The organism is Pseudoxanthomonas sp. CF125 (assembly GCF_900104085.1).
In the GTDB taxonomy this organism is placed as follows: Bacteria; Pseudomonadota; Gammaproteobacteria; order Xanthomonadales; family Xanthomonadaceae; genus Pseudoxanthomonas_A.
On sequence record NZ_FNLD01000004.1, the window covers coordinates 1 to 54,819 of the forward strand.

Annotated in this window: 60 protein-coding genes and 1 pseudogene (1 of these 61 only partly in view); 47 read left to right on the forward strand and 14 right to left on the reverse strand. The window is 63.9% G+C overall.

Annotated elements, in window-relative coordinates:
• The 30 genes and pseudogenes from BLR66_RS17515 to BLR66_RS17660 form a co-directional block, all read left to right on the forward strand.
• Positions 1–320, forward strand: a pseudogene (locus tag BLR66_RS17515) (elongation factor Tu); the annotation flags it as partial.
• A gap of 626 nt (positions 321–946) precedes the next feature.
• Positions 947–1,258 carry a 30S ribosomal protein S10 gene (gene rpsJ, locus BLR66_RS17520; protein WP_036212661.1) on the forward strand — a complete coding sequence of 104 codons (312 nt, stop codon included), beginning with the start codon at positions 947–949 and terminating at the stop codon, positions 1,256–1,258.
• A 10-nt stretch (positions 1,259–1,268) separates the two neighbouring features.
• Positions 1,269–1,922 carry a 50S ribosomal protein L3 gene (gene rplC / locus BLR66_RS17525; protein WP_093289946.1) on the forward strand — a complete coding sequence of 218 codons (654 nt, stop codon included), beginning with the start codon at positions 1,269–1,271 and terminating at the stop codon, positions 1,920–1,922.
• Between the two features lie 12 nt (positions 1,923–1,934).
• Positions 1,935–2,540 carry a 50S ribosomal protein L4 gene (gene rplD, locus BLR66_RS17530; RefSeq protein ID WP_093289947.1) on the forward strand — a complete coding sequence of 202 codons (606 nt, stop codon included), beginning with the start codon at positions 1,935–1,937 and terminating at the stop codon, positions 2,538–2,540.
• Positions 2,537–2,851, forward strand: coding sequence for a 50S ribosomal protein L23 (gene rplW / locus BLR66_RS17535; protein WP_093289948.1), 315 nt, complete (start codon positions 2,537–2,539; stop codon positions 2,849–2,851). Before rplD ends, rplW begins: the two co-directional genes overlap by 4 nt.
• Positions 2,852–2,861: 10 nt before the next feature.
• Positions 2,862–3,689 (forward strand): 50S ribosomal protein L2, encoded by an 828-nt coding sequence (rplB, locus tag BLR66_RS17540; RefSeq protein WP_093289949.1) that lies wholly within the window; start codon positions 2,862–2,864, stop codon positions 3,687–3,689.
• 6 nt (positions 3,690–3,695) lie between these two features.
• Positions 3,696–3,974 (forward strand): 30S ribosomal protein S19, encoded by a 279-nt coding sequence (gene rpsS / locus BLR66_RS17545; RefSeq protein ID WP_093289950.1) that lies wholly within the window; start codon positions 3,696–3,698, stop codon positions 3,972–3,974.
• A 10-nt stretch (positions 3,975–3,984) separates the two neighbouring features.
• The gene (gene rplV, locus BLR66_RS17550) at positions 3,985–4,320 is read left to right on the forward strand and encodes a 50S ribosomal protein L22 (RefSeq protein ID WP_093289951.1); all 336 of its coding nucleotides are present in this window, start codon (positions 3,985–3,987) and stop codon (positions 4,318–4,320) included.
• Positions 4,321–4,338: 18 nt separating this feature from the next.
• Complete coding sequence (gene rpsC, locus BLR66_RS17555; RefSeq protein WP_093289952.1) at positions 4,339–5,058, forward strand: 30S ribosomal protein S3; 720 nt, start codon at positions 4,339–4,341, stop codon at positions 5,056–5,058.
• Between the two features lie 6 nt (positions 5,059–5,064).
• On the forward strand, positions 5,065–5,478 hold the full coding sequence (gene rplP / locus BLR66_RS17560) for a 50S ribosomal protein L16 (protein ID WP_093289953.1): 414 nt from the start codon (positions 5,065–5,067) through the stop codon (positions 5,476–5,478).
• Positions 5,478–5,678 carry a 50S ribosomal protein L29 gene (rpmC, locus tag BLR66_RS17565; RefSeq protein WP_093289954.1) on the forward strand — a complete coding sequence of 67 codons (201 nt, stop codon included), beginning with the start codon at positions 5,478–5,480 and terminating at the stop codon, positions 5,676–5,678. Before rplP ends, rpmC begins: the two co-directional genes overlap by 1 nt.
• A gap of 11 nt (positions 5,679–5,689) precedes the next feature.
• Positions 5,690–5,956, forward strand: coding sequence for a 30S ribosomal protein S17 (gene rpsQ / locus BLR66_RS17570; protein ID WP_093289955.1), 267 nt, complete (start codon positions 5,690–5,692; stop codon positions 5,954–5,956).
• Positions 5,957–5,972: 16 nt separating this feature from the next.
• On the forward strand, positions 5,973–6,341 hold the full coding sequence (gene rplN / locus BLR66_RS17575; RefSeq protein ID WP_019186153.1) for a 50S ribosomal protein L14: 369 nt from the start codon (positions 5,973–5,975) through the stop codon (positions 6,339–6,341).
• A gap of 15 nt (positions 6,342–6,356) precedes the next feature.
• The gene (gene rplX, locus BLR66_RS17580; RefSeq protein ID WP_093289956.1) at positions 6,357–6,671 is read left to right on the forward strand and encodes a 50S ribosomal protein L24; all 315 of its coding nucleotides are present in this window, start codon (positions 6,357–6,359) and stop codon (positions 6,669–6,671) included.
• An 11-nt stretch (positions 6,672–6,682) separates the two neighbouring features.
• Complete coding sequence (rplE, locus tag BLR66_RS17585; protein ID WP_093289957.1) at positions 6,683–7,225, forward strand: 50S ribosomal protein L5; 543 nt, start codon at positions 6,683–6,685, stop codon at positions 7,223–7,225.
• Between the two features lie 20 nt (positions 7,226–7,245).
• Positions 7,246–7,551 carry a 30S ribosomal protein S14 gene (gene rpsN, locus BLR66_RS17590; RefSeq protein ID WP_093289958.1) on the forward strand — a complete coding sequence of 102 codons (306 nt, stop codon included), beginning with the start codon at positions 7,246–7,248 and terminating at the stop codon, positions 7,549–7,551.
• Between the two features lie 133 nt (positions 7,552–7,684).
• The gene (gene rpsH, locus BLR66_RS17595; protein WP_093289959.1) at positions 7,685–8,080 is read left to right on the forward strand and encodes a 30S ribosomal protein S8; all 396 of its coding nucleotides are present in this window, start codon (positions 7,685–7,687) and stop codon (positions 8,078–8,080) included.
• Positions 8,081–8,092: 12 nt separating this feature from the next.
• Positions 8,093–8,620: a 50S ribosomal protein L6 gene (rplF, locus tag BLR66_RS17600; RefSeq protein ID WP_093289960.1), complete on the forward strand. Its 528-nt coding sequence runs from the start codon at positions 8,093–8,095 to the stop codon at positions 8,618–8,620.
• A 32-nt stretch (positions 8,621–8,652) separates the two neighbouring features.
• The gene (gene rplR / locus BLR66_RS17605) at positions 8,653–9,009 is read left to right on the forward strand and encodes a 50S ribosomal protein L18 (RefSeq protein ID WP_093289961.1); all 357 of its coding nucleotides are present in this window, start codon (positions 8,653–8,655) and stop codon (positions 9,007–9,009) included.
• Between the two features lie 169 nt (positions 9,010–9,178).
• Positions 9,179–9,727, forward strand: coding sequence for a 30S ribosomal protein S5 (gene rpsE, locus BLR66_RS17610; RefSeq protein ID WP_093289962.1), 549 nt, complete (start codon positions 9,179–9,181; stop codon positions 9,725–9,727).
• Complete coding sequence (gene rpmD, locus BLR66_RS17615; RefSeq protein ID WP_093289963.1) at positions 9,717–9,914, forward strand: 50S ribosomal protein L30; 198 nt, start codon at positions 9,717–9,719, stop codon at positions 9,912–9,914. Before rpsE ends, rpmD begins: the two co-directional genes overlap by 11 nt.
• Entirely contained in the window at positions 9,914–10,357 is a 444-nt protein-coding gene (gene rplO, locus BLR66_RS17620; RefSeq protein ID WP_176943968.1) for a 50S ribosomal protein L15, read from the forward strand. Before rpmD ends, rplO begins: the two co-directional genes overlap by 1 nt.
• Before the next feature lie 7 nt (positions 10,358–10,364).
• The gene (gene secY, locus BLR66_RS17625) at positions 10,365–11,717 is read left to right on the forward strand and encodes a preprotein translocase subunit SecY (protein WP_093289965.1); all 1,353 of its coding nucleotides are present in this window, start codon (positions 10,365–10,367) and stop codon (positions 11,715–11,717) included.
• Positions 11,718–12,070: 353 nt separating this feature from the next.
• Positions 12,071–12,427: a 30S ribosomal protein S13 gene (rpsM, locus tag BLR66_RS17630; protein WP_093289966.1), complete on the forward strand. Its 357-nt coding sequence runs from the start codon at positions 12,071–12,073 to the stop codon at positions 12,425–12,427.
• Between the two features lie 12 nt (positions 12,428–12,439).
• Positions 12,440–12,832, forward strand: a complete 393-nt coding sequence (gene rpsK, locus BLR66_RS17635; protein WP_093289967.1) for a 30S ribosomal protein S11 — start codon at positions 12,440–12,442, stop codon at positions 12,830–12,832.
• A gap of 14 nt (positions 12,833–12,846) precedes the next feature.
• On the forward strand, positions 12,847–13,476 hold the full coding sequence (rpsD, locus tag BLR66_RS17640) for a 30S ribosomal protein S4 (RefSeq protein ID WP_093289968.1): 630 nt from the start codon (positions 12,847–12,849) through the stop codon (positions 13,474–13,476).
• 51 nt (positions 13,477–13,527) lie between these two features.
• Entirely contained in the window at positions 13,528–14,526 is a 999-nt protein-coding gene (gene rpoA / locus BLR66_RS17645) for a DNA-directed RNA polymerase subunit alpha (RefSeq protein ID WP_093289969.1), read from the forward strand.
• Between the two features lie 209 nt (positions 14,527–14,735).
• Positions 14,736–15,119: a 50S ribosomal protein L17 gene (gene rplQ / locus BLR66_RS17650; protein ID WP_093289970.1), complete on the forward strand. Its 384-nt coding sequence runs from the start codon at positions 14,736–14,738 to the stop codon at positions 15,117–15,119.
• A 158-nt stretch (positions 15,120–15,277) separates the two neighbouring features.
• Positions 15,278–15,790, forward strand: coding sequence for a disulfide bond formation protein B (locus BLR66_RS17655; RefSeq protein WP_093289971.1), 513 nt, complete (start codon positions 15,278–15,280; stop codon positions 15,788–15,790).
• 74 nt (positions 15,791–15,864) lie between these two features.
• Positions 15,865–17,259, forward strand: a complete 1,395-nt coding sequence (locus BLR66_RS17660) for a class II 3-deoxy-7-phosphoheptulonate synthase (RefSeq protein ID WP_093289972.1) — start codon at positions 15,865–15,867, stop codon at positions 17,257–17,259.
• Between the two features lie 87 nt (positions 17,260–17,346).
• Here BLR66_RS17660 and BLR66_RS17665 read toward each other — a convergent pair whose 3' ends face one another.
• From BLR66_RS17665 to typA, 3 genes are read right to left on the reverse strand one after another with little or no spacing between them, the layout of a single operon-like run.
• The gene (locus BLR66_RS17665) at positions 17,347–18,954 is read right to left on the reverse strand and encodes an amidase (RefSeq protein ID WP_093289973.1); all 1,608 of its coding nucleotides are present in this window, start codon (positions 18,952–18,954) and stop codon (positions 17,347–17,349) included.
• Between the two features lie 34 nt (positions 18,955–18,988).
• On the reverse strand, positions 18,989–19,495 hold the full coding sequence (locus BLR66_RS17670; protein WP_093289974.1) for a DUF2127 domain-containing protein: 507 nt from the start codon (positions 19,493–19,495) through the stop codon (positions 18,989–18,991).
• A 29-nt stretch (positions 19,496–19,524) separates the two neighbouring features.
• Complete coding sequence (typA, locus tag BLR66_RS17675) at positions 19,525–21,354, reverse strand: translational GTPase TypA (protein ID WP_093289975.1); 1,830 nt, start codon at positions 21,352–21,354, stop codon at positions 19,525–19,527.
• A 214-nt stretch (positions 21,355–21,568) separates the two neighbouring features.
• Here typA and BLR66_RS17680 point away from each other — a divergent pair, with 214 nt between their 5' ends.
• The 4 genes from BLR66_RS17680 to prpE all read left to right on the forward strand — a co-directional run bounded on the left by BLR66_RS17680 (position 21,569) and on the right by prpE (position 26,677).
• Positions 21,569–22,063 (forward strand): peptidylprolyl isomerase, encoded by a 495-nt coding sequence (locus BLR66_RS17680; RefSeq protein WP_093289976.1) that lies wholly within the window; start codon positions 21,569–21,571, stop codon positions 22,061–22,063.
• A gap of 135 nt (positions 22,064–22,198) precedes the next feature.
• Positions 22,199–23,398, forward strand: coding sequence for an aminotransferase class I/II-fold pyridoxal phosphate-dependent enzyme (locus BLR66_RS17685; protein WP_093289977.1), 1,200 nt, complete (start codon positions 22,199–22,201; stop codon positions 23,396–23,398).
• A 48-nt stretch (positions 23,399–23,446) separates the two neighbouring features.
• Entirely contained in the window at positions 23,447–24,433 is a 987-nt protein-coding gene (locus BLR66_RS17690) for a malate dehydrogenase (protein ID WP_093289978.1), read from the forward strand.
• Between the two features lie 342 nt (positions 24,434–24,775).
• A complete protein-coding gene (gene prpE, locus BLR66_RS17695; protein WP_093289979.1) occupies positions 24,776–26,677 on the forward strand; it encodes a propionate--CoA ligase in 1,902 nt (633 codons plus the stop codon).
• A 261-nt stretch (positions 26,678–26,938) separates the two neighbouring features.
• On the opposite strand, the gene BLR66_RS17700 is transcribed toward prpE, so the two are convergent.
• A complete protein-coding gene (locus tag BLR66_RS17700; protein ID WP_255402769.1) occupies positions 26,939–28,156 on the reverse strand; it encodes a citrate synthase family protein in 1,218 nt (405 codons plus the stop codon).
• A 144-nt stretch (positions 28,157–28,300) separates the two neighbouring features.
• Here BLR66_RS17700 and prpB point away from each other — a divergent pair, with 144 nt between their 5' ends.
• The 5 genes from prpB to BLR66_RS17725 all read left to right on the forward strand — a co-directional run bounded on the left by prpB (position 28,301) and on the right by BLR66_RS17725 (position 35,107).
• The gene (prpB, locus tag BLR66_RS17705) at positions 28,301–29,203 is read left to right on the forward strand and encodes a methylisocitrate lyase (protein ID WP_093289980.1); all 903 of its coding nucleotides are present in this window, start codon (positions 28,301–28,303) and stop codon (positions 29,201–29,203) included.
• 140 nt (positions 29,204–29,343) lie between these two features.
• Positions 29,344–30,492 carry a bifunctional 2-methylcitrate synthase/citrate synthase gene (prpC, locus tag BLR66_RS17710; RefSeq protein ID WP_093289981.1) on the forward strand — a complete coding sequence of 383 codons (1,149 nt, stop codon included), beginning with the start codon at positions 29,344–29,346 and terminating at the stop codon, positions 30,490–30,492.
• Positions 30,493–30,568: 76 nt separating this feature from the next.
• Complete coding sequence (acnD, locus tag BLR66_RS17715; RefSeq protein WP_093289982.1) at positions 30,569–33,163, forward strand: Fe/S-dependent 2-methylisocitrate dehydratase AcnD; 2,595 nt, start codon at positions 30,569–30,571, stop codon at positions 33,161–33,163.
• A 13-nt stretch (positions 33,164–33,176) separates the two neighbouring features.
• Positions 33,177–34,370 (forward strand): 2-methylaconitate cis-trans isomerase PrpF, encoded by a 1,194-nt coding sequence (gene prpF, locus BLR66_RS17720; RefSeq protein ID WP_093289983.1) that lies wholly within the window; start codon positions 33,177–33,179, stop codon positions 34,368–34,370.
• Between the two features lie 203 nt (positions 34,371–34,573).
• Positions 34,574–35,107, forward strand: coding sequence for a hypothetical protein (locus BLR66_RS17725; RefSeq protein ID WP_093289984.1), 534 nt, complete (start codon positions 34,574–34,576; stop codon positions 35,105–35,107).
• Between the two features lie 37 nt (positions 35,108–35,144).
• Here the strand turns inward: BLR66_RS17725 and BLR66_RS17730 are convergent, their stop codons facing one another.
• The 8 genes from BLR66_RS17730 to BLR66_RS17765 form a co-directional block, all read right to left on the reverse strand.
• Complete coding sequence (locus BLR66_RS17730; RefSeq protein ID WP_093290153.1) at positions 35,145–35,753, reverse strand: glutathione S-transferase family protein; 609 nt, start codon at positions 35,751–35,753, stop codon at positions 35,145–35,147.
• Between the two features lie 114 nt (positions 35,754–35,867).
• Positions 35,868–36,323: a cell wall hydrolase gene (locus BLR66_RS17735; RefSeq protein ID WP_093289985.1), complete on the reverse strand. Its 456-nt coding sequence runs from the start codon at positions 36,321–36,323 to the stop codon at positions 35,868–35,870.
• Positions 36,324–36,706: 383 nt separating this feature from the next.
• Entirely contained in the window at positions 36,707–38,782 is a 2,076-nt protein-coding gene (locus BLR66_RS17740) for an NADPH-dependent 2,4-dienoyl-CoA reductase (RefSeq protein ID WP_093289986.1), read from the reverse strand.
• Between the two features lie 170 nt (positions 38,783–38,952).
• Entirely contained in the window at positions 38,953–39,585 is a 633-nt protein-coding gene (locus BLR66_RS17745; protein ID WP_093289987.1) for a membrane protein YczE, read from the reverse strand.
• 103 nt (positions 39,586–39,688) lie between these two features.
• Positions 39,689–40,330, reverse strand: a complete 642-nt coding sequence (locus tag BLR66_RS17750) for a LysE family translocator (RefSeq protein ID WP_093289988.1) — start codon at positions 40,328–40,330, stop codon at positions 39,689–39,691.
• A gap of 42 nt (positions 40,331–40,372) precedes the next feature.
• Positions 40,373–41,389 (reverse strand): zinc-binding alcohol dehydrogenase family protein, encoded by a 1,017-nt coding sequence (locus tag BLR66_RS17755; RefSeq protein ID WP_093289989.1) that lies wholly within the window; start codon positions 41,387–41,389, stop codon positions 40,373–40,375.
• Positions 41,390–41,418: 29 nt separating this feature from the next.
• The gene (locus BLR66_RS17760; RefSeq protein ID WP_093289990.1) at positions 41,419–42,450 is read right to left on the reverse strand and encodes an aldo/keto reductase; all 1,032 of its coding nucleotides are present in this window, start codon (positions 42,448–42,450) and stop codon (positions 41,419–41,421) included.
• A gap of 31 nt (positions 42,451–42,481) precedes the next feature.
• Entirely contained in the window at positions 42,482–43,600 is a 1,119-nt protein-coding gene (locus BLR66_RS17765) for an MFS transporter (protein WP_218119683.1), read from the reverse strand.
• A 195-nt stretch (positions 43,601–43,795) separates the two neighbouring features.
• Between BLR66_RS17765 and BLR66_RS17770 the strand changes: the two genes are divergently transcribed.
• Positions 43,796–44,716, forward strand: a complete 921-nt coding sequence (locus BLR66_RS17770; protein WP_093289991.1) for a LysR family transcriptional regulator — start codon at positions 43,796–43,798, stop codon at positions 44,714–44,716.
• Positions 44,717–44,726: 10 nt separating this feature from the next.
• On the opposite strand, the gene BLR66_RS17775 is transcribed toward BLR66_RS17770, so the two are convergent.
• On the reverse strand, positions 44,727–45,521 hold the full coding sequence (locus BLR66_RS17775) for a dioxygenase family protein (protein ID WP_093289992.1): 795 nt from the start codon (positions 45,519–45,521) through the stop codon (positions 44,727–44,729).
• A 131-nt stretch (positions 45,522–45,652) separates the two neighbouring features.
• Here BLR66_RS17775 and BLR66_RS17780 point away from each other — a divergent pair, with 131 nt between their 5' ends.
• From BLR66_RS17780 to BLR66_RS17795, 4 genes are all read left to right on the forward strand, one after another.
• Entirely contained in the window at positions 45,653–47,116 is a 1,464-nt protein-coding gene (locus BLR66_RS17780) for a bifunctional 2-methylcitrate dehydratase/aconitate hydratase (RefSeq protein WP_093289993.1), read from the forward strand.
• 187 nt (positions 47,117–47,303) lie between these two features.
• Complete coding sequence (locus BLR66_RS17785) at positions 47,304–48,440, forward strand: OmpA family protein (protein WP_093289994.1); 1,137 nt, start codon at positions 47,304–47,306, stop codon at positions 48,438–48,440.
• Positions 48,441–48,671: 231 nt separating this feature from the next.
• Positions 48,672–49,169, forward strand: a complete 498-nt coding sequence (locus tag BLR66_RS17790) for a hypothetical protein (protein WP_093289995.1) — start codon at positions 48,672–48,674, stop codon at positions 49,167–49,169.
• Between the two features lie 47 nt (positions 49,170–49,216).
• On the forward strand, positions 49,217–49,978 hold the full coding sequence (locus tag BLR66_RS17795; protein ID WP_093289996.1) for a pseudouridine synthase: 762 nt from the start codon (positions 49,217–49,219) through the stop codon (positions 49,976–49,978).
• A gap of 103 nt (positions 49,979–50,081) precedes the next feature.
• On the opposite strand, the gene kbl is transcribed toward BLR66_RS17795, so the two are convergent.
• Positions 50,082–51,296: a glycine C-acetyltransferase gene (gene kbl / locus BLR66_RS17800; protein WP_093289997.1), complete on the reverse strand. Its 1,215-nt coding sequence runs from the start codon at positions 51,294–51,296 to the stop codon at positions 50,082–50,084.
• Positions 51,297–51,473: 177 nt separating this feature from the next.
• Between kbl and BLR66_RS17805 the strand changes: the two genes are divergently transcribed.
• The 3 genes in view from BLR66_RS17805 to cysT are tightly spaced (at most 19 nt apart) and all read left to right on the forward strand, a layout consistent with a single transcriptional unit that may run on beyond the window.
• Complete coding sequence (locus BLR66_RS17805; protein WP_093289998.1) at positions 51,474–52,925, forward strand: OprO/OprP family phosphate-selective porin; 1,452 nt, start codon at positions 51,474–51,476, stop codon at positions 52,923–52,925.
• 19 nt (positions 52,926–52,944) lie between these two features.
• A complete protein-coding gene (locus BLR66_RS17810) occupies positions 52,945–53,967 on the forward strand; it encodes a sulfate ABC transporter substrate-binding protein (protein ID WP_093289999.1) in 1,023 nt (340 codons plus the stop codon).
• Between the two features lie 18 nt (positions 53,968–53,985).
• Positions 53,986–54,819: the 5' portion of a sulfate ABC transporter permease subunit CysT gene (gene cysT / locus BLR66_RS17815; RefSeq protein ID WP_093290000.1), read on the forward strand. The gene runs 3 nt beyond the window's last position; 834 of the gene's 837 nt are visible here — the first part of the coding sequence; it begins with the start codon at positions 53,986–53,988; its stop codon lies off the right edge, out of view.

A 54,819-nucleotide genomic window follows, 5' to 3' on the forward strand; every position in this document is an offset into this window, starting at 1 on the left:
GCGGCCAGGTGCTGTGCAAGCCCGGTTCGATCAAGCCGCACACCGAGTTCGAGGCCGAGGTCTATGTCCTGTCCAAGGACGAAGGCGGCCGTCACACGCCGTTCTTCAAGGGCTACCGTCCGCAGTTCTACTTCCGCACCACCGACATCACTGGCGCCGTTGAGCTGCCGGAAGGCGTCGAGATGGTGATGCCGGGCGACAACGTGAAGATGGTGGTCACCCTGATCAACCCGGTGGCGATGGACGAAGGCCTGCGCTTCGCGATCCGCGAGGGCGGCCGTACGGTCGGCGCCGGCGTGGTGGCCAAGATCATCAAGTGACCATTTGGCCCCTAGCCGCGTAGCGGCTAGGGTTTTGCCAAATGGTCATCCCCGCGCAGGCGGGGATCCACAAGCAAGCCGCCAAGATGCTGGCAAAGCTCCAAACTAGCCTTGTCACGTCGTCATCCCCGCGAAGGCGGGGATCCAGGCCGACAGATTGGCCCCTAGCCGCGTAGCGGCTAGGGTTTTGCCAAATGGTCATCCCCGCGTAGGCGGGGATCCACAAGCAAGCCGCCAAGATGCTGGCAAAGCTCCAAAACTAAGTGTATGATTCGCGCCCGACTTAACAGGCCGGGCGTGTTGTTGCAGTATCCGCCAGCGCCTCCTGGGAGGTCGCCGGTTACCGCGAAAAGAGGTGCAGGAAGCGCCTCGTGTTCGCCAGACAAGGAAATGTCGCGTGATGGCCAGAATTGGCGCCCCCGCTATTGACGGGGCGATTCACGCGTCTTATACTTTTCTGTCTGGGCGGGCCGGTTTACCGGGCCGCCTAGCTTTTCAGGATGAATCCCCACAATGCGGTCGCGGGTTCCAGCAGCGGCTAGCGGGGAAATAACCAGCAAGATCAATCAGGGGCAAGGCATCCCAGAGGCCGCGCCCGTCGCTCTTTTAACCAAGGAAACTCCGTCATGGCGGACCAAAAGATCCGGATCCGGCTCAAAGCGTACGATCATCGCCTGATCGACCGTTCGGCCAGCGAGATCGTAGAAACGGCCAAGCGGACCGGCGCGCAAGTGCGCGGCCCGATCCCGCTGCCGACCAAGATCGAGCGCTACACCATTCTCACCTCGCCGCACGTCGATAAAGACGCGCGTGACCAGTACGAGACCCGCACGCACAAGCGCGTGCTCGATATCGTCGACCCCAACGACAAGACCGTGGACGCGCTGATGAAGCTCGAACTGGCTGCCGGCGTCGACGTCCAGATCAAGCTGACCTGAGGCCACTGACATGACCGCGAAGAAATATTCGTTGGGTCTGGTCGGCCGCAAGGCTGGCATGACCCGGGTGTTCACCGAAGATGGCAAGTCCATCCCGGTCACCCTGATCGAAGCAACCCCGAACCGCATCACCCAGCTCAAGACCCCCGAAACCGACGGCTACAGCGCCGTGCAGGTGGTGGTGGGCACGCGTCGCGCCGCGCTGATCAACAAGCCGGCAGCTGGTCACCTGGCCAAGGCCAAGGTCGAAGGCGGTCGTGGCTTGTGGGAACTGCGTGTGGAAGACGACAAGCTGGGCGACTTCACCGTCGGCGGCGAAATCAAGGCCGACATCTTCGAAGTGGGTCAGAAGGTCGATGTCCAGGGCGTGACCAAGGGTAAGGGCTTCCAGGGCACCATCAAGCGTTGGAACTTCACCATGGGCGACGCCACCCACGGTAACTCGTTGTCGCACCGCCAGCCGGGTTCGCTCGGTCAGCGGCAGACGCCGGGCCGTGTGTTCCCGGGCAAGAAGATGTCCGGCCACATGGGTGCGGTGAACCAGAGCACGCAGAATCTGGAAGTCGTGAAAGTCGATGTCGAGCGCGGACTGATCGCCATTCGTGGCGCAGTGCCGGGTGCCCCGGGTGGCGACGTGATCGTGCGTCCGTCGAGCAAGGGATAAGGGAGAACGATGATGGAACTTGCCATCACAGGCAGCGCCAACAAATTGTCGGTTTCCGACGAAGTGTTTGGCCGCGAATTCAGTGAAGACCTGGTTCACCAGGTCGTGGTCGCGTACCGCAATGCGGGCCGCGCCGGCACCAAGGCGCAGAAAACGCGCTCGGAAGTCAACGGCACCACCAAGAAGTCAAAGAAGCAGAAGGGTGGCGGTGCACGCCATGGCGCCCTGACCGCTCCGATCTTCGTGGGCGGCGGCCGGACCTTCGCCGCCAAACCGCGCAGCTTCGAGCAGAAAGTCAACCGCAAGATGTACCGCGCGGCGATGAAGGCCATCCTGTCGGAACTCAACCGCCAGGGTCGCCTGATGGTCGTCGACTCGTTCGACGTCGATTCGGCCAAGACCACCGGCCTGATCGCCAAGCTCAAGGGCCTGGAAGTCGGTCGCCGTCCGCTGATCGTCACCGAAGAGGCCTCCGAGCATCTGTACTTGTCGGCCCGCAACCTTCCCTACGTGGAAGTGCGCGACGTGCAGGGCCTGGATCCGGCCTCGCTGGTCGGCGCCGACACCGTGGTGATCACCGCCGATGCGGTCAAGAAGATCGAGGAGTGGCTGGCATGAGCACCGCCGTCAAAATCAGCAACGAAAAAATCTTCAGCGTGCTGCGCGCTCCTCGGGTCTCCGAGAAGACCGCTCGTCTGCAGGAAGTCTCCAACCAATACGTCTTTGAAATCTCGAGCACCGCTACCAAGGCCGAAGTGAAGGCCGCGGTCGAGCAGCTGTTCGACGTCAAGGTCGAAGGCGTCAACGTGCTGAACGTCAAGGGCAAGAACAAGTCCTTCCGTAACCGCACCGGCAGCCGCGGCAGCTGGCGCAAGGCGTATGTGCGTCTGGCCGAAGGCCAGGCCATCGACGTAACCGCCAAGGCCTGAGGAACATCCCATGCCATTAATGAAATTCAAGCCCACTTCGCCCGGCCGCCGTTCCGCGGTCCGCGTCGTGACGCCCGACCTGCACAAGGGTGCGCCGCACGCGCCGCTGCTCGAGCCGCAAAGCAAGAGCGGTGGCCGTAACCACCACGGCCGCATCACCACCCGTCACATCGGTGGTGGCCACAAGCAGCACTATCGTCTGATCGACTTCAAGCGCGACAAGGTCGGCATTCCCGCCCGCGTCGAGCGCATCGAATACGATCCGAACCGCACCGCCCATATCGCGCTGCTTTGCTATGTCGACGGCGAACGTCGTTACATCATCGCGCCGAAGGGTCTGAAGGCGGGCGACCAGGTCATCGCAGGTAGCGATGCCCCGATCCGCGCCGGCAACACGCTTCCGCTGCGCAACATCCCGGTCGGCACCACGATCCACGCCATCGAGATGAAGCCGGGCAAGGGCGCGCAGATCGCTCGCGCCGCCGGCGCCGGCGTGCAGCTGGTCGCACGCGAGCAGGGTTTCGCCACGCTGCGTCTTCGCTCCGGCGAAATGCGCAAGGTGCAGATCGAGTGCTGCGCGACCATCGGCGAAGTCGGCAACACCGAGCACAGCCTCGAGAAGCTGGGTAAAGCCGGTGCCAAGCGTTGGCGCGGCATCAAGCCGACCGTTCGCGGCGCGGCCATGAACCCGGTCGATCACCCGCACGGTGGTGGTGAGGCCAAGGCCGGCCAGGGCAACCCGCATCCGGTCACCCCGTGGGGCGTACCGACCAAGGGTTACAAGACGCGCCATAACAAGCGCACCCAGCAATTCATCGTCCGCGATCGTAGGGGCTAATCGACCATGGCACGTTCACTCAAGAAGGGCCCATTCGTCGACCATCACCTCATCAAGAAGGTGGAGGCCGCCGGTGGCAGCAAGCGTCCGATCAAGACCTGGTCGCGTCGTTCGATGATCCTGCCGGAAATGGTGGGTTTCACCATCGCCGTGCACAACGGCAAGAACCATATCCCGGTGCTGGTCAACGAGAACATGGTCGGCCACAAACTCGGCGAGTTCGCCGTCACCCGTACCTTCAAGGGTCACGGTGGCGACAAGAAAGCCGCGCCGGGCAAGCGTTAAGGAGATGACCATGGAAGCTAAAGCCATCCTGCGCACCGCGCGCATCTCCGCACAGAAAGCCCGCCTGGTCGCCGACCAGGTGCGCGGCCTGTCGGCCGAACGCGCCGTCAACTTGCTGAAGTTCTCGGACAAGAAAGCGGCGCACATGATCAAGAAAGTGGTTGAGTCGGCGATCGCCAATGCCGAGAACAACCAGGGCGCCGATGTCGACGAACTGAAGATCGTGACCATCATGGTCGACGAAGGTCCGTCGCTGAAGCGTTTCATGGCGCGGGCCAAGGGCCGCGGCACCCGTATCCTCAAGCGCACCAGCCACATCACTGTGGTTGTGGGCGCAGGCAAGTAAAGGCGGAAGGAAAAAACGATGGGTCATAAAGTTCATCCGATCGGGTTCCGCCTGGGCATCGCCAAGGACTGGAACTCCAAGTGGTTCGCCAAGAAGGGCCTGTATGCCGAGTATCTGGCTGCCGACCTCAAGGTGCGCGAAATGCTGCGCAAGAAGCTGGCGCAGGCAGGTATCTCCAAGATCCTGATCGAGCGTCCCAACAACACCGCACGCGTGACCATCCACACCGCCCGTCCGGGCGTGGTGATCGGCAAGCGCGGTGAGGACATCGAGAAGCTGCGCAAGGAAGTGAGCGACCTGATGGGCGTCCCGGCGCACATCAACGTCACCGAAGTGCGCAAGCCGGAACTGGACGCGCAGCTCGTTGCCGAGTCGATCGCCCAGCAGCTCGAGCGCCGCATCATGTTCCGCCGTGCGATGAAGCGCGCGGTCGGCAACGCGATCCGTCTTGGCGCCCTGGGCATCAAGGTCAACGTCGGTGGCCGCTTGAACGGTGCGGAAATCGCCCGTTCGGAGTGGTACCGCGAAGGCCGCGTGCCGCTGCACACGCTGCGCGCCGACATCGACTACGGTTTTGCCGAGGCGAAGACCACCTACGGCATCATCGGAATCAAGGTGTGGGTTTACAAGGGCGAAGTGTTCGACTTCTCCCAGATTGGCCAGGAAAAGCAGGACGAAGCGCGCCCCGAGCGCAGCGAACGTCCGTCGCGTCCGGCCCGTGACCGTGACGCGAGGTAATCGGCCATGTTGCAACCAAAACGTACCAAGTACCGCAAGCAGCACAAAGGCCGCAACGACGGCCTGAGCTGGAGCGGCAATCTCGTCAGTTTCGGCGAGTACGGCCTGAAGGCCACTGCGCACGGTCAGCTGACCGCGCGCCAGATCGAGGCCGCGCGCCGTTCCATCAGCCGTTACGTCAAGCGTGGCGGCAAGATGTGGATCCGCGTGTTCCCCGACAAGCCGATCACCAAGAAGCCGATCGAAGTCCGCATGGGCTCCGGTAAGGGCAACGTGGAATATTGGGTGGCTCAGATCCAGCCGGGCCGCATGATTTATGAAATCGAAGGCGTCACCGAGGAAATCGCACGCGAGGCTTTCCGCCTGGCTGCTGCCAAGTTGTCTGTGACCACCACTTTCGTTACCCGGACGGTGCGCTAATGGAACTCAAACAACTCCGCGAGAAGTCGGCGGACCAGCTGAACGAACATCTGACCGACCTGCGCAAGGAGCAGTTCTCCCTGCGCATGCAGCAGGTCACCGGTCAGCTGCCGAAGACCCATGAGACCCGTCGGGTTCGCCGCGAGATCGCTCGCGTCAAGACCCTGCTCGGCCAGCCGCAACCGAGCAAGCAGAAGTAAGGACCGCCGTGATGAGCGACAACAAAGAGAAATCTCAGCGCACGGTCGAAGGCCGCGTCGTGAGCAACAAGATGGACAAGACCGTCACCGTACTGGTGGAGCGTCAGGTCAAGCATGCCCTGTACGGCAAGTACATCCGCCGTTCCAGCAAGCTGCACGCCCACGATGCCGACAACGCCTGCAACGAAGGCGACGTGGTCCGCGTGGTCGAAATCGCCCCGCTGTCCAAGACCAAGAACTGGCGCGTGGTGGAAATCGTCACCCGTGCGGCCGTCTAACAAGGAAACCTGAATCATGATCCAGATGCAGAGCTACCTTGACGCGGCCGACAACTCCGGCGCCAAGGAACTGATGTGTATCAAAGTGCTGGGCGGCTCCAAGCGCCGTTATGCGCACATTGGCGACATCATCAAGGTGACCGTCAAGGACGCCATCCCGCGCGGCAAGGTCAAGAAGGGCGAAGTCTACGACGCCGTCGTGGTGCGTACCCGCAAGGGTGTGCGTCGTGCGGACGGTTCGCTGATCCGCTTCGATGGCAACGCGGCCGTGCTGCTCAACAACAAGCAGGAACCGATCGGTACCCGCATCTTCGGGCCAGTAACCCGCGAGCTGCGTTCCGAGAAGTTCATGAAGATCGTTTCGCTCGCGCCTGAAGTGCTCTGAGCCGAGGACTTATATATGAACCGTATCAAGAAGGGCGACCAAGTGGTCGTCATCGCCGGCAAGGACAAGGGCAAGCGTGGTGACGTGGTGCGTGTGGACGGCGATCGCGTGATCGTCTCCAACGTCAACATCATCAAGCGCCACACCAAGCCGAATCCGCAGGCGGGTGTCGCCGGCGGCGTGGTCGAGCGTGAAGCTTCGATGCACATCTCCAATATCGCGCTGTTCAACCCGGCTTCCGGCAAGGGCGAGCGTATCGGTTTCAAGGTGCTGGAGGATGGACGCAAATTGCGTGTGTTCCGCTCCAGCGGTGAGGCGCTCGACGCCTAAGGAATGAAGTCATGACCACCCGTCTCGAAAAGTTCTACAAGGAACAGGTTGTTCCCAGCCTGACCGAGAAGTTCGGCTACGCCAATCCGATGGAAGTGCCGCGCATCACCAAGATCACCATCAACATGGGCGTGGGCGAAGCCGCGACCAACAAGAAGATCCTGGAGAACGCGGTCGCCGACCTGGCCAAGATCACCGGCCAGAAGCCGATCACGACCAAGTCGCGCGTTTCCGTGGCTTCGTTCAAGATCCGCGACGGCTGGCCGATCGGCTGCAAGGTGACCCTGCGCCGCGCGAAGATGTACGAATTCTTCGATCGTCTGGTCAACGTGTCGCTGCCGCGCGTGCGCGACTTCCGCGGCGTGTCCGGCCGTTCGTTCGACGGCCGCGGCAACTACAACATGGGCGTGAAGGAACAGATCATTTTCCCGGAAATCGACTTCGACCAGGTCGACGCGGTCCGCGGCATGGATATCGCCATCACCACCACCGCCAAGACCGACGCCGAAGCCAAGGCGTTGCTCGAAGCTTTCAAATTCCCGTTCCGCAACTGATTCGCTAAGGAAACCTGAGCATGGCAAAGACCTCAATGGTTAACCGCGACATCAAGCGGGCCAAACTGTCCAAGAAGTACGCCGCCAAGCGCGAAGCGCTGAAGAAGACCATCTCCAGCCCGACCGCTTCGTACGAAGAGAAAATGGAAGCCGTGACCAAGCTGCAGAAGCTGCCGCGCGATTCGTCGCCCAGCCGCGAACGCAACCGTTGCGCGCTTTCGGGCCGCTCGCGCGGCGTCTACAGCAAGTTCGGCCTGGGCCGCAACATGCTGCGCAAAGCCACCATGAACGGCGACGTTCCCGGCCTGCGCAAGGCCAGCTGGTAAGAAAGCCGGGATTAGGGATTGGAGATTCGGGATTGGCGAAAGCGCTTTCCCCAATCCCGAATCTCCAATCCCTAATCCCAACCTAAGATTTTCGCGAAAGCGGATATCGGTGCTACTCAAAGGGTAATACGCAATGAGCATGACTGATCCCATCGCCGACATGCTGGTCCGCATCAAGAATGCGGCCGCTGTAGGCAAGCCGACGGTGAAGATGCCGTCTTCCAACATCAAGGTCGCCATCGCCGGCGTACTGAAGGCCGAAGGCTATATCGCCGATTCGCGCGTCAACACCATCGACAACAAGCCGCAGCTCGAGATCGTGCTGAAGTACTTCGAAGGCAAGCCGGTGATCGAGCGCCTGACCCGCGTGTCCCGTTCGGGCCTGCGCAAGTACAGCGGCAAGGCCGATCTGCCCAAGGTGCTGGACGGCCTGGGCGTCGCCATCATTTCCACCTCCAAGGGCATCATGACCGACTCGCAGGCGCGCCAGCAGGGCGTCGGCGGTGAAGTCCTGTGCTTCGTGGCTTAAGGGAGTAAACGTATGTCCCGTGTAGCCAAACAGCCGATCACCCTGCCGAAGGGCGTCGATTTCAATAATCAGTCCGATACGCTGAGCGTCAAGGGCCCGAAGGGCACCCTGTCGCTGGTCAAGCCGTCGGGCGTCGAGATCAAGCTCGAAGACGGCGTGCTGAACCTGTCCCCGGCCACCCCGGCCGACGACGCCATCACCGGCACCATCCGCGCGATCCTGGCCAACATGGTCAAGGGCGTGTCCGAAGGCTTCGAGCGCAAGCTTGAGCTGGTGGGCGTGGGTTACCGCGCTGCCATGGCCGGCAAGGACCTGAACCTGTCGCTGGGCTTTTCGCACCCGGTGCTGTTCAAGACCCCGGAAGGCATCACCATCACCACCCCGACCCAGACCGAAATCCTGGTGCAGGGCTCGGACAAGCAGCGCGTCGGTGAAGTGGCCGCCAAGATTCGCGGTTTCCGTCCGCCGGAGCCCTATAAGGGCAAGGGCGTGAAGTACTCCGACGAAGTCATCATTCGCAAGGAAGCCAAGAAGGCCTAATAAGGCTTATCCGCTTCCCAAGGATCAAGATCATGAGCATCAAGAACAACGCCCGTCTCCGCCGCGCCAAGAGCACCCGCGCCCATATCCGTGTGCTCGGCGTGCCGCGCCTGTCGGTGCTGCGCACCGGCCAGCACCTGTATGCGCAGCTGTTCAGCGCCGACGGATCCAAGGTCATCGCCGCGGCCAACACGCTGCAGGCCGACGTCAAGGAAGGCCTGAAGAGCGGCAAGAACAGCGAAGCCGCCGCCCGCGTGGGCAAGGTCATCGCCGAGCGCGCCGTGGCCGCTGGCATCCAGAAGATCGCCTTCGACCGTTCGGGCTACCGTTACCACGGCCGCATCAAGGCCCTGGCCGACGCCGCCCGCGAAGCCGGCCTGCAGTTCTGATTGACGCACGCATATTGAAACAGGTGGGGCCTGTCCCCACGCTTTAACCCGCCGGCAGGGGATTCTGTCGGACGCACCGCGACTTTTGCGCGCGGCTGCGGCTCACCGTTCCATTCCACAACTATAAGCGGCTCAGCCGTAATCACTTACTCATCAAAGGAATACGCAGATGGCTGAAGAACAACGTGCACCGCGGGGTCGTGATCGCGACCGCAACCGCGAAGAGAAAGTAGACGACGGCATGATCGAGAAGCTGGTCGCGGTCAACCGCGTCAGCAAGACGGTCAAGGGCGGTCGCCAGTTCACCTTCACCGCGTTGACGGTGGTGGGCGACGGCAACGGCAAGATCGGTTTCGGCTACGGCAAGGCTCGCGAAGTGCCGGTCGCCATCCAGAAGTCGATGGAATATGCGCGCAAGGGCATGCTCAACGTCGACCTGAACAACGGCACCTTGTGGCACCCGGTCAAGGCCGGCCACGGCGCGGCGCGCGTGTACATGCAGCCGGCCTCCGAAGGTACCGGCGTGATCGCCGGCGGCGCCATGCGCGCGGTGCTGGAAGCGGTGGGCGTGAAGAACGTGCTGGCCAAGGCCGTAGGTTCGCGCAATCCCATCAACCTGGTGCGCGCCACGCTGAAGGGCCTGGGCGACATGCAGTCGCCGACCCGCATCGCGGCCAAGCGCGGCAAGAAGATCGAGGAACTCAATTATGGCAAGTGAGTCCAACAAGACCGGTACGGTCAAGGTCCGCCTGGTGCGCGGCCTGCGTGGTTCCCAGGGCATCCACCGCTTGTCGGTGAAGGCGCTGGGCCTGAACAAGCTCAACGATGTGCGTGAACTGAAGGACAGCCCGCAAGTACGCGGCCTGATCAACAAGGTTCACTACCTCGTACGCGTCGAGGAGTAATCGATATGCATCTCAATACATTGAAGCCGGGCGAAGGCGCCCGCACCGAGCGCAAGCGCGTCGGTCGCGGCATCGGTTCGGGCCTGGGCAAGACCTGCGGCCGCGGCCACAAGGGTTCGTTCGCGCGTTCGGGCAAGGGCAAGATCAAGGCCAAGTTCGAAGGCGGCCAGATGCCCCTGATCAAGCGCCTGCCCAAGGTCGGCTTCCGCTCGAAGCTGAAGCTGGACTGCGCCGAAGTGCTGTCCTACCAGTTGGACAAGCTCGAAGCCGGCGAGATCGATTTCGCCGCGCTGCGTGCCGCCAAGCTGGTGCCGACCTCGGCCAAGCGCGCCAAGATCGTCAAGAAGGGCGAGTTGACCAAGAAGTTCGTGCTGAAGGGCATCACTGCCACGGCCGGTGCCAAGGCGGCGATCGAAGCCGTCGGCGGCAGCGTGCAGGAGTAATCGACGAATGGCGCAAGGCAACACAGGCGGCGTAGGCGGGTTGGGCAAGTTCACCGAACTGCGCCAGCGTCTGCTGTTCGTGGTCGGTGCGCTGATCGTCTACCGCATCGGTTGCTTCATTCCGGTTCCCGGCGTGAACCCCGATGCGATGCTGGCGATGATGCAGGCGCAGGGCGGCGGCATCGTGGACATGTTCAACATGTTCTCGGGCGGCGCCTTGCACCGTTTCAGCATCTTCGCGCTCAACGTGATGCCCTACATCTCGGCGTCCATCGTGTTCCAGCTGGCCGTGCACATCTTTCCTTCGCTGAAGGCGATGCAGAAGGAAGGCGAATCCGGCCGTCGCAAGATCACCCAGTATTCGCGCATGGGCGCGGTATTGCTGGCGGTGGTGCAGGGCGGCAGCATCGCGGTCGCCTTGCAGAACCAGATCGCGCCGAACGGCATGCCGGTGGTGTACAGCCCGGGCATGGGCTTCGTGCTGACCGCGGTGGTGGCATTGACCGCAGGCACCATCTTCCTGATGTGGGTGGGCGAGCAGGTGACCGAGCGCGGCGTCGGCAACGGCGTGTCGCTGATCATCTTCGCGGGCATCGTAGCTGGCTTGCCGGTGGCGGTGATCAATACGGTCGAGGCTTTCCGCAACGGCACCATCAGCGCCATCGCCTTGATCCTGATCGTGCTGACGGTAGCGGCATTCACTTATTTCGTCGTCTTCATGGAGCGGGGGCAGCGCCGGATCACGGTGAACTACGCCAGGCGCCAGGGCGGCCGCAACGCGTACATGAACCAGACCTCGTTCCTGCCGCTCAAGCTCAACATGGCAGGTGTGATTCCGCCGATCTTCGCTTCCAGCATCCTGGCCTTCCCGGCCACGCTGGCGCTGTGGTCCGGCCAGTCCACCTCGACCGTGTGGCTGCAACGCATCTCCCAGGCGCTGGCGCCGGGCGAGCCGCTGCACATGATCGTGTTCGCGGCGATGATCATCGGCTTCGCGTTCTTCTACACGGCGCTGGTGTTCAACTCGCAGGAAACGGCCGACAACCTGAAGAAGTCGGGCGCGCTGATTCCGGGCATCCGTCCGGGCAAGGCGACCGCCGATTACGTGGATGCGGTGTTGACCCGTCTTACCGCGGTCGGTTCGCTGTACCTGGTCGCGGTCTGCCTGTTGCCGGAAATCATGCGTACCCAGCTGGGCACCTCGTTCTACTTCGGCGGCACCTCGCTGCTGATCGTGGTGGTGGTGGTGATGGATTTCATCGCCCAGGTCCAGGCGCACCTGATGTCGCACCAGTACGAAAGCCTGTTGAAGAAGGCGAACCTGAAAGGCGGCTCGCGCGGCGGTTTGTCGCGGGGCTAGAAACAACACCAGCAGGCTCGCGGGGCGGACGCTCCCGGGCCGGCGACTTAGATGGGCGGCCTGTGCAGCGATCTCGTGCGCGGGTGAGAATCAGTCAGTCCCTGCGCAAGAGTAGCGCGGGGCGAGAAGGGGAGAGGAACGGCGAAAGCCGGACATCGACCCGGATCAGGCAGGTTCCGGCGCCGGAGCATGGGCACACTCCCCATGCCGTGGTCCTGGCAGGCTTCGGCCTGCCAGGGCTTCCCAGAAACCCGAGATCTTGTTAAAATTCGTAGTTCACTCCGCCGGCTTGCACCGAATCCTCACGGATTTGCCTGCAATCGGGCCATCAAACACAGTTGGAGAGTCGCGTCATGGCGCGTATTGCAGGTGTCAACCTGCCTGCCCAGAAGCATGTCTGGGTCGGGTTGCAGAGCATTTACGGCATAGGCCGTACCCGGTCGAAGAAGGTCTGCGAAACCGCAGGCGTCACTTCCACCACCAAGATCCGTGACCTGTCCGAGCCGGAAGTCGAGCGCCTGCGCGCCGAAATCGGCAAGTTCATCGTCGAAGGCGACCTCCGTCGCGAAGTGGGTATGGCGATCAAGCGCCTGATGGACCTGGGCTGCTACCGCGGCCTGCGCCATCGCCGTGGCTTGCCGCTGCGTGGCCAGCGCACCCGTACCAATGCACGCACCCGCAAGGGTCCGCGCAAAGCCATCAAGAAGTAAGGGGCGCGCATCATGGCCAAACCAGCAGCAGCAAAAGTAAAGAAGAAGATCAAGCGCGTCGTCACCGACGGCGTCGCCCACGTCCACGCTTCTTTCAACAACACCATCGTCACCATCACCGATCGCCAGGGCAATGCGCTGTCGTGGGCCACTTCGGGCGGCGCGGGTTTCCGCGGTTCCCGCAAGTCCACGCCGTTCGCAGCGCAGGTCGCCGCCGAAAAAGCCGGCCGCGCAGCACTGGACTACGGTCTGAAGTCGTTGGAAGTGCGCATCAAGGGCCCCGGCCCGGGCCGCGAGTCCGCGGTGCGTTCGCTCAACAACGTTGGTTACAAAATCACCAACATCATCGACGTTACGCCTATTCCGCATAACGGTTGCCGCCCGCCTAAAAAGCGTCGCGTCTGAGGAGCTGAAGAGAAATGGCTCGTTATATTGGTCCTACCTGTAAGCTCGCCCGCCGCGAAGGCGTCGATCTTTCCCTTAAAAGCCCGGCGCGCGCGCTGGATTCCAAGTGCAAGCTGGAGCAGAAGCCCGGCCAGCACGGCGCTACCGCCCGCAAGGGCAAGCTGTCCGATTACGCCACCCAGCTGCGCGAAAAGCAGAAGGTCAAGCGTATCTACGGCCTGCTGGAGCGTCAGTTCCGCAACTACTACAAGAAGGCCTCGACCAAGAAGGGCAACACCGGCGAGAACCTGCTGCAGTTGTTGGAAACCCGCCTGGACAACGTCGTCTACCGCATGGGCTTCGCCATCACCCGTCCCTCGGCCCGCCAGCTGGTTTCGCACCGCGGCGTGCTGGTCAACGGCAAGTCGGTGAATCTGCCGTCCTACCAGGTCAAGGCCGGCGACGCGATCGAGCTTTCCGAAAAGGCGCAGAAGCAGTTGCGCGTCCAGGAATCGCTGACCGTGTCCGCACAGATGGACCTCAGCCCCTCGTGGGTTGAAGTGGACTCGAAGAAGTTCAGCGGCGTGTTCAAGGCCGTGCCGGATCGCGCAGATCTGCCTGCCGACATCAACGAAGCGCTGATCGTCGAGTTGTACTCGAAGTAATCCCATCACGAATCCCCGGATCAGCCGGGGATTTGCAGGAGACCAAGCAACATGACGGTTACCACACAGCAGGTGCTGCGCCCCCGCGGCCCGCAAATCGAACGCCTTGGCGACAATCGCGCCAAGGTCGTGATCGAGCCGCTGGAACGCGGCTACGGCCACACCCTGGGCAATGCGCTGCGTCGCGTGCTGCTCTCGTCCATCCCCGGCTTCGCGATCACCGAAGTCGAGATCGACGGCGTTCTGCACGAATACAGCACCATCGAAGGCCTGCAGGAAGACGTGCTTGAAGTCCTGTTGAACCTGAAAGACGTCGCCATCCGCATCCACACCGGCGACAGCTCCACCCTGACCCTGGCCAAGCAGGGCCCGGGCGTGGTCACCGCCGCGGACATCAAGACCGACCACAACGTCGAAATCCTGAACCCGGAACTGGTCATCTGCAACCTGACCAAGGACACGGCGATCAACATGCGCCTGAAGATCGAGCGCGGCTTCGGCTACCAGCCGGCCGCCGCCCGTCGCCGCCCGGATGAAGAAACCCGCGCCATCGGCCGTTTGATGCTGGACGCTTCGTTCTCGCCGGTCCGCCGCGTCGCCTATGCGGTGGAAGCCGCACGCGTCGAACAGCGTACCGACCTGGACAAGCTGGTCCTGGAAATCGAAACCAACGGCACCATCGACGCCGAGGAAGCCGTGCGCACCGCCGCCGACATCCTCAGCGACCAGCTGTCGGTGTTCGGCGACTTCACCCACCGCGATCGCGGTGCGGCCAAGCCGGCCGCCAGCGGCGTGGATCCGGTGCTGCTGCGCCCGATCGACGACCTGGAGCTGACCGTGCGTTCGGCCAACTGCCTCAAGGCCGAGAGCATCTACTACATCGGCGACCTGATCCAGAAGACCGAAGTCGAACTGTTGAAGACCCCGAACCTCGGCAAGAAGTCGCTGACCGAGATCAAGGAAGTCCTCGCACAGCGCGGCCTTTCCCTGGGCATGAAGCTGGAAAACTGGCCGCCGGCCGGCGTTTCCCAGCACGGCATGCTCGGCTGATCCAATAGTTGTAACGGGTCCCCGCAGCAACTGCGGGGATCCGGTTGAACATGCAACATTGAGCACGCAACACAACGCCGACGCGCCCGAAGGTGCGCGGCGATGCCCGATCAGGACGAACGGGCTAGGGCCATCCGCAGTCCAAGCACCAACGCCATGATGGCGACAGCGAACTCCAACAGCATCAACATTAACCAGGAATCAAGACCATGCGCCACCAGAAAGCCGGCCGCAAATTCAGCCGCACCAGCGCCCATCGCCAGGCGATGTTCAGCAACATGGCCGCTTCGTTGATCAAGCAGGGCCTGATCCGCACGACCCTGCCCAAGGCCAAGGAACTGCGCCGCGTCGCAGAGCCCCTCATCACTCTGGCCAAGGTCGATGGCGTCGCCAATCGCCGCCTTGCTTTCGCGCGTCTGCGCGACAAGGAAGCGGTGGGTACGCTGTTCACCACCCTGGGCCCGCGCTACCAGTCGCGTCCGGGCGGCTACCTGCGCATCCTCAAGTGCGGTTTCCGCTCCGGCGACAATGCGCCGATGGCGTATGTCGAACTGCTGGACCGTCCGGAAGCGGCGGCACTGTCGGCTGAGTAATCCAAGCCTGCAGCAAGCTATATACAGACCCCGGCCTGGCCGGGGTTTTGTTTTTCTGGCCGCCGGCATGAGTTAGCCGGCCAGCCGGCACTTGTGGCATGTGACGGTGCGGGCGTGCGCGGAGATAATGGCCGCCATCGTTTTCGAACAGGTTTGCCATGAATCCCTTTCAGTGGTCTTTCCGCACCCAATTCCTGACCGGGTTCGCCATCTGCGTGGCGCTGCTGGGGTTCGCCTTCTACTCGCAGTACCAGTTGGGTCTGAACCCATGCCCGTTGTGCACGTTCCAGCGTGGGGCATTCGTATTGCTGGCGGTGGTGTTCCTGATCGGCGGCCTGCACTCGCCAAAGAGCGCAGGCGGTCGCGGCGCGTACGGCGGGCTGGCCCTGGTGGCTTCCGCTCTGGGCCTGGCAGTGGCCGGACGCCACGTCTGGCTGCAGCACCTGCCCGCCGACAAGGTGCCCGCCTGCGGTCCGGACTTGGCGTACATGATGGAAGCGTTCCCTTTCGCCGATGTGCTGCGCAAGGTGTTCACCGGCTCGGGCGAGTGCGCGGTGGTGGACTGGACCTTCCTGGGCCTGTCGATGCCGGAGTGGAGCCTGGCCTGGTTCCTGGCCTTGCTGGCCTGGGCGCTGTTCGCCGCATTCGGCCGGCGTAAGTTGCAAGCGTAACGACATTTTGACGCGGCGCATCAATCTGGCAACATGGTGATCCGCTGAGTGACAGCTGATCAAGTAGCCCCACCATGAGCAATACCGACCGCAATCTCCGTGCCGTGAATCTTCCCACCGACTGGGCGCCCGCTTCCTGGCGTTCGCGCACGGCGGTGCAGATGCCCACGTATCCGGACGCGGAGGCGTTGGAATCGGCGTTGGGCGAACTGCGCCAGTTGCCGCCGCTGGTGACCTCGTGGGAAATTTTCTCGCTGAAGAAGCAACTGGCCGAGGCGCAGGAAGGCAAGCGCTTCCTGCTGCAGGGCGGCGATTGCGCCGAGAGCTTCAGCGATTGCGAATCGGGCCTGATTTCCAACCGTCTGAAAGTGCTGCTGCAGATGAGCCTGGTGCTGGTGCACGGTCTGCGTTTGCCGGTGGTGCGCGTGGGCCGCTTCGCCGGTCAGTACGCCAAGCCGCGTTCGACCGACACCGAAACCCGCGACGGCGTGACCCTGCCGAGCTACCGCGGCGACCTGGTCAACCAGCCGGAATTCACCGCCGAAGCGCGCATTCCCGATCCGCGCCGCATGATCAAGGCGCACGCGCGTTCGGCGATGACCATGAATTTCGTGCGCGCACTGATCGATGGCGGCTTCGCCGACCTGCATCACCCCGAATACTGGAACCTCAACTGGGTGGGCTATTCGCCCAACGCCAACGAATACCAGCAGATGGCCACTTCCATCGGCGATGCGGTGCGTTTCATGGAAACGCTGGCCGGCTCGGAAGTGCATAACCTCAACCGCATCGATTTCTACACTTCGCACGAAGCGCTGTTGCTGCCGTACGAAGAAGCGCTGACCCGCGAGGTGCCGCGCCAGTGGGGCTGGTTCAATCTGAGCACGCACTACCCGTGGATCGGCATGCGCACCGCGGCGGTGGACGGCGCGCACGTGGAATACCTGCGCGGCGTGCGCAATCCGATCGCGCTGAAAGTCGGGCCGTCGGTGAATCCCGACCAGCTGCTGCGCCTGATCGACATCCTCAATCCGGAAGACGAGCCGGGCCGCCTGACCTTCATCCATCGCATGGGCGCGGCGCAGATCGCCGAGAAGCTGCCGCCGCTGCTGGATGCGGTGCGCCGCGACGGCCGCCGCGTGCTGTGGGTGTGCGATCCGATGCACGGCAATACCGAAAGCACCTCCAACGGCTACAAGACGCGCCGCTTCGACAATATCCGCGGCGAAGTGGAGCAGTCGTTCGATCTGCACGCCGCCGCCGGCACCCGCCTGGGCGGTGTGCATCTGGAGCTCACCGGCGAGGATGTGACCGAATGCACCGGTGGTGCGCGCGAACTCACCGATATCGATCTGGAGCGCGCTTACCGCTCCACGGTGGATCCGCGTCTGAACTACGAGCAGTCACTGGAGATCGCGATGTCGATCGTGCGCAAGCAGAACCAGCTGGCCGCACCCGCGGCGCGGTAATTCGTCTGCGGGACTTTGCTGCTGCCCATCCTTAGGTAGATGGGCTGATTAGGGGTTGATCGACGCGCCCCTGATCGGCGCGTCGCTTCAGCGCGCAGGTTTGCGCGCGACGGTCACGCTGGGCAGGTACTGCGGCGGCATACGCGCGCCGGTGAGCTGCTCATAGGCATAGCCCAATTCGATGAGCCGCGGCTCGCTCCAGGCGGCGCCCATGAAAACGATACCCAGCGGTAGCCCGTTGCTGCTGCCCATCGGAATGGTCAGGCTGGGATAGCCGGCCACGGCCGCAGCGCCATAACCGGCGCCGGGGAAGTGGTCGCCGGTCAGCGGATCGGTCACCCAGGCCGGGCCGGTGGCAGGGGCGATCAACGCATCCAGCCGTTGCGCCTTGAGCGCAGCATCGATGCCTTCGGGACCGGCGAGGCGGCGCGCGCGCGATCGGGCGCTGATGTATTCCATTTCGCCCAGTCCGCCCTTGGCGTTGGCCTGCTCGAACAACTCCTGCCCGAAGAACGGCATTTCCGAAGTCGGGTATTGCTGGTTGTAGCCGATCAACTGCGACAGGGTCTTGAGCGGCGCATCGTGCTTCTGCAGGTAGCGTTCCAGCCCAGCCTTGAATTCGTAGAGCAACAGCGTGTTTTCGTCGTCCGACCATTGGCCGTCGGTCGGGATCTCGGCATCGACGACGGTCGCGCCAGCCTCGCGCATGGTTTTGATGGCCACTTCCATCGCCGCGGCGGCATCGGGATGGATCGACAGCTTGCTGCGCATCACGCCGATGCGCGCGCCTTTCAGTCCATCGGCATTCAAATGCGAGTGGTAGTCGAGCGTGGTGTTCCAGGCGGTGTTGGCGGTCGCTGGATCTGCGTTGTCGCGGCCCGCCAGCACGGTCAGCAGATAGGCCGCGTCGGAGACGTTGCGGGTCATCGGTCCCGCAGTGTCCTGGCTGAAGGAGATGGGGATGATGCCGTCGCGGCTCACCAGGCCGACGGTGGGCTTCAATCCCACCAGCCCGTTCATCGCGGCAGGGCAGATGATGCTGCCGTCGGTCTCGGTACCGATCGCGGCCACGACAAGATTCGCCGATACCGCCACCGCGCTGCCGGAGCTGGAGCCGCAGGGGTTGCGATCCAGGGCATAAGGATTGCGCGTCTGTCCGCCGCGGCCGCTCCAACCGGAGGTGGAGCGGGTGGAACGGAAATTGGCCCATTCGCTGAGGTTGGTCTTGCCCAGAATCACCGCGCCGGCTTCGCGTAGGCGACGGACCAGGAATGCGTCGGTCTTGGGGCGGAAATCCTTCATCGCCAGCGAACCGGCGGAGTTGGCCATGGGCGTGGCGCCGATGTTGTCCTTGAGCAGTATCGGGATGCCGTGCAGCGGCCCGCGAACGGAATTGGTCTTGCGTTCTACATCGCGCAGGGCCGCTTCCTTCAGCGCCTCGGGATTGATCTCGATCACTGCATTGAGCGTCGGCCCCGTCTTGTCGATGGCGGCGATACGGTCCAGGTAGGCCTGGGTGAGGGTGCGGCTGTCCAGCTCGCCCTTTTGCATGCGGGTCTGCAGGTCGCTGATATCGGTTTCGGCGAAGATGAAATCGGTGGGTTCGGTCGCCGACGGAGCGGCGGCATCGGGCGCTTTGGGGCCGCATGCGCCAAGCGCGAGCGTGAGGGCCAGCAGAAGCGGTATGCGCCGCATTGTGTTTCGTCCCCGGGAAGGTGCGTAGGGCAGGCTACTCAGCATCCGTGGGGCGCGCAATCTCGGCGTTGGCGGGCGTGCGCCGCTTGACCAGATCGCGCGCCAGTACCGCCACCACGATCAGATTGAGCATCAACACCGCCCAGGTGTGCCAGCCGTGGTGGTGGTAGAGCGCGTACACATCCAACGGCAGATAGGCCGCAGTACCCACGCAGCCCAGCCAGGAAGCCCATGCCTTGGCCCGCCACAGACCCCACGCCTCGACCAGGCGCCAGACGGCGTAAAGCGACACGACCGCCACCGCCAGATGCACGGCGCCGGGGTTGATGGCGTCGAGCAGCGAGGGCAGGGTGCCGTGATCGGGGTTGAGGTTGAATTTGGCGATCAGCGCGGCAATCACATTGCGCAGCGGCTGCGGCCCCAGCACTTCCAGGCTGGCGGCCGCGACCAGGGCCAACAGGCCCTTCAGGCCCTCGAACAGGGCCAGCACATGCAAACCCGGATGCGCTTGCGGAGCCGGGTTGTAGGCGGTTTCCGTCACTACTGCGACGCGCTACTGGACAGGCCCGATCAGGCGGCGCGTGAGGCGCGCTTGCGGTCGCTTTCGCTGAGGAATTTCTTGCGCAGGCGGATTTCCTTCGGAGTGACTTCCACCAGCTCATCGTCCTCGATGAAGTCCAGCGCCTGCTCCAGCGTGTACTTGATGGCCGGGGTCAGCTTGATCGCGTCGTCCTTGCCCGAAGCGCGCATGTTGGTCAGCGGCTTGGTCTTGATGGCGTTGACGGTCAGATCGTTGTCCTTGGAATGGATACCGATCAGCTGGCCTTCGTACACGTTGTCGCCTTCGGCGGCGAACAGCTTGCCGCGCTCTTCCAACGGACCGAGCGAATAGGCCGGCGTGGCGCCCGCGGCATTGGCGATCATCACGCCGTTCTGGCGCTTGGCGATGGCGCCCTGTTCCTTGGGACCGTAATGGTCGAACACGTGGAACAGCAGGCCCGAACCCTGGGTCAAGGTACGGAACTCGTTCTGGAAGCCGATCAGGCCGCGGGCCGGGATCATGTAGTCCAGGCGCACGCGTCCCTTGCCGTCCGGCTCCATGTTCTTCAGCGCGCCCTTGCGGACGCCCAGCTTTTCCATGACGCCGCCCTGGTGCTGCTCTTCGATATCGACGACCAGCTGCTCGACCGGCTCCATCTGCTGCCCGTCGATTTCCTTGATGATGACTTCCGGGCGCGACACGGCCAGCTCGAAGCCTTCGCGGCGCATGGTTTCGATCAGCACCGACAGGTGCAACTCGCCGCGGCCTGAGACCAGGAACTTGTCCGGATCGGAACCTTCTTCGACCTTCAGCGCGACGTTGTGCAGGGTTTCGCGCTCCAGGCGTTCGCGGATCTGGCGGCTGGTGATGAACTTGCCGCCGCTATGCTCCTTGCTGCCGGCGAACGGCGAATTGTTGACCTGGAAGGTCATCGAGATGGTCGGCTCGTCGACGGTCAACGCGGGCAGCGCTTCGGGCGTGTCCAGCGCGCAGATGGTGTCGGAGATGCTGAGGTCGGCCACGCCGGAAATGGCGACGATGTCGCCGGCTTCGGCTTCTTCCACTTCGATGCGCTCCAGGCCCAGGAAGCCGAGCACCTGCAGCACCTTGCCCTGGCGCTTCTTGCCGTGGCGGTCGATCACGCTGACCGGCATGTTGGTGCGCACCTTGCCGCGCTGGATGCGGCCGACGCCGATCAGGCCGACGAAGTTGTTGTAATCCAGCTGGCTGACGCGCATCTGGAACGGACCTTCGCGGTCCACGTCCGGCGGCGAGACGTGCTTCATGATCGCTTCGTACAGCGGGGTCATGTCGCCTTCGCGGGCGGAATCATCCAGGCTGGCGTAGCCGTGCAGCGCCGAGGCGTAGACGATGGGGAAGTCGAGCTGTTCGTTGGTCGCGCCCAGCTTGTCGAACAGGTCGAACACCTGGTCGATCACCCAGTCCGGACGCGCGCCGGGACGGTCGATCTTGTTGACCACCACGATCGGCTTGAAGCCCATCGCGAAGGCCTTCTGGGTGACGAAGCGGGTCTGCGGCATCGGGCCGTCCATCGCGTCGACCAGGATCAGCACCGAGTCGACCATCGACAGCACGCGCTCCACTTCGCCGCCGAAGTCGGCGTGTCCGGGGGTGTCGACGATGTTGATGCGGTTGCCCTGCCAGTTGATGGCGGTGTTCTTGGACAGGATCGTGATGCCACGTTCCTTTTCCTGGTCGTTGCTGTCCATCATCCGCTCGGTGGTGACCGTGCGTTCGCTGAACGTGCCCGACTGCTTGAGCAGGCAGTCTACGAGGGTGGTCTTGCCGTGGTCGACGTGGGCGACGATGGCGATATTGCGGAGGTTCTGAATGGACATGACGAAAGGCGCGATTTTGGAGCCGCGCTCGGGGCAGGGAAGGAAGCCGCGTATTATAGCGGGTTAAATCCGTGCTTTAGCTCGGGAGCGGCCCGGAAAGGGACCGGATTCGTACCGCCGCCGCCGGTTTGGCGGTTTTTATCGGTAAAACCGCCCCAATCTGAAGAATTCGCTGAACCGTTTTCCTTCGCTGTCATCAACCATGGAGTCCCCAATGTCCCTGACCGCCACCTTCGACACCGCCCGCGGCCCCATCAAGATCGAGCTGTACCCCGACAAGGCCCCGCTGACGGTGGCCAATTTCGTGAACCTGGCACAGCGCGGCTTCTACGACGGCCTCAGCTTCCACCGGGTCATCCCGGATTTCATGATCCAGGGCGGTTGCCCTGAAGGCTCCGGCCGCGGCGGCCCGGGCTACCGCTTCGAGGACGAAACCAACAACGGCGTGCGCCACGACCGCGGCGTGCTGTCCATGGCCAATGCCGGCCCCAACACCAACGGCAGCCAGTTCTTCATCACCCACGTGCCTACTCCGTGGCTGGACGGCAAGCACACCGTATTCGGCAAGGTCCTCGAAGGCCTGGACGTGGTGGACAGCGTGGCCGGCGGCGATGCCATCAACTCGGTGAAGATCGAAGGCGATGCCTCGGCCGTACTGGCCGCCAACGCCGACCGCGTGGCCGAGTGGAACCGTCACCTCAGCGCCTGAGGCGTTCGGGCTGGCGTGGGAGGGGTTTTGGCCCCTCCCGCAACGGCAAGCCGACCGGCGGTCCATGCTAAAATTTTGCGCCGCAATAAACGGTCCGCGGCAGTCAGTCCGTTCCCTCACCCCACGAGGTTTGCAATGCTCCAGTTAGCAGGACGCATGGGCCGCGCCAAGCCCAGCGCGATCATGGCGGTCGCCGAAAAGGCCAAGAAGCTCAAGGCCGCCGGCCGCGACATCATCAGTTTCTCCATCGGCGTCCCCAATTTCCTGCCCGGCGAACACGTTTACCAGGCCGCGCGCGATGCGCTGGCCAAAGACTCGGGCCAGTACGGTTCCAACCGCGGCGCCGATGCGCTGCTGGATGCGTTCCTGAAACACATGGAAGACCTGGGTCTCACCGGCTACACCCGCGCCAATGTGTCCACCGGCATCGGCGCCAAGCATGTGCTCTACAACCTGGCCGAGGCGCTGCTGGACGAAGGCGACACCATCGCTTTCCCGGCGCCGTACTGGACCACTTATGTCGATATCGCCGAGATCGTGAACGCCAGGATCCTGGAACTGCCGTGCCCGGCCAGCCAGGACTACAAGCTCACCGTCGCCCAGCTCGACGCCGCGCTGGCCACCAAGCCGAAGGTGTTCCTGTTCAACAATCCTTCCAATCCGACCGGCATGGTCTATACGAAGGAAGAAATCATCGCCCTGGCCGATGTGCTGGCGAAGTATCCGGACACCTGGATCATCACCGACGACATCTACAACCGTATGCTGTTCGACGGGTTGGAGTACTACAACTTCGTGCAGGCGCGTCCGGAGTTGCGCGAGCGCACCGTGTTCGTCGATTCGCTGTCCAAGACCTATGGCATGCCGGGTTGGCGCGTGGGTTTCATGGCCGGTCCGGAGTCGATCGCCAAGGCGGTGACCACGCTCAACTCCAACCACATCACCAACATCCCCGAAGTGACCACCGCGGCCGCCATCGCCGCGCTGTCCGGCCCGCAAGACGTCACCGAAGCCAAGAACCTGGAGTTCCAGGGCAAGCGCGATCAGGTCATGGCCGCGCTCGCAAAAATACCGGGCGTAGTGTGCCCGCGTCCGCAGGGCGCGTTCTACGTGTTCCCGGACATCAGCGTGGCCTTCGGCAAATCGCATGATGGCAACGTGATCCACAACGACATCGATTTCTGCAATGCCTTGCTGGAAGCCAAGGGCGTGGCCTGCGTGCCGGGTTCGGCCTTCGGCGAGCCGCGCGCGCTGCGGATCAGCTATACCTGCCCGACACCGCAGCTGGCGCCGGGCATGCAGCGGATCCAGGAATTCTTCGCCGAGTTGAAGTAACCCGCCGGGCGCCCGTTGCCCGCCACAACATTTTTGAGGATTCGCACCATGAAGACCCCCGTTCGAGTTGCCGTCACCGGCGCCGCCGGCCAGATCGGTTACGCCTTGCTGTTCCGCATCGCTTCCGGCGAAATGCTGGGCAAGGACCAGCCGGTGATCCTGCAGTTGCTGGAGCTGCCCATCGACAAGGCCCAGGCCGCGCTGAAGGGCGTGATGATGGAGCTGGAAGACTGCGCATTCCCGCTGCTGGCCGGCATGGTCGGCACCGACGATCCGGAAGTGGCGTTCAAGGACGCCGACGTGGCCCTGCTGGTCGGCGCGCGTCCGCGCGGCCCGGGCATGGAGCGCAAGGATCTGCTGCTGGAAAACGCCAAGATATTCACTGCCCAGGGCGCGGCGTTGAACAAGGTCGCCAGCCGCAACGTCAAGGTGCTGGTGGTCGGCAACCCCGCCAACACCAATGCCTACATCGCCATGAAGTCGGCCCCGGATCTGCCGGCCAAGAACTTCACCGCGATGCTGCGCCTGGACCACAACCGCGCGCTGTCGCAGCTGGCCAACAAGGCCGGCGTAGCAGTGGGCGACATCCAGAACCTGATCGTGTGGGGCAACCACAGCCCGACCATGTACCCGGACTACCGCTTCGCCACCGTCAACGGCGTTTCGCTGAAGGACAAGATCAACGATGCGGCCTGGAACAGCGATGCGTTCATCCCGCAGGTAGGCAAGCGCGGTGCGGCGATCATTGAGGCGCGCGGCCTGTCTTCGGCGGCGTCCGCTGCTAACGCGGCCATAGACCACATCCACGACTGGGTGCTGGGCAGCAACGGCAAGTGGGTGACCATGGGCGTGCCGTCGGACGGCAGCTACGGCATTCCCGAAGGCGTGATGTATGGCGTGCCGGTGACCACCGCCAATGGCGAATACACCCGCGTCGAAGGCCTGGAAATCGATGCCTTCAGCCGCGCGGCCATGGACAAGACCCTGGCCGAGCTGGAAGAAGAGCGCGCCGGCGTGGCGCATCTGCTGGGCTGATCTTTGCACTCAAGCGAGACCTACGACGCCGGGCTTGCCCGGCGTTGTTGTTTCCGACGTCCGCGAACTTTCCGCAGCCAGTGGTGCGCCTCCCCCTTTGAAAAAGGGGGATTGAGGGGGATTTGCTTTTGCTTCTGACTTTGCTGTTGCTCCAATGAAGAGCAAGAGCAAGAGCAAATCCCCCGTAGCCCCCTTTTCCAAAGGGGGCAAAGCCAAAGCCAAAGCCAAAGCCAAAGCCAAAGCCAAAGCCACAGGCCCACGGTGGACTAAGACCATGGTCGGGCGGCTACGCGCGCTTTGCGGGTCTATGCTCCGCGGGTGAATGCACTCGGGGCCACCGAAATGGGCTACGAAGAGACCTATCGCCGTTCGATCGAACAACCCGAAACCTTCTGGGCCGAGGAAGCCAAGGCCATCCATTGGCATAAGCCGCCGCAGCGGATACTCGATTACTCCAATCCACCCTTCCGTCAATGGTTTGTGGGTGGTGAAACCAATCTCTGCTACAACGCAGTCGACCGGCACCTGCCCGAGCGCGCCGACCAGCTGGCCCTGGTCGCCATCTCCACCGAAACCAACGTTACCCGCGAGATCACTTATGCCGAGCTGCATCGCGAGGTCAATGCGTTCGCGGCCATCCTGAAGAAACTCGATGTCGGCCGAGGCGACCGCGTAGTCGTCTACATGCCCAATATGGCCGAGGCGGTGTTCGCCATGCTGGCCTGCGCGCGCATCGGCGCAGTGCATTCGGTGGTATTCGGCGGGTTCGCCGCGCACAACCTGGCGCTGCGGCTGGACGATGCGACGCCGAAACTGCTGATCGCCGCCGATGCCGGCATGCGCGGCGGCAAGGTGCTGCCGTACAAGGCGCTGGTGGACCAGGCTTGCGCGCAGTCGCAATCCCCACCGCCCAAGGTGCTGATCGTCTCGCGCGGACTCGATCCGGCGCTGCCGAAGGTCGAGGGACGCGATGTCGACTACGCCACGCTGCGCGCGGAAGTCGGCGATGCGGAAGTGCCGGTGGAATGGCTGGAGTCCAACGAACCCAGCTACTTGCTCTACACCTCCGGCACGACAGGCAAGCCCAAGGGCGTGCAGCGCGACGTGGGCGGCTATGCGGTGGCATTGGCCTTGTCGATGCGTACCGTGTTCGACGTCGCCCCGGGGCAGGTGATGTTCTCCACTTCCGACGTGGGCTGGGCGGTGGGCCATTCCTACAACGTGTACGGACCGCTGATCGGCGGGGCCACATCGCTGCTGTACGAAGGGTTGCCTTTCAGCCCCGACGCCGGCATCTGGTGGTCGCTGTGCGAGAAGTACGGCGTGCGCACCATGTTCTCCTCGCCCACTGCCATCCGCGTGCTCAAGAAGCACGACGCGTCCTTCATCCGCAACCACGACCTGTCGAAGCTGCAATACCTGTTCCTGGCCGGCGAGCCGCTGGACGAGCCCACCGCGCACTGGATCCACGACGCGCTGCGCAAGCCGATCATCGACAACTATTGGCAAACCGAAACCGGCTGGCCGGCGATCACCTTGTTGCCGGGCCTGGACATGAAGCCGGTCAAGTTCGGCTCGCCGGGGTTTCCGAATCTCGGTTACCGGATGAAAGTGATCGACGAAAGCGACGGTGTCGAAGTGGCGGTCAACCGGAAAGGCGTGCTGGTGATCGAACCGCCGTTGCCGCCCGGGTGCATGACCACGATCTGGAACGACGATGCGCGCTTCGTCAGCAGTTATTTCAGCCACTTCAAGGAACTGCTGTACAGCTCGCTGGACTGGGCGATCCGCGACGAGGATGGCTATACCTTCATCCTGGGCCGCACCGACGATGTGATCAACGTGGCTGGCCATAGGCTCGGCACGCGCGAGATCGAGGAATCGGTTTCCGGTTATGGCGGGGTCGCCGAGGCAGCGGTGATCGGCGTTCACGACGAACTGAAGGGACAAGTGCCGGTGGTGTTCGCCACTTTGCGGAAAAACACCGAAGAACCGCACGAGCGCGTCGCTGCCGCAGACGGCATGCGTCGCGCGGTGGAGCACAACCTGGGCGCGGTGGCGCGTCCGGCGCGCGTTTACATCGTCAATGCCTTGCCCAAGACGCGTTCGGGCAAGCTGCTGCGGCGCTCGCTGCAGGCGCTGGCGCAGGGCACCGATCCGGGCGATCTTTCCACGCTGGATGATCCCAATGCGTTGGAAGAAATAAAAAAAGCGTTGCTGCGGGGGCCGGAGGTGGGGAGTTGAAACGCGGGGAGGTATTGCGATGCGCGTCGCCGCTATCCATTGCACTGCTCTTGCTTTCGGTGAAAGGCGCGCTAACTCGAAGCGATTCAATACTCAACGGCGTCATCCCGGCGAATGCCGGGATCCATCCGGCCGGTTATGCGCGCTTTCCGGAAAGCCACTTCAATTAAGCGCCGAGTGTTTACTGCTGCGGAATTGTCGTGGCAGCCAAGGATGGATCCCGGCATTCGCCGGGATGACGGTCGATACGGAAAGGACTTGTCATTCGTCCAGCGCCGGAGACACTCCGGTGTAGCTTGCGCGTGGACGGATCAGCCTTCCCAGCGCCTGTTGCTCCAGCGCATGCGCCAGCCAGCCGGCCAGGCGTCCGGCGGCGAACATCACCAGCGCTGGCGTGGCCGGCAATCCGTGGGTCTGGCAGATCGAGGCCAGCAGGAAGTCGATATTCGGACGTTGGCCGCTGATTTCCTCGGCGACCGCGATGATTTCCTCCAGGCGCGACATCATCGGTGTGCCCATCTGCGTTTGGCGGAGACGGGCGAGGATCTCGGCGGCGCGTGGATCGCCGTGCGGGTACAGCGCGTGGCCGAAGCCTGGCAGGTCATCGCCGCGCTGCCAGCGGGTTTCGATGAACTTGCGTACCGACGGTGCCTCGCCCGCATCGGCGATCAGGGCATGCGTGCGCGCAGTGGCGCCGCCGTGGCGAGGACCCGACAAAGCGGCCAGTCCGCTGCAGACGGTGGCATGCAGGTGCGCGCCGGTGGAAGCGACCACGCGTGCGGCGAACGCGGAAACGTTGAGTTCGTGATCGGCGCAGACCACCAGCGCCGCGCGCACGAGTTCGGCGAAATTCTCATCGCCCGGTTTCCAACTGTTGGCCAGCAGGCGATGCACCGGACCCGCGTACGGCGGCTGCGCGACCAGCAGTGCGGCGTTGTGGCGCAGCAGGGTCGCCGCGATCTCGTGGCGTACGCGCGGCGCGGAGTTGAAGGAATGGCGTACTTCCAGCGCCAACAGAGGAATCGCCGACATCGCGCGTTCCAGCGGCGGCAAGCGTGCGTCGTTGGCGATCGCAGCCACGGTCGCGGGCCAGTGCGGGTCGATTTCCAGCGCGAAGGGGTCCTGCTCGCCGCAATCCCACAGCAGGCGGGCGATGTCTTCCAGGGTGTCGCCCTCGCGCGCGGCGCCGATCGCGGACTTGCCCCGGTAGTAGGGGCCATCGGGACGGATCAGCGAGATCCGGGTTTCCAGCACCGGCAGGCCTCGGTCCAGGCTCTGTGCCGCGCCTCTGGCCGCGCCGCGTCCGGCCTGCTTGCGTTGCGCCAGCCGCTCCACATCCTGCCGCGGATACAGGCGGCTGCGGTGGTCCGGGCCGGGGCGCGATTCCAGCAGGCCGCGGCTGACGTAGGCGTACAGCGTGGCCTGGCTGATGCCGAGCAGGCGGCAGGTGTCGCGGGCGGAGAGCAGGTCGGCGGCCATGGCGATATGTTGATCGATTGGATCAAGATTGATCAATGCTCCCGATGGTGCCAGATTTGCGGCCCGACGAGGGGCGTACCATTCGCGCACCTCCACCGCCCGGCCTGCCGCGCTGCGGCGGACCATCACCAGGAGTCCTGCCGCATGAGCAACCCGTCCGCTGGCGCCCCCGCTTCACCGGGAATGAAGTTCCGCGCCGCGCTGGCCGCTGAATCGCCCCTGCAGGTGATCGGCGCCATCAACGCCAACCACGCGCTGCTGGCCAAGCGCGCCGGCTATCGCGCCATTTATCTTTCTGGCGGCGGGGTCGCGGCCGGTTCGCTGGGCCTGCCGGACCTGGGCATCAACACCCTGGAGGACGTGCTGGTGGACGTACGCCGGATCACCGACGTGTGCGACCTGCCGTTGCTGGTGGATATCGATACCGGTTTCGGCCCCAGCGCCTTCAACATCGAACGCACGGTGAAATCGCTGATCAAGGCCGGCGCGGCCGCCTGCCATATCGAAGACCAGGTGGGCGCCAAGCGTTGCGGCCACCGTCCGGGCAAGGAGATCGTGAGCGCCTCCGAAATGGTGGACCGGGTCAAGGCCGCCGCCGATGCCAAGACCGATCCCGACTTCTTCCTCATTGCACGCACCGATGCGATCCAGGTCGACGGCGTGGACGCGGCCATCGAACGCGCCATCGCCTGCGTGGAAGCCGGCGCCGACGGCATCTTCGCCGAGGCCGCCTACGACCTGCCCACCTACCAGCGTTTCGTCGAAGCGGTGAGGGCGCCGGTGCTGGCAAACATCACCGAGTTCGGCAAGACGCCGCTGTTCACTCGCGAGGAACTGGCTTCGGTGGGCGTGGCTATCCAGCTTTATCCGCTGTCGGCGTTCCGCGCCATGAACAAGGCCGCTGAAGCCGTGTACACCGCGATACGCCGCGATGGCCACCAGAAGAATGTGGTGGACATGATGCAGACGCGCGAGGAGCTGTACGAGCGCATCGGCTATCACGAGTTCGAGCAGAAGTTGGATGCGTTGTTCGCTGCTAAGAAATAGTTCTAACTCTTCTCCCTCTGGGAGAAACGGATGAGGATGTGGCGAAGCAGTGGCGGTTCACCGTCCATGATTCCGCCGTACCCTCACCCCAACCCCTCTCCCGGTGGGAGAGGGGCTTTAAATCTAGACGAGGTGTTGAAATGTCCGAGGCTGCAGTTCCGTTTAAACCCAAGAAGTCCGTCGCCCTGTCCGGCACCGCCGCGGGCAACACCGCGCTGTGCACGGTCGGCCGCAGCGGCAACGACCTGCATTACCGTGGTTACGACATCCTGGATATCGCGCGCGCTTCGGAGTTCGAGGAGATCGCCTACCTGCTGGTGCACGGCAAGCTGCCCAATCGCGCCGAGCTGGCCAGCTACAAGGCCAAACTGAAATCGCTGCGCGGCGTGCCGGCCGCGGTGAAGGCTGCTTTGGAACAACTGCCTGCGTCCGCGCATCCCATGGATGTGATGCGCACCGGCGTATCCGTGCTGGGTTGCGTGTCGCCGGAGAAGGACGACCACAACCATCCCGGTGCGCGCGATATCGCTGACAAGCTGATGGCTTCGCTGGGTCCGATGCTGCTGTACTGGTACCACTGGAGCCACAATGGCAAGCGCATCGACACCGATACCGACGACGACAGCATCGGCGGACACTTCCTGCACCTGCTGCATGGCGAAAAACCGCGCGACTCGTGGGTGCAGGCGATGCACACTTCGCTAATCCTGTACGCCGAGCACGAGTTCAACGCCTCCACCTTCGCCTGCCGGGTCATCGCCGGCACCGGCAGCGACATGTACAGCGCCATTGCCGGCGGCATCGGCGCGCTGCGCGGACCCAAGCATGGCGGTGCAAACGAAGTCGCGTTCGAAGTGCAGAAGCGCTACGAATCGCCCGACGAGGCCGAAGCGGACATCAAGGCCCGCGTGGAGCGCAAGGAAGTGGTGATCGGTTTCGGCCACCCGGTCTACACCACCGGCGATCCGCGCAACCAGGTGATCAAGGACGTGGCCCGCGAACTGTCGGATGAGCAGGGCAGCCGCAAGATGTACGACATCGCCGAGCGTCTGGAAACGGTGATGTGGGACATCAAGAAGATGTTCCCCAACCTGGACTGGTTCAGCGCGGTCAGCTACCACATGATGGGCGTGCCCACCGCCATGTTCACTCCTCTGTTCGTGATCGCCCGCACCAGCGGCTGGAGCGCGCACGTGATCGAACAGCGCATCGACGGCAAGATCATCCGCCCCAGCGCCAATTACACCGGCCCGGAAGACCTCGCCTTCGTACCGCTCGACAAGCGCTGAGCGACGCGCGGACAGGACTTTGTCCTGTCCGCTTGCAACCGAGCCCCAGCGCCAGCAACCCCACGGATCGCCAGCCATGAACACCCAGTACCGCAAACCCTTGCCCGGCACTTCGCTGGAATACTTCGACGCGCGCGCCGCAGTGGAAGCGATACGGCCCGGCGCTTACGCCACGTTGCCTTATACCTCGCGCGTGCTGGCCGAGAATCTGGTGCGCCGCTGCGATCCGGACACGCTCACCGATTCGCTGAAGCAGTTGATCGAACGCAAACGCGATCTGGATTTTCCGTGGTTTCCGGCGCGCGTGGTCTGCCACGACATCCTGGGTCAGACCGCGCTGGTGGATCTGGCCGGTTTGCGCGACGCCATCGCCGAGCAGGGCGGCGATCCTGCGCAGGTCAATCCGGTGGTGCCGGTGCAGTTGATCGTCGACCATTCGCTGGCGGTGGAATGCGGCGGCTTCGATCCCGACGCCTTCGCCAAGAACCGCGCCATCGAGGACCGCCGCAACGAAGACCGTTTCCATTTCATCGAATGGACGCGCCAGGCCTTCAAGAACATGGAAGTGATTCCGCCGGGCAACGGGATCATGCACCAGATCAACCTGGAGAAGATGTCGCCGGTGGTGCAGGTGCGCGACGGCGTGGCTTTTCCGGACACCTGCGTGGGCACCGACAGCCACACGCCGCACGTGGACGCGCTGGGCGTGATCGCGATAGGCGTCGGCGGATTGGAAGCGGAGAACGTGATGCTGGGCCGCGCCTCGTGGATGCGCCTGCCGGAAATCGTCGGCGTGCAGCTGACGGGCAGGCCGCAGCCCGGCATCACCGCCACCGACGTGGTGCTGGCGCTGACCGAATTCCTGCGCAAGTCGAAAGTAGTCGGCGCCTGGTTGGAATTCCACGGTCAAGGCGCTGCGGCGCTAACCCTGGGCGACCGGGCGACCATTTCCAACATGGCGCCGGAATACGGCGCGACCGCGGCGATGTTCTCCATCGATTCCCAGACCATCGATTACCTGCGCCTGACCGGCCGCGAGGAACAACAGGTGAAGTTGGTGGAGCTGTACGCGCGCCACACCGGCTTGTGGTCCGACAGCCTGGAGCAGGCACAATACGAGCGCACGCTGCAGTTCGACCTGTCCAGCGTGGTGCGCAACATGGCCGGTCCGTCGAATCCGCACGCGCGTGTGGCCACCAGCGATCTTGCCGCCAAGGGCATCGCCGGCGCATGGGAAGAAACGCCAGGACTGATGCCCGACGGCGCGGTGATCATCGCCGCCATCACCAGCTGCACCAATACCAGCAATCCGCGCAACGTGATTGCCGCCGCATTGCTGGCGCGCAACGCAAATCGCCTGGGACTGGCGCGCAAGCCGTGGGTTAAGACCTCGCTCGCACCTGGTTCCAAAGCCGTGAAGCTGTACCTGGACGAAAGCGGCCTGATGACGGAACTGGAGGCGCTGGGCTTCGGCGTGGTCGGTTTCGCCTGCACCACCTGCAACGGCATGTCCGGCGCGCTGGACCCTGTTATCCAGCAGGAAATCATCGACCGCGATCTGTATGCGACCGCCGTGCTGTCGGGCAACCGCAACTTCGATGGCCGTATCCATCCGTATGCGAAGCAGGCTTTCCTCGCATCGCCCGCGCTGGTGGTGGCCTATGCCATCGCCGGCACCATCCGTTTCGACATCGAGAAGGACGTGCTGGGCGTGGTCGATGGCAAAGAGATCCGGCTGAAGGACCTCTGGCCCAGCGACGAGGAGATCGATGCGGTAGTGAAGGCGTCGGTGAAGCCGGAGCAGTTCCGCAGCGTGTACGCGCCGATGTTCAACGTACGCGTCGAACACGGTCCCAAGGTCGAACCGCTGTACGACTGGCGCGGCATGAGCACCTACATCCGCCGCCCGCCGTACTGGGAAGGCGCGCTGGCGGGCGAACGCACCTTGCGCGGCATGCGGCCGCTGGCGGTGCTGCCGGACAACATCACCACCGACCATCTGTCGCCCTCCAACGCGATCATGCTCGACAGCGCCGCCGGCGAGTACCTGGCGAAGATGGGCGTGCCCGAAGAAGACTTCAATTCCTACGCCACCCATCGCGGCGATCATCTGACCGCCCAGCGCGCAACCTTCGCCAATCCCAAACTGTTCAACGAAATGGTGCGCAATGCCGATGGCGGCGTAAAGCAGGGTTCGCTGGCGCGCGTCGAACCGGAAGGCAGGGTGATGCGTATGTGGGAAGCGATAGAAACCTACATGGAGCGCAGGCAGCCATTGATCATCATCGCCGGCGCCGACTACGGCCAGGGATCCTCGCGCGACTGGGCCGCCAAGGGCGTGCGCCTGGCCGGCGTAGAAGCGATCGCCGCCGAAGGTTTCGAACGCATCCACCGCACCAACCTGATCGGCATGGGCGTGCTGCCGCTGGAGTTTAAACCCGGCACCGACCGCAACACGCTGGGCATCGACGGTACCGAGACTTTCGATGTGATCGGCGAACCCGCTCCGCGCGCCGAATTGACTCTGGTGATCCATCGCCGCAACGGCGAGCGCGTGGAAGTTCCCGTCATCTGTCGCCTGGACAGCGACGAAGAGGTATCGATCTACGAAGCCGGCGGTGTGCTGCAGCGCTTCGCGCAGGATTTTCTTGAATCGTCCAAGGCCGCCTGACCGGAGAGCCGCAATGCCGCACGTCCCGCAAATCAGCATTCCCGCCACCTACATGCGCGGCGGCACCAGCAAGGGCGTGTTCTTCCGCCTGCAGGACCTGCCCACGGCGGCGCAGGTTCCGGGCAAGGCGCGCGATGCATTGCTGTTGCGGGTGATCGGCTCGCCCGATCCCTACGGCAAGCACACCGATGGCATGGGCGGCGCCACGTCCAGCACCAGCAAGGTGGTGATCATCGCGCCGGCTTCGCAGCCCGGCCATGACGTCGACTATCTGTACGGGCAGGTTCCGCTCAACGAAAGCTTCATCGACTGGAGCGGCAACTGCGGCAACCTGTCTTCGGCGGTCGGTCCGTTCGCCATTTCCAATGGCTTTATCGATCCGGCGCGCGTTCCGCGCGACGGGATCTGCACGGTGCGCATCTGGCAGGCGAACATCGGCAAGACCATCATTGCGCATGTGCCGGTCATCGATGGCCGGGTGCAGGAGACCGGGGACTTCGAACTGGACGGCGTGACTTTTCCGGCCGCCGAAATCCAGCTGGAGTTCCTCGACCCCGCCGATGAAGGCGATGGCGAAGGCGGCGGCGCCATGTTCCCCACCGGCAATCTTGTCGATGAACTCCAGATACCGGGTGTGGGTACGTTCAAGGCCACCATGATCAATGCCGGTGTACCCACGATCTTCGTCGATGCCGCCGCATTGGGTTACGACGGCACCGAATTGCAGGGTGCGATCAACGAAGACAAGGCGGCACTGGCCAAGCTGGAAGCCATTCGCGCGCACGGCGCCGTGCGCATGGGCCTGATCGGCGATGCCGCCCAGGCTGCGGCACGCCCGCTGACGCCGAAGATCGCCTTTGTCGCGCCACCGAAGGACTATGTTTCCTCCAGCGGCAAGCCGGTGCGCGCGGCCGACATCGATCTGCTGGCCCGCGCCATCTCCATGGGCAAACTGCACCACGCGATGATGGGCACCGCTTCGGTGGCCATCGCTTCGGCCGCGGCGGTGCCGGGCACGCTGGTCAACGCAGCCGCGGGTGGCGGCACCCGCGAAGCCATCGTCTTCGGACATCCCTCCGGCACTCTGCGCGTGGGCGCCGAGGCGAAACAGGCCGAGGGTCAATGGACGGTGGCCAAGGCCATCATGAGCCGCAGTGCACGGGTGCTGATGGAAGGCGCGGTGCGGGTGCCCGGCGAGGTCCTGTAGGGCCGGGCTTGCCCGGCAGCTCTTCGCTCCGCTGGGCCGCCCCTCCACCCCCAAAGACAAGGGCAGCCGAGTAAGCTCTGCGGGGGCTGTGTGGCTGCATTTGTGACCCTCATAACGGACGTGCCGCCGTGGGTCTGCAAACCTCTACGCGGGGAATTTTCGTAATGACGAGGGCGCCGCTTGGCCGGGCGCAAGGGGAGTCAATGGACGCCGCAGAACTGTATTTCAAGACCGATGCCGGCAAGCAGGAGATCCTGGACCGCGGGCGCAAGCTGCCTGCGGCGATGCGTTCGCTGCTGCTGATGGTTGACGGTCAGCGCGATCATGCGCAATTGCGCGAGCTGATGGCGGGCTTGCATGCGCCAGATAACGCGCTGGAACAACTGCTGGTCATGGGTCTGGTCAGGCGCCAGGAGTCGGCATTGCCGGCACGGGCAGCTGCGGCACCGCCGGCACCGCCGGTATCACCCATATCGCCCATATCGCCATTGCCGGGCGAAGTGAAGCTGCCTGCGGATTTCGGCCGCTACCGCAGTCTCTATGAAATCGTCACCGACACCGTGCGCAGGCACATCGGTCTGAAAGGTTATTTCCTACAGTTGAAAATAGAGAAATGCGCCGATGTGGACGCGCTGCTGGCGTTGCTGCCGGAAATCGCCACGGCGCTGACCAAGGCCAAGGACCACACCTTCGCCAGCGAATGGCTGGCGCGCACGCGCGCGGAAGTACAGGCCTGAGCAAGGGCAGGGCCGTGCGCCGTGCCCTGCCTTCGTCTTAAAGACCTTCGGCCGCCATCGCGGCAGCGACGCCGCCGTCGGCGCGCATGCGGTCGAAGAAGCGTTCCAGGTTACCCAAACCCGACAGATCGACCTGCGTGGCCCTGGCCCAGCGCAAAGCCACGAACAGATAGGGATCGGCGATGGAACGGGCGCCGGTCAACCAATCCTTGCCGGCAAGCTGCGCGTCCAGACGCTCGAACAAGCCACGCAGTTTCTGCCGCGCGTTGTCCTTGCTCTTTTCGATCATGGCTTCGTCGCCCAGGAATCGCGTAGACCCGAATATCGGGTGGAATGCGGGATGCACGTCGGCGTTGAGGAAAGCCAGCCAGCGGTTGATCTCGGCGCGGCTCTTCGGCGTGCCATCGCCGCCCAGGCCCGATTCGGGAAAAGTATCTGCGAGGAAATTCAGGATCGCCGCGTTTTGAGTCAACACCCAGCCATCGACCTCCAGCACCGGCACGGCACCGGCAGGATTGAGTGCGAGATATTCGGGCGTCTTCATGCCTGCCGCATCCATGACTTGCAAGTCGAATGGCTTGCCGATCCAGCGCAGCGCGATATGGTCGGACAGCGAACAGGCGCCGGGTTTGGTGTACAGCTTCATGCGCGACATCTCCAAAGAAAAACGGGCGGGGAATATTCCCAGCCCGTTCTCGTATTGTCGATGCGGCGAAAGTAAAGCCCCGTTACGAAGCGACCGTTGCTTAAGCGGCTGTTACTAGGATTTCGGCTTCAGCTTCTGCACGCGCAGGAAGGTGTGATCGCCGATGGTGGCCACCTGGTAGGCGTTGCGCCAGCTCGGGCTGGCGATGTTGTGCGCCATGAAGTGGCTGGCGCCGGGGACGATCTCCTTGCGCTGGCCGGGCGGCAAAGCCCAGTTGCGTTCGGCGCCCAGGGCGACGTTGATCGATTTGGCCCAGGCATCCGAATTCTGCAAGCGGGTGCCGGGCGCCACCAGGGTCGGGGCGAACTGCTTGCGGGCGGTGACGACTTCGCACATCGAATCGCCCCACAGGCCGCTGTCCAGGCGGCGCAGGGCCACCTCGGCCACGGCCTGCTGGCCGCGCAGGGTCTGGTCGCGGGCTTCCAGATAAACGGTGGTGCTGAGGCAGAGCGAGTCTGCGGCGGGCTGCGGCAACATGTGCGACAGCCAGAGAATCCAAGCCAACTTCATTGAAACGAACTCCTTGCTCCGTCTTGGCAGCGTCCGCGCGCCCTTCCTCAGGAAAGGAGCGTTGGGTAGACACGGCGTCAGGGCGTCATGGGGAGGCAGCTACTCCGACGAGCTGCCCGAGGCCGGCCAGAAGGTGCAATCAGGGCCGGGGTGGCTCGCCAGTTGGAACGGGGGCGGGCCGAAAAAGTTGGCGCAAGGTAAGGGCCCAACCCCCAACCCCGCCTGAACCCCTAAGCTTGACAATCATGCTAAGTGCTTGATTGGAAATGGAGTCTTTGCTCTGAACTCTCCCTTCTCCCGGTAGGAGAAGGGAACTACACACGTAGGGCGGGCACTGCCCGCCACCACGAAATGCCGGCAAAGAGCGGCAGGCAATGCCCGCCCTACAGCGCTGCGGCCAGACGGCTGCCCTGGTCGATGGCGCGCTTGGCGTCCAGCTCGGCGGCCACGTCAGCGCCGCCTATCAGGTGGTGTTTCAGGCCGGCCGCCAGCAGGGAAGCCTGCAGGTCGCGGCGCGGCTCCTGGCCGGCGCAGACGACCACGTGGTCCACAGGCAGCACCCGCTCCACGCCGTCGATCCGGATCTTCAACCCGGCATCGTCCACGCCCAGGTATTCCACCCCGCCCAGCATCTGCACCTTCTTGGCTTTCAGCGTGGCCCGGTGCACCCAGCCGCTGGTCTTGCCCAAACGGGCGCCGGGCTTGCCGGCGGAGCGCTGCAGCAGCCAGACCTCGCGGGCTGGGGCTTCCGGATGCGGCTTGACCAGGCTGCCGCGCGATTCGAAGGTCGGATCCACGCCCCATTCGGCCATCCAGCGCTTCGGGTCCAGGGTGGAGGAGTCGCCTTCATGCACCAGGTATTCGGCCACGTCGAAGCCGATGCCGCCGGCCCCGATCAGCGCCGCGCTTGCGCCCACTTTCACCCGTCCGCTCAACACGTCCACGTAGCTCACCACCTTGGGATGGTTCGCGCCGGGGAAGTCGATCTGGCGCGGCACGATGCCGGTGGCCATCACCACTTCATCGAACCCGGCAAGGGTTTCCGCCGATGCCATCGTGCCCAGCTTCACTTCCACGCCGGTTTCAACCAGCTTGTGAGTGAAGTAGCGAATGGTTTCGTGGAACTCTTCCTTGCCCGGAATCTTCTTGGCGTAGTTGAACTGCCCGCCGATCTCGGACGAAGCATCGAACAAGGTGACGCGATGCCCGCGTTCGGCCGCCACCGTCGCGCAGGCCAATCCCGCCGGTCCCGCACCGACCACCGCCACGCGCTTGGGCGAAAAAGTCTTGGCGTAGTTCAACTCGGTTTCCGCGCAGGCGCGCGGGTTCAGCAGGCAGCTGGCGCGCTTGTTCTCGAACACGTGGTCCAGGCAGGCCTGGTTGCAGGCGATGCAGGTGTTGATGGATTGCGGTTTGCCCGCGCGCGACTTGTTGGCCCAGTGCGGGTCGGCCAGTAGCGGGCGCGCCAGCGACACCATGTCGGCGACGCCGTCGGCGAGGATGCGCTCGGCCACCTCGGGCATGTTGATGCGGTTGGTGGCGATCAGCGGCAACTTCACGTGCGGCCGCAATTTGGCGGTGACCTCGACGAAAGCCGCGCGCGGCACCGAAGTGACGATGGTGGGAATGCGCGCTTCATGCCAGCCGATGCCGGAATTGATGATGGTGGCGCCTGCGGCTTCGATGGCCTTGGCCTGGGCCACGATCTCTTCCCACTGGTTGCCGTCTTCCACCAGATCCAGCAGCGAAAGCCGGTAGATGATGATGAAGTCCGGTCCGCAGGCCTCGCGCACGCGGCGCACGATCTCCACCGCGAAGCGCATGCGCTTCTCCGGCGTGCCGCCCCAGGCGTCGTTGCGTTTGTTGGTGCGCGGCGCGGTGAACTCGTTGATGAAATAGCCTTCCGAGCCCATCACTTCCACACCGTCGTAGCCGGCCTCGCGCGCGCGGCGGGCGGCGTCGGCATAGGCGGTGATCTGGCGTTCGACGCCGCGCGAGGAGAGCTGGCGCGGAGTGAAGGGATTGATCGGCGCCTTCAGTTTCGATGGCGCAACGGAAAAAGGGTGGTAGGCGTAGCGCCCGGCATGTAGCAGTTGCAGGCAGATCTTGCTGCCGTTGTCGTGCACGGCCTGGGTGACGAACTTGTGCGGGCGCACTTCCCACGGCCAGGACAGTTTGCCGCCGAAGGGTTTCAACCAGCCGACCAGATTCGGCGAGAAGCCCCCGGTCACCATCAAGCCCACGCCGCCCTCGGCGCGCTCGGCGAAATAGGCCGCCAGCTTGGGGAAGTCGCTGGCGCGGTCTTCCAGTCCGGTGTGGATGGAGCCCATCAGCACCCGGTTGCGGATTTGGGTGAAGCCCAGGTCCAGCGGCGCGAACAGGTGCGGGTAATGTGGGTTTGGAGCAGACGGATCGGCTGCTTCGGTGGCGGACAGGCGCGGACTGGGCGAAAGCGTCATGCAGCGGATACGTGTGCGTACGGAGGCATGCACGATGCCGGTTATCCCGGCCCCCGGCAAGGTGGGCGTACGCACTTGAAGGGGTTGGTTCTTGACGCTTTGCTCAAGATCAAGAGCAAATCCCCCTCAATTCCCCTTTAAAGGGGGAGGCCGGAAAGAGTCGTTCAGCTCTATGGCGCAGCTTCGGTGACGACGTTGCCAGCCAGCACCCGTGGCTTGGGCGCGAACCAGCGCATCGTCACCGCGCACATCGGGCCAATGGAGAGCGCGAAGACCAGCGTTCCCCAGCCCGCATCGCCGCCCATCGACCAGCCTGCCACCAGCACGCTGGCCTCTATCAGGGTGCGCACCAGGCCGATGGGCCAGCCGGTACGGCGATGCAGGCCGGTCATCAGGCCATCGCGAGGGCCGGGACCGAAGTTCGCGCCTATGTACATGCCGGTCGCCAGCGCCAGGATCAGCAAGCCGCTGACGAAGGCGGGGATCTGTTGCCACAGCCCCTGAAATTCCGGGAACAGCCAGAGTCCGAACTGCGCGCTGGGGCCGATCAGCAACACGTTGAGCACCGTGCCCAGCCCGGGCTTCTGGCGAATGGGAATCCACAGCAAAAGCACGACCAGGCCGATCAAATTGGTCAACGCGCCGAACGACCAGCCGGTCTGTTCCGACAAGCCCTGCGTCAATACGTCCCACGGCGCGATGCCCAGGCTGGCGCGCACCATCAGGCTGATCCCTATTCCATAGAGGAACAAGCCCAGGAGGAGTTGGGCGAAACGGCGTGCGAACAGGGGAGGCAAAGCCATGCGTGCGATTCCAGTACGGAGAACGATTCTATCGGCCGCATGCAGCGCATGCCTGCGACGCTCAGTTCCAACCGGCGAGCGCCGGCTTGCCGCGCTGCGCCGCTCAGGCCGCGTGATTGTTGCGCAGACGCAGTAAGCCGACGCCGAGGACGACGAACATCGCTCCGGACAAGCGGTTGAATCGCCGCGCACGCGCGGCACTGGCGAACCAGTGGCCCATGCCGCGTACCAGCCCGACATAGCAAAGGTGCGACATCGCCGTGCAGGCCGCGAAGGTCAGCGTCAGCATCACGAACTGGCGCATCGCCGGCACTTCGCTGCTCATGAACTGCGGAAGCAGCGCAGTGAAGAAGAGGATGCTCTTGGGATTGGTCGTCGCCACCAACAGACCTTGCAGGAACAGCCGTGCGATCGGCTGCTCCCTCGTCCCCACTGCATGCGATGCCGTGTCGAAGACGCTGGCCCGGCTGCGCCATTGCCGAATACCCAGATAGATCAGGTAGACCGCACCCGCCAGCTTGAGCGCGCCGAACAGCCACGCGGACGTCTTTAGCAGCGCGCCCAGACCCAGCATCGCGGTCGCCGACACCAGAACGACTCCGGCCGCATTGCCGGCCGAACCGACGAGCGCCCGACGCATGCCCAGCGTCGCCGCGTTGGATACCGCCAACAGGACGGCGGGGCCGGGGCTGAACGCGGTGACCAGCGACAACATGCAAAACAACGACCACGCGGACAGGCTCATCCACCGTCTCTCCGGTTATCGAAAGCAAGAGGTCTCATGCGCCTACCAGCCCGCCAGCACCAGCTTGCCGATGGTGGTCCCGGATTCCAGCCGGCGATGCGTTTCGCGCAGGTTGGCGGCGTTGATGGCGCCGATGGTTTCGGTGTGCGTGGTGCGCAATTCGCCTGCATCGATCAAGCTGGCGAGGCGGGTCAGGATGCGGTGCTGTTCGATCATGTCCGGCGTGCGGAAACGCGCGCGCGCGAACATCATTTCCCAGTGGATGCCGATGCACTTGGCCTTGTAGGGATCGCCGATCTTCAGCGGGCCGCTGGGCTCCACGATCAGCCCCACGTGCCCCTGCGGCGCGAGGATTTCGCCTAGGGTTCCCCAATAGCGGTCGGTATCGGCCAGGTTGAGCGCCGCATCGACCTGCGCATGCCCCAGGGCCGCCAGTTGCGGCGCGAGCGGCTGGCGATGGTCGATGACGTGCTGCGCGCCCAACGACAGACACCAGTCGATGCTTTCCTTGCGCGAAGCGGTGGCGATGACCGTGAAGCCGGCACGTCGCGCCAACTGGATGGCGATGGAGCCGACGCCGCCGGCTCCGCCGATGATCAACAAGGTCTTGTCGTTGTGTTCGGCGTCGATCGAAAACGGCATGCGCTCGAACAGCAGTTCCCATGCGGTGATGGCGGTCAGCGGCAATGCCGCGGCTTGTGCGAAATCCAGGGTCGTCGGCTTGCGGCCGATCAGGCGTTCGTCCACCGGTTGGAACTGCGCATCGCTGCCGCTACGGGTGACGTCGCCGGCGTAATAGACCTCATCGCCGGGTTTGAACAGCGTGACGTTTTCGCCGACCGCTTCGACCACGCCTGCGGCGTCGTAGCCCAGCACTTTCGGCTGCGCTTCCACTTGCGGTTTGGGCGAACGGATCTTGGTGTCGACCGGGTTGACCGAAACCGCTTCGACGCGGACCAGTACGTCGTGGCCGGCGGCGACGGGTTTCGGCAGTTCGACATCCTGCAGCGATTCGGGATCGCTGATCGGCAGGTAGCGGGTCAAGGCGATGGCTTTCATGCGGGGGCTCCAGTTTCGGCGTGGGGGTTTCAGACCGGGGTCGGGTTGCGTTCGGAGAACTGGCCGCGCCAGTACGGGTAGTAAGGATAGGGCGGGGTGAGCGCGCTGGCGGCATCCAGCTTGGTCATTTGTGCGGCAGACAGATTCCAGCCGACCGCGCCCAGGTTCTGACGAAGCTGCTCTTCGTTGCGAGCGCCGATCAGCACGGTGGAAACGGTGGGCCGTTGCAGCAGCCAGTTCAAGGCGATCTGCGGAATGGTCTTGCCGGTTTGCTCGGCGACTTCATCCATCGCTTCGATGATGCGGTAAAGACGTTCTTCGTCGATGGGCGGCGCGAAATCGGCGGTGTCGTGCAAGCGACTATTTTCCGGCAGCGGCTGTCCGCGGCGGAGTTTGCCGGTCAGGCGCCCCCAGCCCAGCGGGCTCCACACCACCGCGCCCACGCCCTGGTCCTGGCCCAGCGGCATCAGTTCCCACTCGTAGTCGCGGCCTATCAACGAGTAATAGGTCTGGTTGGCGACGTAGCGCGAATAGCCGCGCTGGTCGGCGATGGCCTGCGACTTCATCAGATGCCAGCCGGAGAAGTTGGATACGCCCAGGTAGCGCACCTTGCCCGCACGCACCAGACCATCCAGGGTCGAGAGGGTTTCCTCGACCGGGGTCATCGCATCGAAGGCGTGCAGTTGCAGCAGATCGATGTAGTCGGTGCCCAGGCGTTGCAAGGCTTCGTCCACTGCCTGCAGCAGATGGAAGCGCGAGCTGCCGGCGTCGTTAGGGCCATCGCCCGCGCGCAAGCCGGTCTTGGTGGAAAGAATCACTTGATCGCGCCGGCCTTTGATCGCCGCGCCCAGGATGGATTCGGACGCGCCGTCCGAATACACATCGGCGGTGTCGAAAAAATTGAGGCCTGCTTCCAGGCTGATGTCGATCAATCGCCTGGCTTGCGCGTCGTCGGTATTTCCCCAGGCGCTGAACAACGGCCCCTTGCCGCCGAAGGTGCCGGCGCCGAAGCCCAGTACCGGTACCTTGAAGCCTGAGTTGCCGAGAAAACGGGTTTCCATAAGGTGCTCCTTCAAAAAGAAAAGTAGGGGTTCAGGCGCATTCGGGCTGTTCGACCATCACCACACGATCGCGCTTGCGCTCCAGCGCAATGGCCCACAAAGCCACCAGGAATGCGGAGAACGGCACCAGCGCCGCGACCCATGGCAATGCGGTCAGGCCGGGGCCATGCATGATCACCACGCCGCCCAGCCACGCACCGAATGCATTGCCCAGGTTGAAGGCGCCGATGTTCAAGCTGGAAGCCAGGCTTTGCGCGCCTGTCGCTTTCTGCAGCACCCACAGCTGCAAAGGAGAAACAGTGGCGAACGCAGCTGCGCCCAGCAGGCCGACGAATACCACCATCGCCCACTGGCTGTGCAAGACGAAGGTCATCAGGCCCATCACCGCGGTCAATGCGATCAACGTGCCCAGCAGCGCAGGTAACAGACGGCGGTCGGCGAATTTTCCGCCCAGCAGATTGCCCGCGATCATGCCCACGCCGAACACCAACAGGATCGGCGACACCGCCGCTTCGGCGAAGCCGGCGATTTCGGTAAGCAAAGGCTGGATATAGGTGTAGACGGTGAACATGCCGCCGAAGCCGAGCACGGTCATCAGCAGGCCCAGCAGCACCTGCGGGCGCGCCACCGCTTTGATTTCCTCGCGGAAGGCCATCGGTGCGGCGTCGCCGCGGTCTTTGGGCACCAGCGTGGCGATGACCACAGTGGCGATCACGCCGATCGCGGCGACCGCCCAGAAGGTCGAGCGCCAGCCGTAATGCAGGCCCAGCCAGGCGCCCGCCGGCACGCCCAGCAGCGTGGCCACGGTCAGGCCGGTGAACATGATGGAAATCGCCGAGGCCTTGCGGTCTTCGGCGACCAGCCCGGTCGCCACCACGGCGCCAACGCCGAAGAAAGTGCCGTGGGCCAGCGAGGTGACCACGCGGGCGATCATCAGCACGGTGTAATTGGGCGCCAGTGCGCAGGCCAGATTGCCCAGGGTAAAGATCACCATCAGCGCTACCAACACTGCCTTGCGCGGCATGCGGCTGGTGGCGGCGGTCAGCAACGGCGCGCCGACGAACACGCCCAGGGCGTATCCGGAAATCAGCAGGCCGGCTGCGGCGATGGACACGTGCAGGTCGCTGGCTACCTGCATCAGCAGGCCCATGATCACGAATTCGGTAGTGCCGATGCCGAAGGCGCCGGCGGTCAGCGCGTACAGGGCGATGGGGAAACGCTTGGAGGAAGGGGGGATGGTGGCGTTCAAAGTGGTGCTCAGGTTTCGACTGGGTGCCAGCTTGAGACTTTCACTGAATATGAAAAACAGCGAATATGGCTAATAACTCTCAATGAATTATTGACAATGGATCGGGTAGGCGACCTCACCCTGTTTTTGCGCGTGCTGGACCTGGGTTCGATCACGGCTGCGGCCCGTAGCCTGGATCTGTCGGTGGCGGTCGCCAGCCAGCGGCTGAAACGGCTGGAGCGCGATCTGGGCGTGCGCTTGCTGCACCGGACCACGCGCCGCCTGCATCCCACCCCGGAAGGCGCGGCGCTGGCGCAGCAAGGGCGGGTGCTGGTGGAGGATCTGGAATCGCTGGGCACGGGCCTGCGCGAAACCGCCACCGAGATCGCCGGCACGCTGCGGGTGACGCTGTCGGCTTCTTTCGGCCGCCAATACGTGTCGCCGCTGCTGCCCAGGTTCCTGGCGCTGCATCCCAAACTGCGGATCAGCGTGCATCTCAGCGACCAGGTGGTGGACCTGGTCAGCGAAGGATTCGATCTGGCGATACGCATCGGTGCACTCGAAGACTCCAGCCTGGTGGCGCGCCATGTCGCGCCCAACCGGCGCGTGCTGTGCGCGTCGCCCGCTTATCTGAAACGTCGGGGCAATCCGCGCTTGCCCAAGGATCTGATGGAGCACGATTGCCTGCTGCTGTTCGGCAGCAGCGGCCGCCAGGACGTCTGGCGCCTGCACGACGCGCAGGGCGAAGAACACGCGATACGCGTACAGGGACGGTTCGAAAGCAATTACGGCGAGTTGCTGCGCGACGCTTCGGTCGCTGGCGAGGGCATCGCCATCCATTCCCTGTGGCATATCGCCGACGATCTGCGCGCAGGCCGCTTGCGCGTGGTGCTGCCGGATTGCCGCCTGGCCACCACCGCGATCAGTGCGGTCATGCCGCAGCGCAGGCTGGTGCCGCCGCGGGTCGGAGCGTTCGTGGACTTTCTGGTTTCGCAGTTCGGCGACGCGCCATGGGAACGCGGACTGAAAGTTGGTTGAAGCCGGTTTTTCAGTCCGCCTGATCGAAAGAGAACGCATCCATGGCCATGCCGCCCATTTGCACCGCGTGATGCAGCCGGGTGGCGCGCGCGTCCGCGCCGCCCGCGCCCAACGCTATGTAAAGCGGGTAGAGATGTTCGGTGGTCGGATGATTGCGGTGGGCTTGCGGTAGCGCTTCCCAGTCGAGCGCGCCTTGCAGGTCTTTCGCCAGCAACTTCTCGCTGAGCGCATCGGTGAACGCCTGCACCCAGGGATAAGCCGGCGCGTCTTCGTGCCGCCAGTCGAGTTCACGCAGGTTGTGCGAATACCCACCGGAGCCGATGACCAGTACGCCTTGCTCGCGTAGTGGAGCCAGGGCCAAGCCCAGCTGGTAGTGCCAGACGGAAGACCGGGACGGATTCACCGACAACGCCACCACGGGAATGTCCGCCTGCGGATACATGCGTCGAAGCGGCACCCAGGTGCCGTGGTCGATGCCGGTACGCTCGTCCACGCGCGCCTCGAATCCGGCTGCGGCCAGTTGACCTGCAATTTCCTCGGCCAAGGCTGGTGCGCCCTGGGCCGGGTATCGGATGTCGTACAGCGGTTTGGGGAAGCCGCCGAAGTCATGAATGGTTTCCGGCGCGAGGTTGGAGGTCACGGTCGGTTCGCTGGCGAGGAAGTGGGCCGAAGCGACGATCACGGCGCGCGGACGCGGCAGCGATTTCCCCAGTCCGTCGAGGAAACGGGCGGTGGGTGAATCCTCCAGGGCCATCATTGGCGACCCGTGGGACAGGAACAGCGAAGGTAGGCGAGTGGTTTCCATGCCCACAGGATCGGGGCATGCGGGCATCGCGCCAAGGTTCACGGCCAAGCCGGTGTGTTGCAGCCATGCGCGTGCACACGGACCGACGGACCTATCTGGAACAATGCCTGCGGGCCACACCCGGATATCGCATGACCCCGCACGGCACGACTCCGCACGAACTCCGCTCCGCCGCCCGCCCGCGTCCCGACCAGGCCATGGTCGACATCGCCGACTACGTGGTGGACTACCGGATCGATTCGGAGCATGCGTACGACACTGCGCGCCACATGCTGCTGGACTCGCTGGCCTGCGCCATGCTGGCGGTGAAGTTCCCGGATTGCGCGAAACATCTGGGCCCCGTGGTTCCCGGTGCGACGATGCCAGACGGTGTGCCCATTCCAGGCACCGGCCATGAACTCGATCCCGTGCAGGCCGCTTTCGCCATCGGCGCCCAGATCCGTTGGCTGGACTTCAACGACACCTGGCTGGCGGCCGAGTGGGGCCATCCGTCCGACAATCTGGGCGCCCTGCTGGCGGTGGCCGATTACCTCAGCCGCAAGGCCGGCCGCGAAGGGGGCAAGCCGCTGACCGTGCGCGATGTGCTGACCGCCGCGATCAAGGCCCATGAAATCCAGGGCGTCTACGCCCTGCAGAACTCGTTCAACCGAGTCGGCCTGGATCATGTGATCCTGGTCAGGCTCGCTTCCACCGCCCTGGCCACCCGCATGCTGGGCGGTGGCAAGGAACAGGTCGTCAACGCGGTTTCGCATAGCTGGATCGACAATGGCGCGCTGCGCACCTACCGCCACGCCCCCAACACCGGCCCCCGCAAAAGCTGGGCCGCGGGCGACGCTTGCCGCCGCGCGGTCATCCACGCGCTCAATGCCGTGAACGGCGAGGCCGGCTACCCCAGCGCCCTGAGCGCGAAGACATGGGGCTTCTACGACGTCGCCTTCAAGGGCGGGGAATTCCGGTTCGAGCGCCCATTCGGCAGCTATGTCATGGAAAACGTGCTGTTCAAGATCAGCTTTCCCGCCGAATTCCACGCCCAGACCGCGGTCGAGTGCGCCATGGCCCTGCATCCGCAGGTCAAGGACCGGGTCGGCCAGATCGAGAGGGTCGCGCTGGAAACCCAGGAAGCGGGCCTGCGCATCATCGACAAGACCGGCCCGCTGGCCAATTACGCCGACCGCGACCACTGCCTGCAGTACATGGTGGCGGTACCCTTGATCTTCGGCCGCCTGACCGCAGACGACTACACCGACGCCGTCGCCGCCGATCCGCGTATCGATGCCCTGCGTGGCCTGATGGAGGTCAGGGAGAACCCACGGTTCACCCGGGACTACTTCGACCCCGACAAGCGCTACATCGGCAACTCCGTGCAGGTGTTCTTCAAGGACGGCGGCAGCACGGACCGGATTTCGATCGATTTCCCCATCGGCCACCGCAGGCGCCGGGCCGAAGGCGTTCCCCTGCTGATGGCCAAATGCGAGGCGGCCCTGCGCGCGCAGCTGGCGGCTGCGCAAGTGGACCGGATCATGGTCCTGGCGGCCGATCCGTCCCGTTTCGACGCCCTCCCGGTCCATACGTTCATGAACATGTATCGCGCCTAGAGTTATGAGATAGTGCGTTTGGCCTGACTGACTTGTTATGGTACCGTTAACACAGCCTTCACATGGACACGCATAATCTGCATGAGATGGCGTGCAGACATGGCCGTCTGAACAACCCAAAAAAGTCGGACCGTTTAACGAAGTACTCCGGTTTCTCTTACAACTGATTTTTTTTAAGGAGCTGCAAATGAATAAGAAACTTCTCTGTGCCGCAATGCTGGCCGGTCTGAGCTGGGCGCAGGCCGCTTCCGCTCAGGAGTTCGATGACCGTTGGTACCTCACCGGTTCGGCCGGTTACAACATGCAGGACGACGACCGTCGTACCGAAGATACCCCGTTCGTCACTTTGGGCCTGGGCAAGTTCATCAGCCCGAACTGGTCCCTGGACGGCGAGCTGAACTATCAGAACCCGAGCTTCGACGGCGGCATCGCTGGCGCGAACGACGACCTGAACTGGAGCCAGTACGGTATCTCAGCCGACCTGCGTCGCCACTTCATCTCCGAGGGCCGCGGTTGGAACCCTTACATCGTTGCCGGCCTGGGTTACCAGCGTTCGGAAGAAGAGTACGTTCCAACCACTGGTACGGAGTCACCGCTTGACCGTAAGGATGGCAACTTCGCCGCCAAGCTCGGCGCGGGTATCCAGACTTCGTTCGACAAGCGCATCGCGGTGCGTGCCGAACTGGCCATGCGTTTCGACTTCGACGACAGCAGCGTCGCGGCTGAGGGCGGTCCGGATTGGGGCGGTTACCCGCACCAGCAGGAAGAAAGCTACTTCGGCGACATCCTGGCTTCGGTCGGTGTCGTGATCCCGCTCGGCCCGGCGCCGACGGCTGCGGTTGCGCCTGCTCCGGAAGTGGCTCCGAACTGTGCGGATCTGGATGACGACGGCGACGGCGTCAACAACTGCAACGACAAGTGCCCGGGTTCGCAGGCTGGCCAGACCATCGGTCCGGACGGCTGCCCGGTTGCCGTGGCGATCGACCTGAAGGGCGTCAACTTCAACTTCGACAAGTCGACCCTGCGTCCCGACGCGGTTGCGATCCTGAGCGAAGCCACCGAAATCCTGAAGCGTTACCCGGATCTGCGCGTTGAAGTGGCCGGCCATACCGACCAGTGCGGTAAGGACGCCTACAACCAGAGCCTGTCCGAGCGTCGCGCCAAGGCTGTGTACGACTACCTGACCACGAACGGCGTCGATGCCGGCCGTCTGGTGGGTCCGATCGGCTACGGCGAAAGCCGTCCGCTGGAAGACCTGGGCCAGGCCTTCCCGGCTTGCAAGAGCGAGAAGAACCGCCGCACCGAGCTGAACGTCCAGAACTAATCGGACGCAGGTTCAAGCAAGACCAGAAGCCCGGCCTAGCGCCGGGCTTCTTTTTGCGCATACGAAAACCGTCGTGCGGCTTCTCCGCTGGTTCTCCGCGATGCTTGCGCGAACATTCGCCGCAGTGCCGTTGCAAGCTGCGAGCGGCAAACTGCGGGCTATCAGACTTTCCTTGATATTGGCTGCTGCGCTTCCTACACTCAGGCCCTATCCAACGCCCGGGTTTTTCCAATGCGCCGCTTCGTTGTCTCCAGCCTGTTTGCCTTCGCCGCGATTCCAGGCGCCAACGCACTGCCCAACTGCACGGGTAGCACCGTATCGCCGCCGCTGTCCTCGACGCAGACCTTGCTGGCGCCCGTCGCTCCCGAACTGGCCACCAACACCACGCCGCTGGGCGCGCCCAGCGGCGTCCTGGCGCACGCCTACGACGAAGCGCAGTCGGTCGACCGCGTGCTGCTGCGGTTGCGGGTACAGGCCTGTCAGAACGTAGCGATGGCGATGCCCGCGCAAAGCGTCGCCAACCCCAACGATCCGGCGGCTTATAAACCAAAGACGGCCTTCGACAACACGCCCTGGCGTTTCGACATGACCCAGAACGGCAAGCGCATGACCGCCGACGAATTCGATGCCTGGATGAAATCGCGCGGTGTGCGCGTGGTCAAGGGCGTGCCGCCTGCGGCAACGCCCGCACCGGTCGTGGCTCCGGCCGCAGAGCCGGTAAAGAAGTAATCCGGCGTTCCGTCGCTTTCGGCGCGGCGCGCACTCTGTAGTAGCCCTTGGCTTCCGCTAACACTCCAAGGCCAACGCCGGGCGCAAGGCATGGGCTCGCGCGCACGCTATCCAAGTTGGGAGTCTGCTCCCGTACCGAAGCGGCGGCCTGGATATCGGCCGGTCGGGTATCGGTGGATGGGCGGGTGGTCAGGAGCGCGGAATTTCCGGTGGTCAGCGGACTGCATCGTATCGCCGTGGACGGCGCGGAAATCGGTCCGGGTCTGCGCCGCTATCTGGCGCTCAACAAACCGCGCGGACTGGTGACCACGGCCAAGGACGAGCACGGCCGCGACACGGTTTACCGATGCTTCGACGGCGCCGGCCTGGGCTGGATCGCGCCTGTCGGCCGCCTGGATAAAGCCAGCGAAGGGCTGCTGCTGTTCACCAACGATCCCGAATGGGCCGCATCCATCACCGATCCGGAAACCGGACCGGACAAGACCTATCACGTGCAGGTCGACCGCATTCCCGATGCCGCCTTGCTCGAGCATCTGTCGGCGGGCGTGGCGGCGGAAGGAGAACATCTGCGCGCGAAGTCCGCGCGGATGCTGCGCCATGGGGAAAAGAACGCCTGGCTGGAGATCGTGCTGGAGGAAGGCCGCAACCGGCAGATCCGCCGCCTGCTGGCCGAATTCGATATCGGCGTGTTGCGTTTGATCCGCATCGCGATAGGCGGCCTGGCTCTGGGCGAATTGCCCAAGGGGAAGTGGCGAAACCTTTCGGCGGAAGAAGCTGCCGCGTTAGCGCCCGCATCGTCATTGCCGTAGGAGCGGCGTAGGAGCGGCGTAGGAGCGACGTGAGTCGCGATGAAGGTTTATCGGCAAAGCCCCATCGCGACTTACGTCGCTCCTACGAAAATATCTACGCCTATCAGCTTTTGATGACGCCCAGTTCGCGCCCGATCAGGATGAAGGCATCGATCGCGCGGTCCAGGTGTTCGCGCGTGTGCGCCGCGCTCATCTGCGTGCGGATGCGGGCCTGGCCCTTGGCCACGACCGGGAAGAAGAATCCGATCGCGTAAATGCCTTCCTCCAGCAGCCGCTCGGCGAAGCGCTGCGCTAGCGGCGCGTCGTACAGCATCACCGGGCTGATGGGATGCACGCCCGGGCGGATGTCGAAACCGGCGGCGGTCATCTTCTCGCGAAAATAGCGGGTGTTGTCCGCCAGTCTTTCGCGCAGCTCGCCTGCCGAAGAGAGCATGTCGAAGGCCTTGATGCCGGCGGCGACCACGTGCGGGGGCAACGAGTTGGAGAACAGATAAGGACGCGAACGCTGGCGCAGCAGTTCGATGACTTCCTTCTTGGCGGTGGTGAATCCGCCCAGCGCCCCGCCCATCGCCTTGCCCAGCGTGCCGGTGACGATGTCGATGCGGTCCAGCACGCCTTTGACCTCGGCCGAACCGCGACCGGTCGCGCCCAGAAAACCGGTGGCGTGGCATTCGTCGATATGCACCAGCGCGCCGTATTTCCTCGCCAACGCCGTGATTTCGTCCAGCGGCGCGATGAAGCCGTCCATGGAGAACACGCCGTCGGTGGTGATCAGTTTGGTCTTGCAGCCCGCCAACTCGGCGGCCTGCAATTGCGCTTCCAGGTCCGCCATATCGCAATTGGCGTAGCGGAAACGCTTGGCCTTGCACAGGCGCACGCCGTCGATGATCGAGGCGTGGTTGAGGGCGTCGGAGATCACTGCGTCGTTTTCGCCCAGCAGCGGTTCGAACAGGCCGCCGTTGGCGTCGAAGCAGGCGGCGTAGAGGATGGTGTCCTCGGTGCCGAAGAATTCGGCGATCTTCGCTTCCAATTGCTTGTGCAGATCCTGGGTGCCGCAGATGAAGCGCACGCTGGCCATGCCGAAGCCATGCGTATCCAGCGCGTCCTTCGCCGCCTGGATGATGTCCGGGTGGTCGGCCAGTCCCAGGTAGTTGTTGGCGCAGAAATTCAGCACTTTGCGGCCGTCGGCCAGCTCGATCTCGGCGGACTGGGGGCTGGTGATGACGCGTTCGGCCTTGAACAGGCCCTGGGCGCGGATGGCGTCCAGTTCGGCGACGTAATGCTGGGTGAGGCCGGGCTGAGTCTGCGGGTCGGACATGGCAAGTCGCACAAGGGGAAAGACTGCCAGTTTAACAATTCGCTGCCCGACCAAGCTCGGCGGTGCCGGGCTTCATGCCGATCCGACATAAGCCGCGTGCCTTAAGTCATTTCTCCTGGGCAATGTGCATGCGCAGCATCAGCACTCTCCTCCAACTCCCTATTCAGGAATCTATCGATGCCACACCCGACCTCGCGCGCAGTCGCCAGAACCCGCAGCCCCTGGACTCTGGGCGCGCTGGCCTGCGCGCTGGCGTTTCCGGCGTGGGCGCAGAACACCTTGACCGTGGAGCAACTGCAACAGCGACTGGAAGCCCTGGAGCGACGGGTGGGCGGGGCGGCTGCGGCCGAGCAGGGGGAGCCGAATCCTGAGCCGGGGCTGGCCGATCTGGACCAGCGCCTGCGCATCCTGGAGCGCAAACTGGAACTGCAGCAGGAAGAGCAGGTGGCCAAGGCCAAGGAAGCGCCGGTGATCGCGGTCAACGACAAGGGCGCTTCCTTCAAGTCGGCCAATGGCGACTACGAAATCAAGATCCGCGGCTTGCTGCAAGGCGACGGCCGCTTCTTCCTGGATGGGGTGCCGGCAGGCAACAACGACACCTTCCTGTTGCGCACCGCGCGGCCGATCATCGAAGGTTCGCTCGGCAAGCTGGTGGGCTTCCGCTTCACGCCGGAATTCGCCGGCGACAGCGCCAGCATCGTCGATGCCTATGTGGACCTTCGTTTCGACCCCGCTTATACCGTGCGCGCGGGCAAGTTCACTTCGCCGGTGGGACTGGAGCGCCTGCAATCCTCGTCGGCGTTGTCCGATGTGGAGCGCGCGCTGCCCAGCGAGCTGGCGCCCAATCGCGATATCGGCGTGCAGCTGCAGGGCGACGTGGCCGAAGGCCGCTTCGGCTACGCGATCGGCGTGTTCAACGGCACCGTCGACGGACGCGATGCGGTCACCACCAATCCCGACAACGAGTTCGAATATGCGGGACGCGTGTTCTTCGAGCCGTTCAAGAACGACGCCAACGCGTTATCGGGTCTGGGCTTCGGCATCGGCGCCAGCGTCGGCGACAAACAGGGCAGCGGCGCCAATTTCCTGCCGCGCTACCGCACGCCCGGCCAGGTGCAATTCTTCAACTACCGTGCCGCGGCGTTGGCCGACGGACAGCACAGCCGTATTTCCCCGCAGGGTTACTACTATCGCAATGCATTCGGATTGCTTGCCGAGTACATTGTCTCCAAGCAGGAAGTCAGCATAGGCGGCGTGCGCGAGGAACTGTCGAACAAAGCCTGGCAGGCGACCGCCAGCTACGTGCTCACCGGCGAGGACGCCAGCTACCGTGGCGTGGTCAAGCCCTCGCGTCCATTCAGTCCGGGCAAGGACGGATGGGGCGCCTTCGAGCTGGTAGGCCGTTACGGCGTGCTGGAAATCGACGAAGACGCATTCCCGTTGTTCGCCGACCCGGCAGTGTCCGCCAGTGAAGCCTCCTCCTGGACGGTAGGTCTGAACTGGTATCTCAGCAGCAACCTCAAACTGGTATTGAACTACCTGCATACCAGCCTGGAAGGCGGCGCAGCGGGTGGCGCCGACCGCGAAGACGAGAAAGCCGTGTTCACACGCCTGCAAGTAGCCTTCTGAAAAAACCGGAGCCATTCCTATGAATCTCGCCTCTATCCCATTGCCCCTCCGGACCTTGCTGCTCGCCTTCGGCCTGACCGTCGCCGCGGGCGCCTTGGCCAAGGACGTGAAGCTGCTCAATGTCTCCTACGATCCCACCCGCGAGCTCTATCGCGATTTCAACGCCGCCTTCGCCAAGGACTGGCAGCAGAAGAAAGGGCAGAAAGTCGAAATCGAAACCTCGCACGGTGGCTCCGGCAAGCAGGCGCGCGCGGTGATCGACGGACTGGAGGCCGACGTGGTGACGCTGGCGCTGGCCTACGACGTGGATTCCATCGCCCAGCGCGCCAAGTTGTTCCCGGCCAACTGGCAGAAGCGCTTGCCCGAGAACAGCTCGCCGTACACTTCCACCATCGTGTTCCTGGTGCGCAAGGGCAACCCGAAGAAGATCAAGGACTGGCCCGACCTGCTGCGGCCCGGCGTCGCGGTGATCACGCCCAACCCCAAGACTTCCGGCGGCGCGCGCTGGAACTATCTCGCCGCGTGGGCGTACGGGTTGAAGATTTTCAAGGGAGATGAAGCCAAGACCCGCAACATGGTGCGCGCGCTGTTCCGCAACGTGCCGGTACTGGATACCGGCGCACGCGGCTCAACCACCACGTTCGTGCAGAACGGAATAGGCGATGTGCTGCTGGCCTGGGAAAACGAGGCGTTCCTGTCGATCGAGGAACTGGGCCCGGACAAGTTCGAGATCGTCGTGCCAAAACTGTCGATCCTGGCCGAACCGCCGGTGGCGCTGGTCGACAAGAACGTCGACAAGCATGGAACCCGCGAAGTGGCGCAGGCCTACCTGCAATATCTTTACTCGCCGGAAGGGCAGAAGATCGCCGCCAAGCACTACTATCGTCCGCGCTATCCTCAATATGCCGACCCGGCCGACGTCGCGCGCTTCCCGAAAGTCGAACTGGTGACCATCGACCAGGTATTCGGCTCATGGGCGCAGGCGCAGGCCAAGCATTTCGCCGAGGGCGGCGTGTTCGACCAGATCCAGTCGGAGAAATAATTGGCAGCAAGCTCACCTTTGCCGTCCGCCAAGCGGGCACGACGCAGTCGCGTGGTGCCCGGTTTTGGTTTGAGCCTGGGCGTCACCCTGACTTGGCTGTCGTTGATCGTGCTGATTCCGCTGGCCGGTTTGCTGCTGAAGGCCGGCGGCCTGGGCTGGCAGGGTCTGTGGCAGATATGGACCGAGTCACGCGTGCTGGCTGCGTTGAAGCTGAGCTTCGGCACCGCACTGGCCGCCGCGGCTTTCAATGCGGTGATGGGCACATTGGTGGCCTGGGTATTGGTGCGCTACCGGTTTCCCGGCAAGCGCGTGTTCGATGCGATGATCGACCTGCCATTCGCCTTGCCCACCGCTGTGGCCGGCATCGCGCTGACCTCGTTGTACGGGCCCAATGGCTGGGTCGGCCGCTGGTTCGAAAGCGTCGGCGTCAAGATCGCCTACACGCCGCTGGGCATCACCCTGGCGCTGGTGTTCATCGGCCTGCCATTCGTGGTGCGGGTGGTCCAGCCTGTGCTGTCCGAAGTGGAGCGCGAGCTGGAGGAAGCCGCCGCGACCCTGGGCGCCAGCCGCTGGCAGGCGGTGCGGCGGGTGATCCTGCCGGCACTGTGGCCGGCGATCGTGACCGGCTTCGGCCTGGCCTTCGCGCGCGGCGTCGGCGAGTACGGGTCGGTGATCTTCATCGCCGGCAATCTGCCGGGCCTTACCGAAATCGCGCCGTTGCTGATCACTTTCAGGCTGGACGAATACCAATACGCCGACGCCGCGGCCATCGCCCTGGCGATGCTGCTGCTGTCGCTGCTGATGCTGCTGGCCATCAATGCGCTGCAGGCGAAGCTCTCACGGCGCGGACGT

What these genes read in the sequence shown, in the direction of transcription:
- rpsJ (WP_036212661.1), top strand. Translation starts at nt 947, where the DNA reads ATGGCGGACCAAAAGATCCGGATCCGGCTCAAAGCGTACGATCATCGC.
- rplC (WP_093289946.1), top strand. Translation starts at nt 1,269, where the DNA reads ATGACCGCGAAGAAATATTCGTTGGGTCTGGTCGGCCGCAAGGCTGGC.
- rplD (WP_093289947.1), top strand. Translation starts at nt 1,935, where the DNA reads ATGGAACTTGCCATCACAGGCAGCGCCAACAAATTGTCGGTTTCCGAC.
- rplW (WP_093289948.1), top strand. Translation starts at nt 2,537, where the DNA reads ATGAGCACCGCCGTCAAAATCAGCAACGAAAAAATCTTCAGCGTGCTG.
- rplB (WP_093289949.1), top strand. Translation starts at nt 2,862, where the DNA reads ATGCCATTAATGAAATTCAAGCCCACTTCGCCCGGCCGCCGTTCCGCG.
- rpsS (WP_093289950.1), top strand. Translation starts at nt 3,696, where the DNA reads ATGGCACGTTCACTCAAGAAGGGCCCATTCGTCGACCATCACCTCATC.
- rplV (WP_093289951.1), top strand. Translation starts at nt 3,985, where the DNA reads ATGGAAGCTAAAGCCATCCTGCGCACCGCGCGCATCTCCGCACAGAAA.
- rpsC (WP_093289952.1), top strand. Translation starts at nt 4,339, where the DNA reads ATGGGTCATAAAGTTCATCCGATCGGGTTCCGCCTGGGCATCGCCAAG.
- rplP (WP_093289953.1), top strand. Translation starts at nt 5,065, where the DNA reads ATGTTGCAACCAAAACGTACCAAGTACCGCAAGCAGCACAAAGGCCGC.
- rpmC (WP_093289954.1), top strand. Translation starts at nt 5,478, where the DNA reads ATGGAACTCAAACAACTCCGCGAGAAGTCGGCGGACCAGCTGAACGAA.
- rpsQ (WP_093289955.1), top strand. Translation starts at nt 5,690, where the DNA reads ATGAGCGACAACAAAGAGAAATCTCAGCGCACGGTCGAAGGCCGCGTC.
- rplN (WP_019186153.1), top strand. Translation starts at nt 5,973, where the DNA reads ATGATCCAGATGCAGAGCTACCTTGACGCGGCCGACAACTCCGGCGCC.
- rplX (WP_093289956.1), top strand. Translation starts at nt 6,357, where the DNA reads ATGAACCGTATCAAGAAGGGCGACCAAGTGGTCGTCATCGCCGGCAAG.
- rplE (WP_093289957.1), top strand. Translation starts at nt 6,683, where the DNA reads ATGACCACCCGTCTCGAAAAGTTCTACAAGGAACAGGTTGTTCCCAGC.
- rpsN (WP_093289958.1), top strand. Translation starts at nt 7,246, where the DNA reads ATGGCAAAGACCTCAATGGTTAACCGCGACATCAAGCGGGCCAAACTG.
- rpsH (WP_093289959.1), top strand. Translation starts at nt 7,685, where the DNA reads ATGAGCATGACTGATCCCATCGCCGACATGCTGGTCCGCATCAAGAAT.
- rplF (WP_093289960.1), top strand. Translation starts at nt 8,093, where the DNA reads ATGTCCCGTGTAGCCAAACAGCCGATCACCCTGCCGAAGGGCGTCGAT.
- rplR (WP_093289961.1), top strand. Translation starts at nt 8,653, where the DNA reads ATGAGCATCAAGAACAACGCCCGTCTCCGCCGCGCCAAGAGCACCCGC.
- rpsE (WP_093289962.1), top strand. Translation starts at nt 9,179, where the DNA reads ATGGCTGAAGAACAACGTGCACCGCGGGGTCGTGATCGCGACCGCAAC.
- rpmD (WP_093289963.1), top strand. Translation starts at nt 9,717, where the DNA reads ATGGCAAGTGAGTCCAACAAGACCGGTACGGTCAAGGTCCGCCTGGTG.
- secY (WP_093289965.1), top strand. Translation starts at nt 10,365, where the DNA reads ATGGCGCAAGGCAACACAGGCGGCGTAGGCGGGTTGGGCAAGTTCACC.
- rpsM (WP_093289966.1), top strand. Translation starts at nt 12,071, where the DNA reads ATGGCGCGTATTGCAGGTGTCAACCTGCCTGCCCAGAAGCATGTCTGG.
- rpsK (WP_093289967.1), top strand. Translation starts at nt 12,440, where the DNA reads ATGGCCAAACCAGCAGCAGCAAAAGTAAAGAAGAAGATCAAGCGCGTC.
- rpsD (WP_093289968.1), top strand. Translation starts at nt 12,847, where the DNA reads ATGGCTCGTTATATTGGTCCTACCTGTAAGCTCGCCCGCCGCGAAGGC.
- rpoA (WP_093289969.1), top strand. Translation starts at nt 13,528, where the DNA reads ATGACGGTTACCACACAGCAGGTGCTGCGCCCCCGCGGCCCGCAAATC.
- rplQ (WP_093289970.1), top strand. Translation starts at nt 14,736, where the DNA reads ATGCGCCACCAGAAAGCCGGCCGCAAATTCAGCCGCACCAGCGCCCAT.
- BLR66_RS17655 (WP_093289971.1), top strand. Translation starts at nt 15,278, where the DNA reads ATGAATCCCTTTCAGTGGTCTTTCCGCACCCAATTCCTGACCGGGTTC.
- BLR66_RS17660 (WP_093289972.1), top strand. Translation starts at nt 15,865, where the DNA reads ATGAGCAATACCGACCGCAATCTCCGTGCCGTGAATCTTCCCACCGAC.
- BLR66_RS17665 (WP_093289973.1), bottom strand. Translation starts at nt 18,954, where the DNA reads ATGCGGCGCATACCGCTTCTGCTGGCCCTCACGCTCGCGCTTGGCGCA.
- typA (WP_093289975.1), bottom strand. Translation starts at nt 21,354, where the DNA reads ATGTCCATTCAGAACCTCCGCAATATCGCCATCGTCGCCCACGTCGAC.
- BLR66_RS17680 (WP_093289976.1), top strand. Translation starts at nt 21,569, where the DNA reads ATGTCCCTGACCGCCACCTTCGACACCGCCCGCGGCCCCATCAAGATC.
- BLR66_RS17685 (WP_093289977.1), top strand. Translation starts at nt 22,199, where the DNA reads ATGCTCCAGTTAGCAGGACGCATGGGCCGCGCCAAGCCCAGCGCGATC.
- BLR66_RS17690 (WP_093289978.1), top strand. Translation starts at nt 23,447, where the DNA reads ATGAAGACCCCCGTTCGAGTTGCCGTCACCGGCGCCGCCGGCCAGATC.
- prpE (WP_093289979.1), top strand. Translation starts at nt 24,776, where the DNA reads ATGGGCTACGAAGAGACCTATCGCCGTTCGATCGAACAACCCGAAACC.
- BLR66_RS17700 (WP_255402769.1), bottom strand. Translation starts at nt 28,156, where the DNA reads ATGGCCGCCGACCTGCTCTCCGCCCGCGACACCTGCCGCCTGCTCGGC.
- prpB (WP_093289980.1), top strand. Translation starts at nt 28,301, where the DNA reads ATGAGCAACCCGTCCGCTGGCGCCCCCGCTTCACCGGGAATGAAGTTC.
- prpC (WP_093289981.1), top strand. Translation starts at nt 29,344, where the DNA reads ATGTCCGAGGCTGCAGTTCCGTTTAAACCCAAGAAGTCCGTCGCCCTG.
- acnD (WP_093289982.1), top strand. Translation starts at nt 30,569, where the DNA reads ATGAACACCCAGTACCGCAAACCCTTGCCCGGCACTTCGCTGGAATAC.
- prpF (WP_093289983.1), top strand. Translation starts at nt 33,177, where the DNA reads ATGCCGCACGTCCCGCAAATCAGCATTCCCGCCACCTACATGCGCGGC.
- BLR66_RS17725 (WP_093289984.1), top strand. Translation starts at nt 34,574, where the DNA reads ATGGACGCCGCAGAACTGTATTTCAAGACCGATGCCGGCAAGCAGGAG.
- BLR66_RS17730 (WP_093290153.1), bottom strand. Translation starts at nt 35,753, where the DNA reads ATGAAGCTGTACACCAAACCCGGCGCCTGTTCGCTGTCCGACCATATC.
- BLR66_RS17735 (WP_093289985.1), bottom strand. Translation starts at nt 36,323, where the DNA reads ATGAAGTTGGCTTGGATTCTCTGGCTGTCGCACATGTTGCCGCAGCCC.
- BLR66_RS17740 (WP_093289986.1), bottom strand. Translation starts at nt 38,782, where the DNA reads ATGACGCTTTCGCCCAGTCCGCGCCTGTCCGCCACCGAAGCAGCCGAT.
- BLR66_RS17745 (WP_093289987.1), bottom strand. Translation starts at nt 39,585, where the DNA reads ATGGCTTTGCCTCCCCTGTTCGCACGCCGTTTCGCCCAACTCCTCCTG.
- BLR66_RS17750 (WP_093289988.1), bottom strand. Translation starts at nt 40,330, where the DNA reads ATGAGCCTGTCCGCGTGGTCGTTGTTTTGCATGTTGTCGCTGGTCACC.
- BLR66_RS17755 (WP_093289989.1), bottom strand. Translation starts at nt 41,389, where the DNA reads ATGAAAGCCATCGCCTTGACCCGCTACCTGCCGATCAGCGATCCCGAA.
- BLR66_RS17760 (WP_093289990.1), bottom strand. Translation starts at nt 42,450, where the DNA reads ATGGAAACCCGTTTTCTCGGCAACTCAGGCTTCAAGGTACCGGTACTG.
- BLR66_RS17765 (WP_218119683.1), bottom strand. Translation starts at nt 43,600, where the DNA reads ATGGGCCTGCTGATGCAGGTAGCCAGCGACCTGCACGTGTCCATCGCC.
- BLR66_RS17770 (WP_093289991.1), top strand. Translation starts at nt 43,796, where the DNA reads ATGGATCGGGTAGGCGACCTCACCCTGTTTTTGCGCGTGCTGGACCTG.
- BLR66_RS17775 (WP_093289992.1), bottom strand. Translation starts at nt 45,521, where the DNA reads ATGGAAACCACTCGCCTACCTTCGCTGTTCCTGTCCCACGGGTCGCCA.
- BLR66_RS17780 (WP_093289993.1), top strand. Translation starts at nt 45,653, where the DNA reads ATGACCCCGCACGGCACGACTCCGCACGAACTCCGCTCCGCCGCCCGC.
- BLR66_RS17785 (WP_093289994.1), top strand. Translation starts at nt 47,304, where the DNA reads ATGAATAAGAAACTTCTCTGTGCCGCAATGCTGGCCGGTCTGAGCTGG.
- BLR66_RS17790 (WP_093289995.1), top strand. Translation starts at nt 48,672, where the DNA reads ATGCGCCGCTTCGTTGTCTCCAGCCTGTTTGCCTTCGCCGCGATTCCA.
- kbl (WP_093289997.1), bottom strand. Translation starts at nt 51,296, where the DNA reads ATGTCCGACCCGCAGACTCAGCCCGGCCTCACCCAGCATTACGTCGCC.
- BLR66_RS17805 (WP_093289998.1), top strand. Translation starts at nt 51,474, where the DNA reads ATGCCACACCCGACCTCGCGCGCAGTCGCCAGAACCCGCAGCCCCTGG.
- BLR66_RS17810 (WP_093289999.1), top strand. Translation starts at nt 52,945, where the DNA reads ATGAATCTCGCCTCTATCCCATTGCCCCTCCGGACCTTGCTGCTCGCC.